The following is a 57,066-nucleotide window of genomic DNA, read 5'->3' on the forward strand; positions in this document are numbered from 1 at the left end:
ATTATTATGGCTACAATAAAGGTAGTTATAAAAATGATGATTTGATGGCTGTTTTAACACACCAAATAAACGATACCTATGTGATCAATCTAAAACCCTATTATTCCAAAGAGGATGCGGAGATTTCTCAAGGGACGACTTCAGGTGGAGGAAAGATTCAAAAACGTATTCGTGATATTGAGCGATATGGTGTTATGGCAGATGTTGAAGCCAATTACGAATGGTTTAAAGCGGTTTTAGGTTACCACTTTGAAGATGCTTTGATGAACATTTCGGCACAAAACTATGCGATTACCCCTTCAGGACTTTCATACCGCGGCCTTGGTATCGTAGGCTCGTCTGGCGATACGTATACCAATACGCCCTACATGACACTCTCAGGAAAAAATGGCGCTTTTCATTGGCAAGGTGGACTGAAATATTTTCAATTTCAAGATGCCGATAGTTTGGGATATACGACCAATACTTCTGCCCCTTATAATTTAATACGAGCGACTGATTTAGATAGAACGGGAAAAAATTATACGAAGGTGTTACCAACTTTAGGCGCTTCGTATGATATGAATACGGATTGGCAAGTGTACGCAAGTTACGGTAAAAACATTATCCGTCCTTACTCGTATATGCCGTTGATGAACTATTATCAAAACAATCGTGCCGCGTTTCAAGCCATCGGTATGAGTGCGCAAGACCTGTTTGATGGCTATACGATGGAAGAGTCCGATGATTTTGATTTGGGTGTTCGATACAAAGGCGAAAGTTTTGAAATCGCACCGACACTCTTTTACGGCAAACATAAGAACCTTTTAACGACGATTATTAATGATCAAAACAGTAGCTTGAGTTACCAACAAAATGTTGGAAAAGCAACCAGTTATGGACTTGAAACCGAAATCAATTTTTTCATCAACGATACCACGACACTGTTTATCAATCCTACGTATACAAACTTTACCTACGATGATGATATTAAAGGAATGGCGACAAAAAATAAATACGTGGTCGATTCACCAAAATGGATGGGCAAAGCAGGTGTCATTTATAAAATAGGTCAGTTTGAAATTGTTCCGATGGTGCGTTATTTAGGAGAGCGTTATGGTAATGCTGTCAATACTGAAAAAGTCGATAGCGCATGGTTAGCTGATTTTAGAGCGACCTATACACAGAAAAATTTTTATGAAAAATCGACACTGAAAGTCGCTTTGGAAGTCGATAATCTTTTTGGAAAAGAGTACATTTCTGTCATTAATGCCAGTGATTATGAAACGGGCACAACAACCTATCAGCAGGGTGCGCCAAGAAGCGTCATGCTTACAGTGGGGGTACATTTCTAATGCAAGAGTTATGGGAAGAATGCGTTGCATTTCATGGGCATGCGTGTCCTGGTTTAGCGATTGGTTTTCGAGCATCTGAGGCTGCTCATGTGTGGTTGGGAATGGTGGGCTTTAGTCAAGATGAAGAGCTCGTTTGTGTCACTGAAAACGATGCGTGCGGTGTGGATGCAATACAGGTGCTTTTGGGGTGCAGTTTTGGCAAAGGCAATCTCATCTATAAAGATACTGGCAAACAAGCCTTTAGTTTCTTTGATCGTAAAAATCATAAAAAGGGACGTATTGTTTTTAAACGTCCTTTTGGTAAAACGATTGATAGGGCGCAGTTGCAAGAGCTGATTTTACATGCGCCTCTTGAGGAACTTTTTGAGCTTAAAGAGCCGATGTTTGAGGTACCAGAGACAGCACGTCTGTTTACATCGGAGGTGTGTGAGCTATGTAAAGAGAGTGCGCCTGAACATAAAATGCGATTACAAGGTGGAAAAAAAGTCTGTTTAGACTGTTTTACGCATTACAGTAGAGGTTTTTAGGCGATGGCTGAACTCAAAGAGATGGTGGACTATGCGATTTTTGGGATATTAGGCTTCATGAGTGTATTATCACTGACCTATGCGTTGGAGCGATGGTTTTTTTACCGCCATGTGGATGTGTTAGCGTATCCTGTGGTGGATATCTTTGAAAACGATTTGACCAAAAACCTCACCGCGCTTTCCATCATCAGCTCAAATGCACCTTATGTTGGATTACTAGGAACCGTGATTGGCATTATGATGACATTTTACGATATGGGACAAGCAGGAAATATCGATTCCAAAGTCATTTTAGTTGGGCTTTCCTTCGCCCTCAAAGCAACTGCTTTCGGGCTTGTGGTAGCCATTCCTTCCCTAGTTATTTATACGGCATGTCTACGAAAATGTGATGTTTTGATGGCACGGTGGAAAGTGGCCCATGCGTCTTAAGCGACCTGAGGGGATGAATATCATCCCTTTTATCGATATTATGCTGGTGTTATTGACCATCGTTTTAACTGTTTCGACGTTTATCGCGCAGCAGGTCATAAAGCTAGAACTCCCAAAGGCAGAACAAAGTTCTTCTTTAACGAATCACGCTTCGCACGAGATTCTGATTTCAGATGAAGGTGCACTCGTATATCAAGAGCAAAGCGTTACATTAGAGGCTTTAAAATCCTCCTTAGAGAGGCTCTCTTTAGAAGATAACATTGTTGTAAAGGCTGATACCAAAAGCCCTTTTGGTGTTTTTATCTCTGTGGTGGATATGCTTAAAATGTTGAAATTTCCGCATGTTGAAATTCTCGTACAAAAAGACTAAGATGCGTTTTTTTCTTTTTTTCACTCTTTCAGCCCTTCTGCATAGTCTTGTTTTTGCCTGCGTTGGAGTGTTTTTTGAAGAACCTCTTTTGAAAACTCACCACCCTGAAGCACCTCTTGCTTTAGATATACGTACCTTTACGATACATGAGTCGTATCCTACTAAAAGCGAAGAAGTGCTTGGCAAAAAAGTCGAACAAACGCCCAAGCCTCTACCAAGACCGAAACCAAAGGCGATACAAAAACAGGTTGTTGCACCTATCAAAGAGTCTGTGAAAAAAACAGAAGTGCTGGTCAAAGATGAAGCAAAAACATTTCAGCCTGATGTGTTTGAACAAATCCCTATAAACGCGGTTGAGCCTTTACATGTAAATCAGCAAGAAGAGATCACCGATGCGATACAGCAGGCTATTTTACGTTATAAACAGTATCCAAAAAGAGCCCAAAGAGACGGAATACAAGGGGATGTTATTGTCCATTTTTCGTGGTCCTCTTTGGGGCTTACCCATCTTAAAATTTTAAAACCCTCTGCGTATGCTTTGCTTAACGAATATTGCCTTGAATTAATAGAACACGCTTCTAAGGATTTTCCAAAAGTAGAGCAGAATGTGGACATCACCATCCCAATAGGATTTAAATTATTATAAACATTCAAAGGAAAAAATAATGACTATATTCCAACACCTTAAAACAAAAGCACTTGAGTACGCTCAAACGCAGCATATGATGCTTGTCGATTTTGGCGTCAGTGCTAGTATGATTTATGCCATAGTGGCAGACAAGGAGAAAAAAGCAATAGGGGTGACGTTAATTCCTCATGGAGAAGGCGAATTGTGCGCACTTCAAGGAACGAGCATTGAAGAAGTTTTTGAACTCTCTTCCGCTTTTAATCCGCTTCAAAGAGCCTTTGCGTTGGCCGTGATCAATGCATTAGGACAACATGCCCTAAGCAATGATGAAAAATGTGATGTTTCAAATAAGGGCGTACAAGCGTTACTAAGTGAAAAAATATTAGACGTTACCCAAGAGGGCGATGAGGTTGTTTTTGTAGGAAATCTTAGGCCTGTTGTGACAAAACTAAAAGATAATGGACGAAAGCCTATCGTCTTTTGCCGACAAAAACAGCATTATGGCGATGGTGTTTACAGCGATATTTTTGAGTATGAAGTAATTCAGTCTGCTCCCATTGCTATTATTACAGGAGCTTCTTTAATTGGCTCGACACTGGACGCTTTAATACATTTAAGCCCCAAAGGCTCTATGCGCATCCTAGCAGGCTTTTCAGCAGGGGCATATCCTCAATGGTTTGAAGGCAGTGGATTAACGCATAATATCTCAATGAAACTGGATATTGCGTTTAAAGAAGCATTAATCAAAAATCGTTGGGAAGAAGTTTTTACATATCCAGGTTATTGGAATCAAATAAAGCATTAGTATCGTTTACGATACTAATGCCGCGTGAATAACGGTTTCATCCTGTTCAAAATGAATCGTACAATTGCTTTTTGTGGCCACTTCTTCAATGCTTTTTTCGTAATTTCTATCTCGGCTATCGCCTTTAATGGAGATTGAAAAAATAGGGTATTTTTTATTGTTGAAGCGAATATATTCACCAGTAATCAACGCTAAGCGTGTGGTAATGGTGGAAGAGAGCAGGTGTGATTGATAGACTTTTGTCAAGAGTTTCATAAAATCTTCAACTTTTAGGCGTACATCGGGAAATGTCGGGTCAAATTCTTTACGAAATTTGATGTTAGAATTGGTGGATGAAGCGCTAATGCACAAATCTAAAAGGGCATAGATATTTACGCTCTCACCATACTCTTCGACATTAGCAAATTTCTTTGTGGCACTTTTGTACAATTTGATACCAATAGACGTTTCATCCGAATATCCAACCGTAATGGCATAAAATTTGTATGAGCCAAAAGCAATATCAACAATCGTTGTTTTAAACCCATAAGTCATACTGGCATAGGTTTGTGCGATGTCAAAAACTTTTTTATGATTCACCTCGCCAAGAAGGTATTGCGCTTCTTGGTTGAGTGATATAATTTTCCCAGTGCTATCAAAAACGATAAAAGGATTGTAGTCATGCTCAATCCACGCTTCAGCAAATGTCATTCTTAGCTCTCGATGTAGTTTTTAAGTTTTCGTCCCACTTTTGGGTGTTTTAGCTTTTTAATCGCAGAGCTTTCGATTTGTCTAACACGCTCACGTGTCACATTAAGCTCTTTGCCTATCTCTTCAAGCGTTCTATCACTCTCATCGTGCATCAAGCCAAAGCGCATGCGAATAACGGCTTTTTCACGATCATTGAGTTGGTCTAACACTTCATCAATTTGATCTTTGAGGTCTGATTTTAAGATATGATCAATCGGCGCAATGGAGTTTTTATCTTCCACAAAGTCACCAAATTTACCGTCATCTTCATTACCGATAGGAGCTTCCAACGAAATAGGCTCTTTAGTGATTTTGATAACATTTTTGACTTTATCCGCACTGAGTCCCACTTCCAAAGCGATGGTGTCAATGTCAGGCTCTTTTCCCTCTTCTTGAAGGTGTTTACGAATGATTTTATTGATACGATTGATGGTTTCAATCATGTGAATTGGAATACGAATGGTACGTGCTTGGTCTGCAATAGCACGAGAAATGGCTTGACGAATCCACCATGTCGCATAGGTTGAAAACTTGTAGCCTTTTTTATACTCAAATTTATCAACCGCTTTCATCAAACCGATGTTTCCTTCTTGAATTAAATCTAAGAATGGCAAACCTCTGTTGGTGTAACGCTTTGCAATAGAGACAACGAGACGAAGGTTACTTTTTGCCATACGCGTTTTAGACTCATCGGCTATTTTTTTACCGCGTTTGATTTGCTCCAAAATTTCTTTGAGATTTTCTGGGTCTAAGTCAAAACCTTGTTTACTTGCTTCTTTGGTTTGAAATAGTTTTTTAATCTCCATGTAGGTTGAAACCATGGTGGCTTCTGGAACCATAACGGTGATGTCTTCTTTGTTCAAATCAATGATACTTTTTAAAATCTTAGCGTGATTATCGCGCAAAGAGTCGTTAAATAATGGCAAACGATACTCAAGGCGTTTGAGTTCTTTATCGAATTCAAAGTCGCTTTTGAGTGCTGTTTCCATTGATTTTACCAGCTCGTTGATAAGCTTACTGGTTGGTCCTAAGTCCATCAATGCTTCTTTGAGCAATTTTTTCTTATATGCTAAAGAGAGGTCATAGTTCATCATCTCTTCAGGATCATTGAGGTCTTCTTCTGGTGGGCGAGAGAAACTTTTGAGCCAATCTTTTTTTGCCTTTTCTAAGGCTTTAAAACTTTCAATAACTTTTTCAGTACGGGTATTGTCTTTTTTAGAGAAGGTCTTTTTCTCTTCTCCATCTTCATCGTACTCTTCGTCGGTATCGTCGTCACTATCGTCGCTGTCATCATCGTCTTCAAAGGTTTTAAACAGCTCTTTTACACGACGTTCACGGTTGATTAGCGCTTCTTTATAATCTAAAATAAAATCGATTAGATACGGGACAGAACAAAACGCATCGATGATAATATCTTCACCGAATTCAATTTTTTTACTAATATCAATTTCTTCATCTTTGGTTAAAAGTGAGATTTGTCCCATTTCCCTTAAGTACATTCTGACAGGACTATCACTTCTAGACCACTCTAAAAGTTCTTTTTCACTGGCAAGATCGAATTCGTCTTCTAATGCTTCGTCTTGCAGTTTTTGGCGTTCTTCTTCTCGCTTCTTTGCCTCTTCTTTATTTCGGAGTTTTGCAATTTCGGCGGAGGAGATAAGGGAAACTTTGTATTTTTCAAGAAGCCCCATCAATTTTTTAACGTTTGCCGGTGTAGGAGGTTTTGTAAAAAGTTCCATCACATTTTCATACGTGACATGTGATTTTTCATTTTCTGCAAAAAGCTCTTCTAATGCTGTGTAGAGTTCTTTTGAAGCCATATTAATAACTCTCCTTGAGTGAGTGTATAGGAGTTTGATTTTCTTCTATAAGTTGTATAAAAAGATGTGGATTATACCGAGTTTTTTTTTAAATGTCGTTAAAAATATAAAATACTCAATGTGGAACAGGAGTTGCTTTAGTGATATAACGAAATTAAAATTGTGGGAAAAAGCATGCAAAATGGCTATTATAGCGTTACTGGAGCGATGGTCACCGAGTTTAATAAACTTGATCTTATTTCCAATAATCTTGCCAATTTAAACACAACTGCTTTTAAAAGAGATAATGTGGTTGTGGGTGATTTTAAGAGAATTTTTCAAGAATATCAAGACGAAATGCCCATTAAAGATAACACGAAAGAGGCAAGTAAATTTATTAATGCTTCCATTGCAAGAGTGCCGCAAATCATTGAACAATATACCAAATTTGAACAAGGCGGCATTAAAAATACAGGCAATCCGTTAGACTTTGCGCTCAAAAGAGAAGACGCCTTTTTTATGGTTGAAACACCCAATGGTATTCGTTTGACGCAAAATGGAGCATTTTCGATGAATGAAAATGGCCTTTTGACCACCAAAGAGGGTTACCCTGTTTTACCATCAACTTATTTTCAAAACAAACAGTATATTGCAATACCTGAAGACGGTGAGTTACGCGTCGATAAAACGGGTGCTGTTTATAATGGAGATGACCAACTCGGTCAATTGATGATTGTTTCGAGTGATGATATTAAATCATTACTCAAAGAAGGTGATAGCCTTTTTAAATTTAAAAGCCCCGATGAACTCACTGAACTTGAAAATGGTGATATCGTCGCACAGGGATTTTTAGAAACGAGCAATATCAATCCTGTTAATGAAATGGTCAATTTGATTGAATCCAACCGATTGGTTGAAATGTATCAAAAAGTCATGAAATCACATATGAATGAATTGAACTCAGATGCTATCTCTAAATTAGCATCCACCAAAGCATAATTTTAAGGAAGAGACATGATCCGATCTTTATACACCGCAGCAACAGGTATGATAGCGCAACAGACGCAAATCGATACCACATCAAATAACATTTCAAACGTTAATACCATTGGTTATAAAAAACAACGTGCTGAGTTTGCGGATTTGATGTATCAAACGATGATGTATGCAGGTACTTCAACCAGTGACACCACACGCTCTCCTACGGGTATGGAAGTTGGTCTTGGTGTGCGCCCAACGGCGATTGCAAAGCAGTTTACACAAGGTAACTTTAAAGAGACAGGTAACTCTTTAGATATGGCAATTACCGGAAATGGTTTTTTCCAAATTCAGCTTCCTGATGGAACAACGGCTTATACAAGAAATGGTTCGTTTAAACTCGATGCGGATGGCAATGTGGTCAATAGCGATGGTTACCAATTGATTCCACAGCTTACTATTCCAGCAGATGCCACAGAGATTTCTATTGGTGTGGATGGTACGGTTTCTGTTTTACAAGCAGGTGCTACGGCAACAACGCAAATCGGACAAATTGAGCTTGCCAACTTTATCAACCCAGCAGGTCTTCACTCCATGGGCGATAACAATTACATCAACACCTCTGCATCAGGCGATCCGATAGTAAGTACACCTGGTCTTAATGGTCTTGGTCAAACCAGACAACAATTTGTCGAGATGAGTAACGTTGAACTGGTAGAAGAGATGACCGATTTGATTACGGGGCAGAGAGCTTATGAAGCCAACTCCAAAGCAATTACAACGAGTGATGAAATGCTCCAAACCGTTAATGGCCTCAAAACGTGATTTGAGGCGTTAATGCTTATCCTTGTTCCCATTTTAATTATCATCGCACTGATTGTTGCGGTTGATCATATCTATTTTAGCAATGTCGTACCCAAAGATGTGCCTCCACAAAAAGAGGTGCATCGTTCATGGAATGATGCCAACGCAACGCAAGAGTATCTCAACCGTTACATCAAAAAATAATTTTACATGTAAAAGAAGAATCATGCAATTTTTAATGATTGTCAAAATGACTATTCCTGTTATGATGGGGTATATTCCTCTTGGAATGGCATTTGGATTATTGCTTTCTAAACTGTTAATTCCTTGGTATTATGCTTTTTTTATGAGCGTTTTTATCTTCGCTGGCTCAGGTCAGTTTTTGGCACTGACACTGTTTGCTTCACAAGCAACCATCCTTGAAATTGGCATTGCGACCTTTTTGCTCAATCTTCGCCATACCTTTTATGGGCTTTCGATGATTTCAGCGTTTAAAGACTTTTCATGGAAAAAACATTACTTGATTTTTGGACTCACCGATGAGACCTTTGCCCTTTTAAAAACCAGTGATGTTCCAGAAGAAAATCGTGAAAAAGTCTATTTGCTGATTACGTTTCTCAATCAATGTTATTGGGTCATTGGTAGTGTCATTGGTGCGCTGCTTGGCAATATTGTGCCGTTTAATTATGAAGGCATAGAGTTCTCTTTAACAGCACTGTTTGTAGTTCTTTCCATTGAGTTGTATAAGAAAAATAGATTGCATAAACCCTTTTTTGTGGCACTCATCATTGGGTTGTTTGGCATGATTTTATTTCCACCGCAAAAAATGCTGATTTTATCGCTTTGTGCCGCAGCGTTTGTGTTGATTGTGTTTAAAAGGAGTATGGAAAATGGAAAGTAGCTACATCATCGGAAGCATCGTTATAGCGACACTTGCGACCTATGCGACCCGAGTCATTCCATTTTTGCTGTTTCGCACCCGTGAGCCTTCGCCTCTGATTAAGTACATTGAGCTCAATATGCCTTTGATGATTATGGTCATTTTGGTGTTTTACGCACTCAAAGATGTGAAGTGGGAGAGTTATCCGTATGGCATGGCAGAGCTGATAGGTGTGGGGGTCGCGATAGCTTTACATGTAAAGTTTAAAAACGCACTTTTGAGTATTTTTATCGCAACACTCACCTATATGATTTTAATTCAGAATGTCTTTTAAACGCAAAATTCGGTAGATAGATTTTAAGCTTTTTTGACGAACTCTGATTTTAGACCCATCGCACCAATACCATCGACTTTACAGTCGAGGTTATGGTCGCTCTCAAAATTAAGACGGATATTTTTTACTTTTGTGCCACCTTTAATCACCGCGGATGAGCCTTTAAGTTTCAAATCTTTAATAACAACAACGGTGTCACCATCGCATAAAACCGTTCCGTGAGCATCTTTAATCACAGCGGTTGATTCTTCATTTGAAGAGGCGTTTTTAGACCATTCGTGTGCGCATTCAGGGCAGATAATCATCTCCCCATCTTCATACGTATATTCACAATGGCATTTGGGGCAAGGAGGAAGTTGGTTCATAATGAGAGTACCTTTTTTAGTTTAAGTATGTCATACCTTCCCCAAAGAAGAGCTAAAACGCTAACGTCTTAGTAAAATGAGAGGGTACATGCGGTCTCTTTCATAACGCTTCATCTTCTCTTCATACGAGTTGATAACATCAATCATGTCGGTAGCAAATTTATTATCAATGATATAGTCTCTTTGATTTACATGCAGAGGAATCATCCCTCTATCCGCCGCTGCGTACATCAGAGCATCTTTAATGGTTTCAGCATGATTGTGGGTGAGTCTTCGTAAATCATGACCTAACCCTGTGACCCACAAATCCATAAATTCAACCCGAAATGGCAACACTTTGCCCCAATCGCTTTCTACCAATCGCGCATCTTTGAGGAAAAATGAGTAGACGATAATCATATCGCGGTCACTATCATAAACGCTAATCGTCTCTTGTTGTAGTACATTTAATACGGGATTAATTGTGGCTAAATTGACCTCTTTGGGAGCACAACCACTGAAAATAAATGTGAGAAGTATCACTATTGTTGTGAAAAAAATACGCATAAAAAAGTCCTTACATGTAAAAACACTCTATGCAATTGTACATCAAAATTGATATGAATAAGAAAAAAAGAAGCCCTTTTTTCAAGAGCTTCTTTGTGGTTAAAGTGCGAAGAGGTCGCTAAATTCGTTGAAATTCATTGCCTCAAGCGTGGCTTGGTCTTCACAAACATGCTCTATGGTCACACACTGTTTGGGGCTGAGTCTGCCTGTTAGGTTGTGTTTGAATTTTGAGATTAAAAGCGGAATGCCCTCGACGCGTCTTCGCTTATGCCCGATGGGGTATTCAACTTCGACTTTTTCACTACAACTACCATCTTTGTAGAAGATTTGTACCGCATTGGCGATAGAGCGTTTATCGGCTTCTAGATACTCTTTGGTGTAGCGTTCATCAACGACGACTTGCATTTTATCTCTTAATGCATCGACACGAGGGTCATTCGCATACGCATCTTCATAATGTTCCGCCACTAAATTGCCATGAATGAGTGGAATCGCGACCATGTATTGAATGCAGTGGTCACGATCCGCCGGGTTGGCAAGCGGTCCTACTTTGTTGATAATACGGTGACCTGATTCTTGGGTGGTGATGATGATTTTTTCAATAGTATCCAGCTTATTTTTGACTTCATCGTGCAGTTTTACCGCACACTCAACGGCTGTTTGTGCATGAAATTCGGCTGGGAAGCTGATTTTAAAGAGTACATGCTCCATGACATAACTACCAAACGGTTGAGGGATGGTGAGTTTTTTGCCTTTCATTTTGACATCTTCATAGCCCCAATATTTGGCACTAAGAGCTGAGGGGTAACCCATTTCCCCTGCAAGTGCTTTGAGTGCTAAATTGACACCACGGCTACTGGCATCACCTGCCGCCCAAGATTTGCGAGAACCCGTGTTAGGTGCATGACGGTAACAACGCAGTGCTCCACCATCAATCCATGCATGTGAAACCGCATTGCGAACCTCTTCAAAACTTCCCCCTAACATTGCCGTAGCAACTGCGGTAGAAGCGACGCGTACTAAAAGGACGTGATCCATGCCTTCTTTATTGAAACAGTTTTCAAGCGCTAAAATACCTTGAATCTCGTGCGCTTTAATCATCGCCGTTAAAATGTCTTTCACTTTAAGGGGCGCTTTACCTTCGCTAATGTTTTTGCGACTAAGATAATCACCCACCGCCCAAATAGCACCTAAGTTATCACTAGGATGTCCCCATTCTGCCGCAAGCCATGTGTCGTTAAAATCAAGCCATCGTACCATCGCACCCACGTTAAAAGCGGCACGCTCTGGGTCAAGTTGGTACGACGTTCCTGGCACTTTGGCTCCTAAATATGGCATAGAAGCGCCTGGAACGACAGGGCCTAAGAGTTTGGTACACTGTGGAAATTTAAGGGCGAGTAGCCCGCAACCAAGGGTGTCCATAAGACAGTAGCGCGCCGTCTCGTAGGCATCTTTACTGGTGATGGCAAAGTCAAAGGCATAGCGTGCAATGTCGGTTAAAAGTGGGTCAAACTCGGGTCGCTTGGTATCTAAAATACCCATATCTGTACTCATAGAATTCCTTTTCTTATCTGTTTTTAATATCAACATAGGCGCGATTCTCCGGTCCTATGTACTCTGAACTTGGGCGGATGAGCTTGTTATCACCTCGTTGTTCCACCACATGTGCCGCCCAGCCCGCTGTGCGACTCATCACAAAAATAGGCGTGAAATACGCTGTAGGGATGCCCATAAAATGGTACGTCGATGCGCTGTAAAAGTCAAGATTGGGGAAGAGTTTTTTCTCATCCCACATCACTTTTTCAATGGCTTCAGAAATTGGAAAAATGGTAGCATTTCCCACATCATCGGCGAGTTTACGTGACCACTCTTTGATAACGATATTGCGTGGGTCATTGCTGACATACACACGATGCCCAAAGCCCATAATTTTAGCTTTACTTGCTAATTTAGCATGAATGCCTTGCGTTGCGTCAGCAGCATTTTTGTACTCAGAAATAAGCTCCATTGCCGCTTCATTCGCTCCACCGTGCAACGGTCCTCGAAGCACACCAATCGCCGCAGTGATCGCAGAGTAGATGTCAGAAAGCGTAGAGGCTCCAATGCGCGCTGTAAATGTGGAAGCATTAAACTCATGCTCTGCGTAAAGAATCAACGAGACATGCATCGCTTTGATCCAAAGTTCGCTGGGTTGTTTGTTGTGCAGTTTTTCTAAGAAATAACCACCAATGGTATCTTGCGCGCTGTTGGTATCGATCTCTTTGCCATTGATGTGGTAGTGATGCCAATAAAGCAAGATGGAAGGAAAAATGCCCATCAAACGGGTAATCTTCGAATCTTGGTCGCTAAAGTCATCGGCTTCTGGCTCCAAACATCCTAATGCCGAACAGCCTGTGCGCATGATGTCCATCGGATGAGCGTTTTTTGGCAAGCTTTTGAGAACGACTTTAAGCGCTTCCGGTAAAGTACGTGCTTTGATTAACTCTTTTTTATAGGCGTCAAGTTCACTTTGTGTGGGTAACACGCCTTTGGTTAAAAGATATGCAACTTCTTCAAACGTTGCATTTTGAGCCAAGTCATAAATGTCATAACCTCTATAATTAAGCCCGTGCCCCGTTCCTACCGTACAAATGGCAGAGCGCCCTGCGACAATGCCTGCGAGTCCGCCCGTTTTTTTGTCTCTTTTTCTTCCATGGTTTGTATCCTTCCTAATTTTACACGAAAAAGAAGCCAAGCTCCTTTTCTTACGTTAGCCGTGAGGGCGCTAAAACGTGCCAAACGTATTGGCAGAGTTACATTTTTATACGGTAAAGAAGCCAAGCTCCTTCACCTACGTTAGTTACTATGACACTAAAGCTTGCCAACGATGTTGGCAGAACTTTTTTACATGTAAAAAGTTACTGTTTGGTTTTACATGTAAAAAGAGCGTCAAGCTTCTCTTCAAAGCTGTGGTAATTGAGCATGTCGTAAAGCTCAGCGCGTGTTTGCATCAATGGGATTGAATTTTTTTGCGTACCGTTTTTCAAAATATCTTTAAAGACGCTCAGTGCGGCTTGATTCATTGCCCGAAATCCAGAAAGAGGGTAGAGCACCATTGAGATTCCAACAGAGTCCAACTCTTTACATGTAAAATAAGGTGTTTGCCCAAATTCAGTAATATTGGCAAGGACTGGTACTTGAATGATTTTTGTAAATTGTTTGTACTCTTCTAAGGTATGAATCGCTTCAGCAAAAATCATATCAGCACCCGCTTCAACGTAGGCTTGGGCTCTCTCAAGCGCGGCTGCTTGTCCTTCCATCGCGTGTGCGTCGGTACGTGCCATCACTACGAACTCATCGTCGATTTTACCATCCATGGCGGCTTTGATGCGGTCACACATCTCTTCTTTGCTGACCAACTCTTTATTAGGACGATGACCGCAACGTTTTTGAGACACTTGATCTTCAATATGACATGCCGCCGCACCTGCACGGGTCAGTTCTTTGATAGTCCGAGCGATGTTAAAAGCGCCTCCCCAACCTGTGTCCGCATCAACCAAAAGAGGAAGCGAACTTGCACTGGTGATGCGCCTGACATCAATGCAGACATCTTCTAAGTTAGTCATACCAAGATCAGGAAGTCCAATGCTCGCATTGGCAACGCCTGCGCCGCTTAAGTAGAGCGCTTTATGCCCGACACGTTCGGCTTGCATGGCGCTGTAAGCGTTGATAACACCCACAATTTGGAGTGGGTGATTTTCTTTGACGGCTTTTCTAAAGAGTGAACCTGCACTGATGATACTCATTTTTTTCCTTTTTTAGGGATAGGGTATCCCAATTTTTCGATAGATTGTTGGATACCTGTTAAGACACTTTCGTCTTCAATGGTGGAAGGCATACTCCACTCTTTACCATCGGCGATGGAGCGCATCGTGGCTCGCAAAATTTTACCGCTACGGGTTTTAGGAAGTTTTTCAATCACCGTTGCAAGCTTGAGTCCTGCCACAGCGCCTATTTCTTCACGCACCAATTGGATAACACCATCGGCGATGGAGCGATGATCGCGTTCGATGCCATCTTTGAGCACCACAAACGCCATCGGCACTTCACCTTTAAGCTCATCATCCACACCGATGACCGCGCATTCGGCAACATCGGGGTGTTTAGAGATGACCTCTTCCATCTCCCCTGTGGAAAGACGATGACCCGCAACGTTGATAACCCCATCCATGCGTCCCATAACCCAGACATAACCGTCTTCATCGATGTAGCCGCTATCACCCGTGAGGTAGTAGCCAGGGTAGAAGTTCAGGTAGGACTTTTTATAGCGTTGATCGTCCGACCAAATGCTCATTAAACACGAAGGCGGAAGTGGGAGTTTTAAGACAAGATTGCCCAGTTGATTGGGTTTGCACTCATTGCCTTGTTCATCCAAGACTTTGAGGTTAAATCCTGGCATCGGTTTGGTGGGTGAGCCTGCTTTGATAGGAAGTGGGTCAAGTCCCATCGGATTGGCGGCGATTGCCCAACCCGTTTCGGTTTGCCACCAGTGGTCAATCGCTGGTTTATTGGTGATTTTAGTAATCCACTCAAGCGTATCGCTATCGCAACGCTCGCCTGCTAGGAAAATGCTTTTAAGGGAACTAAGGTCGTATTTTTTGACCCATTCGCCTTGGCTGTCCTCTTTCTTAATCGCACGAAATGCGGTGGGTGCGGCGAAGAGAATATTGACTTTGTACTCATCGCACACTCTCCAAAATGCACCTGGATTGGGAGTTCGTACGGGTTTGCCCTCATACACCACGGTAGTACAGCCGTTCATCAGTGGTCCATAGACGATGTAAGAGTGTCCTACGACCCAACCGACATCGCTTGCCGCCCAAAAGACATCACCGGGTTTGGCGTTGTAAACATTATCCATCGACCATTTCATAGCAACGGAATGACCGCCGTTAGAACGAATAACTCCTTTGGGTTTGCCTGTGGTTCCTGAGGTATAGAGAATGTACAATGGGTCGGTGGCATCAACAGGCACGCACTCAACTAGACCTGCTTTTGCCTCTTCTTCTTCCCAATCAATATCGCGCCATGGAAGCATATTGGCTCTCTCTTGTGGACGTTGCCAAATAACACAGGTGGTTGGTTTATGAGTCGATTGTTTGATGGCTTCATCCAGAAGGGGTTTGTATTTAATCAGCTTGCTGATTTCAATACCGCATGACGCACTCATAATGACACGGGGCTTTGCATCGTCGATGCGCGTAGCAAGTTCATGTGCGGCAAATCCTCCAAATACCACAGAGTGAATCGCACCTATGCGTGCACACGCTAGCATCGCAATCACCGCCTCGGGAATCATCGGCATATAAATAACGACACGATCACCTTTCACGACACCTTTATTGACTAAAATGGAGGCTGTTTTAGAGACTCTTTGACGTAGTTCTCTGTAGGTATAGGTTCGTTTGGTATCGGTGACGGGTGAATCATAAATCAAGGCAAGTTGGTCACCTCTACCGTTGTCAATATGCAAATCCAGCGCATTGTAACAGCTGTTCATGCACCCACCCACAAACCATCGGTAGTGGTTATCGACTACATCTAAGACTTTGTCCCATTGGTGATACCAATGAACTTTTGTCGCCGCTTGTGCCCAAAATTTTTCTGGGTCTTCAATGGACTCTTTGTAAGTTGATTTATACTTCATTGACACTGGCGTTTCCTATAGTACAAATTTTGAACAATTATATAACTACTTAAGGTTTAATTCAGTGTACTAGTTTTGATTTTTTAATGCAATTTTCAGACATAGATGCTAGACTTGTACAGTTTTCATACAAAATGTATTAAAAAAGCACTAAGGTAGATGTAATGTACGACAATGCCATTGATAAAATAGTTGCTATTTATAACCGCTCTGGTCTTAGTATTTCCAAGTTTGCTGCTATCATCAATAAAGACCGCCGAACGCTCACTGCTTGGATTGATAGACTGGTCACCAAAGAGCCTTCAAACGAAGTCAAAGTCGCAATCTCTAAGTTCTTTCGTTACCCTGCTAGTATTTGGGAAGAGGAGTGCAATGGGGTTGATTTTGAGGATATGCTAGAGCATGTTCCCAAAGAAGAGATACGCATTATCGACCAAGGGTATGAAGGCGGGCTTCGTTACATTTTAGACAAAGAGGCGCAAGACCGTTTTGTGATTCACCCGCAATTTCCAGGACCTGCGTATCGCGATAAGATTGTTCCTACGCCTTATAAAAGAGTTATTTCAGCCGAAGCGGTTGAGCTTAAAAAACTGCGCTATGAGCAGATTTCAAACTATGCCTTTGAATCCACCGAGTGGTACTCCATTGAATCGCTGCTTCGTTTTGCTTTTTCACACATCGGCAATTTTTACACCAAGAGTGAAAAGATACAAATCTTAGAGTTGATGCACGACACCTTTTACGACAACTACAACAAAAGCCTCTATTTTTTTGATTCGCACTCCACGAAAATCTACGGTATGGACACGGCCTACATCTCCATTAACGTAAAAGAGAATTTTATGTTTTTTAAAATGCCTATTGACTCATTGATTGTTGAAATTCGCAATAAAAAGTTGATTTACCGAATGCACCGTTATTTTACTTCTGCTTCTCAAGCGCCACATCATGTCAATCGAGAAGACGCCGCTAAGATTCTTCGTATTATTAAAGGTGCGATTGTCTCCGATAAATCTTTGATTGATTGCTATTATGACATCGAAAAACAGACACCGCACGGAGCTTTGTTTCTCAACAATATTTCTCCCTTTGAGCCACGCAGCGAACATTCGTAAGCTTTTACATGTAAAGAAAGTGTAAAGGAAAAGTCAATCCTTTATTGACACTGTTATCCTAAGATTTCAGTATCAATAAAGGAGAAAACGATGAACAAAATACTCGGATGTGTCTTTGTAACGCTTTCATTGCTAAATGCGCAAGAGTTTAATGCACCGATGAAAGCATATATGAATGAGTTAGGTGCAGAAGCAAAAGCGCAAAATCCAAATTTCAGCGGCTTTGATGCGAAGCGAGGAGAAAATCTTTTTGTTTCAAAGCATACGGGAAAAAAAGGCAGTGAAATAAGCTGTACGACATGCCACACCACCAATCTTAAGCAAAATGGGCAAAATGTCAATACCAATAAAACCATCACGGCACTTGCCCCTTCGGTGAATGCCACACGACTTACAGATGTCAGTGAAGTACAAAAATGGCTGAGACGCAATTTTAATGATGTGTTTGCACGCGAAGGCACTGCGCTTGAAAAAGGCGATGTTTTAACCTATATCATCACACAATAAGGAGAGGGCGATGAAAAAAATTTTATGCATATGGACAATTTTGTTAGGAACTCTTTTTGCGGGAAATGTTGCATCCGCAAACGATGCATTGTATCAAAAAGAGTGTGCCAGTTGTCATTTTGGGTATCAACCCGCACTCCTTTCAAAAACATCATGGCAAAATGTTATGGCGCATTTAAACGACCATTTTGGAACCGATGCCTCGTTAAACCCTAAAGAGCACGATGCTATTTTGGCGTATCTGCTTCAAAATGCAGGTGGAAGCAAACTCGCACGTGACAACACCTCCATGCGGATTACGCAATCCCCTAAGTTTATAAGGGAGCACCGTGAAATACCGACACGGTTGATCACACAAAAAGAGGTGGGTTCACTTTCTAATTGCAGTGCATGCCATACGCTTGCTATAGAAGGCAATTACTCAGAACGAGCGATTAAAATTCCAAATTACGGGAGATGGGAATGAAAAAGATTTTAGTCTGGAGCATCTACACCAGAGTCTTTCATGTACTCGCTATGGTGATGATGTTAGGAGCGTATCTTAGTAGCGGTGAAGATAAATGGCTGAGTGTTCATGCCAGTTTTGGTTATGCCATGGGAGCGCTGTTTTTAGGAAGAGTTTTGTGGGGATTTTTAGATATTCCGTATTCAAAATTTAAAGATTTTAATTTTAGTTTTGTTGAATTAAAAGCGTATGCCCTCAATGTGTTTGGAAGTAAAAAACAGTATCTTGGGCACAATCCTGCTTCAAGTTATGCCATCATCGGCATGATGGTGCTTTTGTTACTGAGTATTATCTCGGGTGCTTTGGCGTATGGGGTTCAAGAAGGCATGGGGATAGCTTCTTTTTTAAACCACACCGTATTTGCAAAAATGAAAATTTTTAAAGAAGTCCATGAGTTTTTTTCCAATGCGTTGGTTTTCCTCATTGCGGCACATATCGCAGGAGCCTTACTTGACCGTTTATTGCACTCAAAACTCATTTTGCGTTCTATGGTTGATGGGTATAAAGAAGGAGAAGGGAAAAGCGTTCAGCTCAGTTTGGTTCAAAAAGCATTTGGCATTGTGTGGTTGGGCTTAGCGATGTTTGCACTTGTCTATCTTTTAGCATCTCCAAAGTCCGTTTTGCTGGCCGATAATAACCCAAGGGTGGACTATGCCACCCTTCATCCCGCTTTTGCAAAAGAGTGCGGCAGTTGTCATATGCTCTATCCTCCGCATCTTTTGCCAAAGGCTTCATGGGATAGCATGATGAGCTCACTTGAAAATCATTTTGGGGACGATGCCTCCTTAGATGCGAAGACTACGCAATCGATTAAAACGTTTTTAGATGAAAATAGTGCGGAACACTCTACCAAGGAAGCGGCTGTTTATATGCTTGCAAGATTGAAAAATGGTACAATGCCCGAAAGCATTACACAAACACAATTTTGGAAAAAAAGACATCAAGGAATTGAAAAAGTGGCGTTAAATGACCCAAAAATCGGCAAAATTTCTAACTGTAAAGCCTGTCATCCTTATATTGAGCAAGGCTCAATTAACGATAGAGATATCAAAGGCTAATGATGAAATGGTTGATGATTCTTTGGTTGCTTTTGGGAGTAGCGTATGCAAGTGAGCACGATAAAAAAGAGCATCATTTAAGTAAAGACCTCTCTTATTTAGAACTGAGTGAAACCCAACAAGAGAGTGCAAAACGTATTATTAAAACATACCGACATGATTTAAAGCAGTATCGTGACTTTAAAGAAACGGTTGAAAAACAAAAAGAACAGCTTTTTAGCGCCAATACTCTGAATGAAGAGGCGCTTTTGGCATTGCAAACATCGATTTATCAAAAAGCCAATGCCGTTGAAAATCGCTTTTTATTACAAATGTACCAGCTCCTTACACCCAAACAGCGTGAGAAATTTGCGCATAATCTTGAAGAGTGGGAAGTCGAATGAGTGACAAAATTTTGCTGATAGAAGATGACTTAGAAATGCAATCTCTTATCAAAGAGTATTTGGGCAATTACGATTTTGACGTGACCTGTTTTGATAAGCCCAAAGAGGCTCTTATCCACCTCAAAGCGCATCCTAGCGAGTACAGCGTGATTGTCCTAGACTTGATGCTTCCTCAAATGGATGGTTTTGATGTGTGTAAAATGATACGTTCCATTAATGAAGAGGTGTATATCATCATCTCTTCTGCCCGCAATGAACTGAGCGATAAAATTTTAGGTTATGGCGTGGGCGCGGATGATTATCTCTCCAAGCCATATGAACCGCGTGAACTTGTCCTCAAAATCAGCTCCATCCTTCGTCGCCATATGCATTCGAAAAAAAAGGTCGGTGATTTTGAAATTGATGAAGAGAAAATGGAGATTTATTTAGAAGGGTATCGGTTAGATTTAACGAAAATCGAGTTTGATATTTTGCTGCTTTTTCTCAATAATGTCGGTAAAGTTTTTTCCCGTGAAGTTTTATTTAATGCTATTAACGGCATCGGCTATAACACGAAAGACCGCACGGTGGATATGCACATCAGTAACCTGCGCGCAAAACTAGGGGACGACTCTAAAACACCAAAATACATCAAATCCGTTTGGGGTATTGGGTATAAGATGGTAGGCTAATATGTCTATTTTTACAAAACTGTTTCTTCTGTTTCTTGCGAGTTTTGCTTTGATGTTTTTTGTAGCCAAAGAGACCAATCAACTTACCCAAGCGAAGATGGAATCGTTACTGAAAGAGAAATACCTTCAAGCCTCTAATGAACTCTTTAAAGACCTCGCAAACAACGATGAGGCAAGCCTTGCTAAAAAAGTACAAGCGCTGGGATTTGAAATGGTCTCTAATGCCAATAACGTTGAAAATGAAATCGTTGTTTATGAGCAAAAGAGCTCTTTTGGCGCAATCAAAATTGTCAAAGACAGTCATGATGAAACGATGCTTATCATGACTTACTTAGATGAAGTCATTCGTGTTAAAGCGAAAGACCAAGCAGAGTATTTAGAAGATCATAACAAAGTAGGGTATCTTATTTATGCGGATATCGCTGTTTTAGTGATGATTTTTTTGATGATCACTAAACTACTGTTTCCTTTGAAAAAAATGACGCACATATTACAACGCTTTGGCGAGGGCGATTTACATGTAAGAATGTCACCCGAAGGCTCCAATGAGCTTGGCAAACTGGTCGATACCTTTAATGCTATGGCTTCCAACATTGAAGCATTGGTGCATTCGCGCCAGCAATTGCTTCGCGATATCGGTCATGAATTGCGAACCCCCCTTGCCAAATCAAAATTGGCTCTGGAAATGATGCCACACAATGCACATCAAAAATTGCTTCAAAAAGCCATTTGCCAAATTGATATGCTGACCAATGAATTGTTGCAGATTGAGCGTATTAATGCCAATATGGAAGAGCTCAATGTGCAGCATTTCAATGTTGAAACACTGATTTCTGAGGCTTTGAGCAAGCTCATGATTGAGGATGAACGTTTAGTAGATATTGCTATCAACGAAAATTTCAGCATAGAGGGCGATTTAAATTATTTGGCGATAGCGCTTAAGAATTTGATTGATAACGCGCTCAAGTACACAACGCGCTCTCCCATTCGAATTGAAGTGTCCAAAAATGTTTTACATGTAAAAAGTTATGGCAAGGCGTTAGAGCACTCTTTAGCGTATTATTGTGAGCCTTTTGCGCAAGGAGATAATACACGCAATACGCAAGGTTTTGGTTTGGGATTAAATATCGTTCAGAAGATTTTAACCAAACAGCAGTTTAAATTAACGCTTAGTTATGATGAGGGTTACAACACGTTTAGCATTTTTTTTAAATGATTTTTACTTCGTTTTTTGTGCTTTTTTTCACTTCATACATCGCTAAATCGGCATCTTTTAGGATGTCGTTGATGGTTTTATTTTCATCGACAAAGAGCGTACCGCCGATGCTTGCTGTGCAGATGTAGTCGTAATCGTTGAGTGCAAAAGGCTCATCAAGAACATTTAAAAGTTTATAGCCAATATGGGTTAATTTTGCGTGTGCCTCTTCTTCATCGTTACCCAATTTGGTGACTAAAACGACAAATTCGTCCCCTCCAAAACGCGAAATCGTATCGCAAAGGCGCAAGGTTTTGTTGAGACGTGACGCAACTTGTTGTAAAAGCAAATCGCCGTATTCATGTCCTTTGGTATCATTGAGCGTTTTAAAATTATCCAAATCAATATACAAAAGACCACAATATTCATGTGTTCTTTTTGTCGCTGCAATGGTGTATGCCAAATGATCAAGCAGCAATTTTCGATTGGGAAGTTCGGTGAGTGAATCGTAATACGCTAAATGTTCAATCATCTCTTTTGTTCTTTTTTCATCGGTGACATCACGAAAAATGAGCACGGAACCAATTGCTTTATTGTCTTGTAAAAAAGGGGTTAGATTGATATGGACAATCACATGTTCGCCGCTTTTCTTGCTAAAAATTTCTTCCCCAATATAGTGTTTTTCAAGTGTCATATTTTTTAAAATGGGACAGACATAAAGAGGGTCTGCTGTGTTGTGAACATGAATAAGTTGATGCGCGTTTTGTCCTATCATCTCTTTTTCATGGTACCCAAGCAAGGACAACCCCGCTTGGTTAATAAATTTAATCGTACCATCGGCATGTAAGAGCATGATACCATTGGCTGAGCTTGTCACAATGGTTTCAAACTGCATTTTTTCAACCCAAAGGCGTTTTCGCTGTACTAAGAGGAGATAAACGCCTATCCATAATAGGCTTATGGCAAAAAAACCTACACAATAGACATAAAAATATTTTGTAGTGATTTCTATCAGTTCTGGTAATTCTCCATACGTCGTAACATAGCCTGCTAAGGTATTGTCAATAGTAAAGATGGGATGAAAATTAACGCAATAGCCTTGAACATCATCAATGACAGGGAGTGAAAAGTTTTGACCACGTGCGAGTAATTCTTCTACATGATAATTCTTTTTAATCAGCGCATCTAAACGAGCAATCAATGAGGACTCAAGTGCTTGGGCACTCAGCATAGATATTTTAGGGTTCTCAATGGTATATAAATCCGACAGCGTTGATGGAACAAAATGTTCTTGGTGTTGTTCAAAGGCTATGTTGGTTGTGACATCTTTTTTGAGCAGTAAAATATAGTATTTGCACGTCAATAATTTTGAAAGTTCCAAAACGATGCGTTCATATGAAAGCGATAATTCGACGGTTCCTAAAAAGAGTTGATTATCCATAATAGGATAGACATAACGAAATCCAGGATATACACGCCCACCTTCAAATCCAGAGACAAATTTATGTTCTGTTGCTGCTTTTTTTATCGTTGGTCGCACATCAAAAAGTGAATCGCCATTTTCCGTAGGTTGATAAAATCGTAAAAAACTTTCACCTTTATCGGTATGAAAATGCAACTGGCGAATGCCATGTTTGAGAAGTTCATGTTGATAAATCGGATACAACAATCGGTACAGTTTGCCTCGTAAAAGCGTTCTTTCTTCTTCATTGGCTTTTGGGGCTTTTTTTAAAATCTCAAGGACGGCAGGTTGCATCATGACATATTTAAAATAATTTTCAATGGAAACTTGATACATCGAGCTGACAGCTTTATACGAAGATTCGAGGCTTTTATTTTTACTGCCTAAGAGTATCTCTATCTCATGTTCTTTTTGGCTAGACGCGTTAGTAAAAAAGATAAAATAGGTGAAACAAACGGCAATAAATGTTATCCAAAAATGCTTCATTAAAAGTTACCTTTTTGAGGAATTTCACTCAACTTTTTAATATCAAGACGCAAGTAATCTTCTTTACGTGCATCACTCATTCCATGTGAAATAGATGTCCCCCACGTGCTATACACAGAAGAAGGGGCAGACAATAATGCTTGTTTGATGGCATTTATTTGTTCAGGCGATACCGTTTGAGTGTTGATAACCAGCGCAAATCCCGGGACAAAATCAGAGTATGCAAAGATGCGTAATCCTAACGAATAATACTCCTGCGCAAGGCTCTCTTTCATACCACCAAGTAAATAATCGCCCCTAATCACAGAAAGGGCTACTTCATCGTGGCTATTGACATAACGGTACTGTACCTTTTTTAAGGGTAAATGCAAAGAAGAGTTGAGCAGTATATCGCTCATAAAGTATCCACAGGTTGAGAGCGGTTGTGTTAAAGAAACCGTAATGGTTTTGGGTTTGCTCGCATCAATGGTATCTTCTGGAAATTTGATTAAAACGCAACGATAATTTGGTTTTCCATTTTTTTCATTAAAAGAGACAAGCGGCAAAGCATCTGGAAATTCTTCCATTAAAATGCGCAAAGGTAAAGGTCCTAAATAGGCAATATCAATCTTGTTTTGTACAAACGCTTCAATGAGATGGTTATATTTTGATTCGTAACGAAACGTAATAGAAGTATGAAGCGTTTGCTCCAAATAACGAAGCATCGGCGAAAAATCTTCAAAAAGGTCTTCTTTATGAGAATAGGGAAGTGGCGCAAAAACCAAAGGTCTTGCTTCAAGAGGTATCAGTAAAAAGTATATCAAAAACAATATATGAGCTAAGCCACGCATAGTGTCTCACTTTTAACTTTTTTCTGTTACTAGATGATACAGTATGATAAATAAATAACAACTTTAAGAACATAGTACACAATTTTACTTAGCTTTGACTCCTAGTTCATTTACCTTGCAGCAATGTTCTTTTCAATAAAACTTAGATACAATAAAAGCTTATTACACAATCAAAAATAGTAAAAAGGAATAGGATGGTATTTGAAAAGCTAGGCTTAATGTCAGTCATTCAAAAAGCGGTTGATGAGCTAGGTTATGTCAAACCAACCCCAGTACAAACAAAAGTAATCCCTGCGGTACTAGAGGGAAAAGATGTGATGGCGACAGCCCAAACGGGTACCGGTAAAACAGCAGCGTACGCACTACCGCTTTTGCATCTCTTGACAAAGCGAACCCAAAAAGCAACACCTTCAAAAGTCGTTCGTTCATTAATTCTTGTACCAACGCGTGAATTAGCGTCTCAAGTATGGCAAAGCATGCAAGCCTATGGAAAATATACCGAACTCAGTAGCGTTGCGATTTATGGTGGTGTGAAGTTTACACCGCAAGTGAAAAAATTAGAAAAAGGCGTGGATATTTTAATTGCAACACCCGGGCGTTTGTTGGAGCATGTGAAGCTCAATAATGTGGACCTTTCGCGTGTTGAAATGTTGATTTTTGATGAGGCGGATCGCATTTTAGATATGGGCTTTTGGGATGAAGTGGAAATGCTGTTATCTTTACTTGGTAAAAAACGTCAAACCCTACTTTTTTCTGTCAGCATGTCAAAACAACTCAAGCGTTTATCTGAGATGAGTTTGAAAAAACCGATTAAAATTGACATCAACAATCAAGGCGATTTTGCTAAAAAAGTAGAACAAAAAATCTATCTTGTCGATGCCGAGCGCAAGTGTGAACTTCTTTCTTTTATGATTGGCTCTCAAAATTGGCATCAAGTGTTAGTCTTTACCAAAACCAAACAAAGTGCGGATGAGGTTGGAAAATACCTCGAAGAGAGCGGTTTAAAAACGCTTGTCTTGCATGGCGATAAAGCCCACTCTAAACGTACACAAGCCATTGTGGCATTTAAAGAGAATAAAATTCGTGTTCTGGTTGCCACAGACATTGCTTCTCGTGGACTTGACATTGAAGATTTGCCGCATGTTATTAACTATGAACTTCCAGGCGATGCAGAAGATTATATGCATCGAGCAGGACGTACAGGGCGTGCAGGCAAAGAAGGTATGGCGATTTCTTTAGTCTCCCAAGACGAAAAACCGAAACTCAAAGAGATTGAAAAGATTTTAAAATACGCTATCAAAGCAGATTTTTATCCGGGGTTTGAAACAAAAGTTTGGTTGGAAAAAGAGTCGAAAAAACATACGATTAAAGCAAAGATTGAGCGTGAAAAAGCCAATAAACGCCCTATAGGACTCAAGAAAAAACGCGAAGAGATTAAAGCGGCAAAAGCCAAAAAAGCGAAACAAGCTCCAAGTTGTGGCATTGGTGCTAAAAACTGTAAAGTCAAGTAAAAAATTTTGATAGATAAAAAAGGTTTGGAAATGATTGAGATGCAAAAATTGCACTATTTTAAAGATTTTATCGAAAAAGAGGAAAGTCCTCTGGGTAAAAATCTTTATATGATGGTCCTTGCCATTGAAGCGTATTATGAGTTTGTCGCAGAAGTTTTGATTCCAAGTTCATCACGCAGTATGACACAGTTTAAATTGCTTGAAGAGCTACGAGCGTTAAAGATTGTCAGTGAGAGCGAATTTGTCATTATGAATGAGACACGAAAGCTTAAAAACGACCTTGCCCATCGTTTGGATTATCAAGTGAATATGACCAATGTTTTTGATTTTTGCAACAACTGTAATGTCAAAGATAAAATCGTGCCTAACGATAAAGACAATCAAGAAGAACTGAACTATGCTCTGCTAGATGGACTACTTAAAAGCTATAAAGTGATTGATTTAAAACTATACTCCAAGGTGCGAAAAGAGCTTGAAAAGGTACATGGAGTAGGGGCGTGAAATTTAAAGTAACGGGAAAACAGCATATTTCTAAAAACTGTTTGGTGTGTGGCGTACAAAATCCTTTTGGATTAAAAACGAAGTTTTATGAACTGGAAAACAAAGAGATTGTGGCATATTTTACGCCGCATACGTATCTGCAAAGTTACCCGGGCATCTTGCATGGCGGTATTTCCGCAACGATTTTGGATGAAACGATTGGCAGGGCGATTATGGCGCATTACGGTCAAGAGAGTTTTGGCGTGACGATAGAACTGAACCTCAAATACAAAAAGCCCGTTCCTTTGGATGTTGAACTCAAGGTTATCGGACGCATTGTGAGCGATAAAGGGCGCATTTTTGAAGGTACGGGTGAGCTCATTTTACCTAATGGTGACGTCGCCGTTACCGCGTCAGGTCGCTATATGAAACGTAATGTAAATCAAATCGTCGAAAACGATTTTATCGCAGATGAGTGGTTTCCTAGTGATGGTATTGATAAAGACGAGATAGACCTTTAAGTGACTGAGCCGTACCGCATTCTTCAAAGTGTCTTTGGACACCACCATTTTAGAGCGTATCAAGAAGAGGCTGTTAATGCTATCTTAGCGCACAAAGATATTATGATGATCTTGCCCACAGGGGCTGGAAAGTCACTTTGCTATCAGCTTCCCTCACTCGTGATGGAAGGACTGAGCGTGGTAATTTCACCGCTTTTAGCCTTGATGCATGACCAAATCACCGCACTTTCTACCTTTGGTATCAAAGCTTCGATGATTTCTTCCATGCAAACTCCCCACGAAATCCAAGAGACGATGCAAGCGTGCCAAAAAGGTGAGATTAAACTGTTATACGTTGCCCCTGAGCGCTTAAAAGGTGAGTCCTTTTTACACTTTTTGCAAACCCTTCCGATTAATTTTTTTGTGATTGATGAAGCACATTGTGTGAGTGAGTGGGGGCATGAGTTTAGGGAAGATTACCGACAACTTTTTCGTCTTAAACTTTACTTTCCTCAAACACCCATTGCCGCGTTTACCGCGACAGCGACGAAGATCGTTGAGCACGATATTTTGCATCAGCTCAGCCTCTCAAATCCTCTCATCATTCGTGCCAAAGTAGAACGTGATAATCTCACTATCAACGCGGATTATCGCAACGCCAACGGGCGCGATCAGCTTCTCTCTTTTTTGAGTGCGTTTGAAAATGAAAGCGGCATCATTTACACCTTAAGTCGCAAAGAGACGGAAAGTTTGGCGCAGTTTTTAAGCACACGCAATATCCTCGCACGTGCGTATCATGCGGGACTTCCGACTGAAGAGAAAAATGAGACGTTTCGCGCTTTTTTAAACGATGAAATTCAGGTCGTTGTGGCAACCATTGCCTTTGGAATGGGCATCGATAAGAGCAATATTCGTTTTGTGGTACATATGTCTCTGCCTAAAACCATCGAGAACTATTACCAAGAGATCGGGCGCGCAGGGCGTGATGGCTTGCCGTCTTCGACCCTGCTACTTTTTTCCAACTCGGACATCGTGGGGCACAAGCGTCGCATCGGCGAACAGCCCGCTTCAAAGTACCAAACAGTTGCGTATGAAAAGCTCGAAGCAATGGCAAAATTTGCCTCATCGCAAGTGTGTAGACATCAACAAATCGCAGCCTATTTTGACGATACGATTCTTATATGTAAAACGCGGTGCGACAACTGCATCGATGGTGAAAAGCAGAGTGTGGACATTTCGCATGAAGCGTTAAAACTTCTCTCAAGCATCTACCGAACGGGGCAGCGTTTTGGACTGCAATATGTGGTTGATGTTTTAATGGGTGCTACTAGTGAAAAGATCGAGCAAAACGGACACCAAAGCCTTTCTGTTTTTGGCATCGGCAACGATAAAACCAAAGCGCAGTGGCTCAGCATCGGCGATCGATTGATGGAGCTAGGTGCGCTCAATGTGGGCGAATACCGCGTAGTGAGTTTGAGTGAATATGGCGCTCAAATCATCAAAGAGCGTTTAAGTGTCAGCATTCATGCAAAACGTTTGGAAGAGCGTCAAAAAGTCAAAAAAGCCAAAAAGGTTGTGTTGGGTACGTTTGAGCTCTCCATTTTTGAGAAGTTACGCGCGTTGCGATCCGAAATTGCGAAAGAAAATAGCATTCCTCCGTATGTCGTCTTTAGCGATAAAACCCTTAAAGAGATGGCAGAAAAATTGCCGCTGGATAAAGAGGCGATGTTAGAGATCAGTGGGATTGGTGAAGTGAAGTTTGAGCGCTATGGCGAAGCGTTTTTAGAGCTGTGTGCAAAGCTTTCGTAAGTTTTACATGTAAAGAAAAAATGTGCAATAGGGTACAATACACTTTTACATGTAAAGGATAAAAATGAGCGCAGGACAGATTCGCAGTAACATCCACAAAGGTGTGAAAGTGCAGATCGTTTTAAAAGAAGACCAACGCAGTGGCAAACTAACAGAAGGTGTCGTGAAAGACATTTTAACCAATTCCGCCAACCATCCTCACGGCATTAAAGTGCGTTTGGAGAGTGGCGAAGTAGGGCGCGTCAAAGAGATTATTCTCTAAAAATTGACATGATGTACCTCTTTCAAAAAATGAAACGCGTATTTCTTGGAATACTTTTTTTTAACACGCTTCTTTTTGCTACGGAATCCTCTGTGTTTCTAACCTCTCAACAGATCTATAATACAATGAAGCGTTCTTCGTACGAACATAAGCGTTTTGTTGATGAAATAAACGGTACTTATAATGTGGATTGCTCCTCTTTTATCGGTTTTGTTATTGAAAAAGTCTCCCCAAAAGCCAATGCAATTTTACCCATCGATGCTCCTCATAAGCGAGCACTTGCTAAAAATTTTTATGAATTTTTACATGCGTTAAGTGCATCGGAAGTCAAAGATGGATGGATGGGCATTGGTCGGATTGTTGATTTGGACAAAGGCGATATTATCGCATGGAAGTATGACCCATCGCTTCATAAAACCGATACCGGGCATGTGGTAATGGTCTATGAAAAACCTATTTTTGAAGCCGATGGACGCTATAAAATTCGTATCATGGATTCGAGTAAAGGAAAACATGCTAATGACAGTCGTGATGAAACACGTACGGGGATTGGCATTGGTACGATGTGGTTTCGTGTGGATGAACACGGTGTTCCTAATGGACTGTATTGGTCTGATAAAAGTAAAAAAATCAGTGAACATGCAATCGCTATGGGGCGTGTGGTTACGCCATAAAATGTTTTACATGTAAATCTTTTAAGATTATTCTAGCATATGGAGTCTATCGTATAAATCCAATGGTTTTTGCGTAAAACCCACAATCGCATCGTTTTTGGTTTGTTGAGAAGAAAAATGCATAAGACTTTGTTGAATCTGCTTTAGTAACGTTGGATTGAGCTTTGAAGAAGCAAGCATGACATCCAGTGGTATCTCTTCGCTGATAGCAATAATACGAATCTTCTTTTGCTCATCTTTGGATAAATTATAATACGCTCCACTTGCCACAGCGCCTGCATCAATCGATTTTTCTAAGAGAGCCTGCAATACTTTTGTATGCTTTTTGAGCATAAACGTTTTGCTAAAATCATGCGAAGAGTCGATACCGCTTTGTTTCAGTAAAAAATGTGGGTACAAATACCCAGAAGTAGATCCAACATCGGTAAAGCCAAACACTTTTCCTTTTAAATCACTGAGCGTGCGAATAGAACTCTCTCGTCGTGCCACAATGAGTCCATGGTAAGAACTCTCTTTTTGAGCGTTTTCGTTGAGCATCTCCAGTGTCGCTAGGTAGTGTACATTGATTTTTTTCTGTCGTAATGAAGCAAAAAGTTTAGGAGAGACAGAGGCAATATCAACGGAACCATTCTCAATCAAATTTGTAAGATGGTCATAATCTTTAGAAATAACAAAGATGATCTCTTTATGCAATGATGTTTCCAAATACGCAATCAATTCACTATAAAGTGCGCGAAGCTCTTCAGGATTTCGATAAGGATTGACACCAAATACCAGTTTATCTTGAGCAAAAAGTGGTGCGGTACATAGCCATATTAAAAGGACTATTATCGTTTTAATCTTCATGAAACACTTTGTTCCTTCCACTGTTTTTTGCTTTGTATAACGCTGTATCTGCTCGATGTAAAAGGGTATTTGACGTATCTTGTGCGCGGTAGGTTGCGACACCAAGGCTAATTGTCACAGCATGTGGATAGGTTTCAAATGTGAGTGTAGCGATTTTTTCACGCAACTCTTCCGCTAGCACGAGAGCACCTTGCAAAGGCGTTTCGGGTAAGATAAGTAAAAACTCTTCTCCACCCCAACGTCCTACAATATCACTGCCTCGCATCGCCTGATGCATGGTCTGCGATAGTTGCACTAAAACACGGTCTCCAATTTCATGCCCATAGGTATCGTTGATGGTTTTAAAACGGTCAATGTCGAGCATGATAATTGAAAATTGAAGCCCTCTGTTGGCCTCTTTGAGTTTATGCTCCAAAGACTCTTCAAGTTTGCGCCTATTGGCAAGAGATGTGAGTTGGTCGGTAGTGCTGAGTTTTTCAAGTGCCTCTTGGGTATCGGCTATTTTTTGACTCATTTTAAACAAGGCTTCCGCAATTTTTTTAACTTCAGGCGCGGTACGGTCATGAATCACTTTTTGCGTTCGTGTGATAACATCTTTGATGGTGATGTGGTTTTCATAAAAATTTATTAGTAATTGGGTTAAGTCTTCATAATCTCTGAGATGTTTGAGTAAGATAAAATGTAAAGCGATGAAGAGCACCACAAACGCTAGAGCGATACCGAGTAAAAAATGGGTGCGGGCTTGTTCTAGGGCACTGAGCTCTTCTTCGGATGTGAGCCCTATACGAAATGTGGCTTCTTGTTCTCCAACGGTTTGAAGACTGACTTGCAAAGAAGAAGCATTAAAGAGTCTTCTGCCGTTGGTGGTTGAAAGGTTTTGATACGCTGAATGATAGGTAATGCTCATATTGGTGCCTATAACCATTTTATCCAAAAGCTGATGGTCAATGGCAATCGCAACGCTAATCACGCCAATGGGCTTTTCGCCGTACTGCTTAATACGTGCGGCATACACCAAACACTCTTGCTTATCAATGGTATCAATCCCTAAAAATGTATCGTTATTGAGTGCTTGTTGAAAATAAAGTGTTTTGGAAACATCATCACCAAAGCGATATTCTGCTTCGCCTCTGCTGATGATAATACCGTTTAAATCCATAAAATGGATTTTATCACTGGCTGAAGTTAAAAAGAGTTTTCCCCAGTTGAACAACAAATCGGTGTCATTACTGATAACGCCCGTTGTTACTTCTTGAGAGTTCATTAAAATATGGGCTGTTTTTTGTAAATTTTGAATCATCTCTTCAAAGCGTGCTTGAACCATCTCTGTTTGAATGAGCGTTTTATGGTCAAATGCTTTGCGCTGAGTGAGGTAAAGGGATTGGATTTGGTAGATGCCAAAAATAAAAATAGCCACAAGTTGAATGATGGTTAGTGTGAGGATTTTATTATACAGTTTCATTGATGATGCGCGTGTAGTATCTGTCTAAAATTTTCATAAAATGCTTCATCTTTTTTTACAAATCCGGCGCTATTCCATCCTAAATGGTCTACTAGAGCTTGATTTGATGGAGACTTTAACGGTATGTCTTCTAGGAGTGAAGTTATTTTTTTGCATTCGCTTTCTGAGATTGTGTCGGTTGCGATGATGACATCGAGGGGAATGGGCTGTGAGGTGGCAACAACATTGAAAATATCACCGTATTTTGCAAGCCCGTTATAATATGTTCCATCGGACATCGCACCTATATCAATGGAGTGATTGATGAGCGCTTCGATGACTTTATCGTGCTTTTTAAGAAAAAAGACTTTTTTGAAAAACGTGTATGGCTCAATATGGTTATCTTCAAAAATCATCATAGGATATGCATACCCAGAGGTCGAGTCTTTATCGGTAAAGGCAAAATTTGTCTCTTTTGCTTCTTGAAGGGACTGAATATGAGATGTTTTTAATGAGACGATAAATGCTTGATAATAAGACGTTATCTTCCCTGATTTTGAAACTTCTTGGTAGGTAACAAGGTAATGAAGGGAAGGGATTTGTTCTTTAATCAGCACGTAATTTTTGGTATTAATCCATGCAAAATCAACACTTTTTTCTTTAATGCGCTGTGTCAGTTCGTCATAGTCTTTAGTGACAATCAGTTTGAAGGTATCGCCACTTTTTTCATGCAAATAATTCATTAAAGGAGTTAAGGCTTGAATGATTTTGGAAGGGTTATTGGATGGATACATCGCAAAAATATACTCATGTGCTCCAAGGCTTGTCCAGATAAAAAAACAAAGAAGACTTAATTTTAGAAGCATCTATTTCTCATTAGTGAATATTATAATGATTGTAACATATTTTGGTTACACCTTTTTTTATAAATGTCTATTTTTTAAGTCTTGCATCAATGGGTTGGTTTAAAGTGGAGGTGTTATAATGAAAAAATATACTTCAATGTGCGAGGTTAAACAATGAATGAAATTATCCATCAAGAGTGGTTTATTATCTATGGTATTCCTCTACTCATTGCGCTTGCAAGGGTGTGCGATGTCAGCATTGGGACATTGCGTATTATTTTTATTGCCAAAGGTTTTAGGCTTTGGGCGCCGATTCTTGGCTTTTTTGAAGTCAGCATTTGGTTGGCGGCAATTACGCAAGTTATGGCAAATCTTACCAATGCAACCAATTTTATCGCATATGCACTCGGGTTTTCTTTGGGGAATTACCTTGGAATGTATATTGAAAACCGTTTGGCGATTGGCATGGTGGTTGTACGTATTATCACGAAGCGTGATTCTCAAGCGTTGGTTTCAGCTCTAAGAACGTTAGGATACAGTGTAACGGTTGCGGATGCAGAAGGCAATACCGGTGCTGTGAATATCGTTTTCACGCTGATTAAACGCTCTAACATTAAAATTATTACACCGATTATTTTACATTACAATCCCCAAGCAGTCTATTCGATTGAGGATGTCAGGCATGTGAGTGACGCAACATTTCCAACAGAAATTTCACGACGTTCACGTTTTAGCCAGTTATTTCGAGGTATGAGAAAATAAGACAGAAACCCTAAAACAGGCAGGTCTTAGGGCTTTTACATGTAAAAGTTTAGCGTACAAAATTGGTCATAATTTTTGCTTCTTTAATCGGTGGAATGATGTTTTGCTCTTTCGCCGATTGCACCATTTTAAGTGTCCACGCCATATTCTTTCCCAACACTCTTGCTATTTGAATACCTTCTAAATCTTCATGCACTTCACCCGGAACTCTTCCGTGCGCAACATTCCAATAGTTTGTGGTCGGCATAATCATCTCAGCATAAGTGAGGTAGTGGTTCATCGCATCAAAGGTACTCACACCGCCTGAGCGTCTAACAGCGACGATACTTGCGCCCACTTTATGACGGAATAGATTGCCATTGGCAGAGGAGACATAAAAAGCTCGGTCTAAGAACGACTTCATTGTTCCTGCAATGCCAGCCCAGTGAACAGGCGTTCCAAGAATGATACCATCGGCTTCTTTCATTTTTTGGATGCATACATTGACGTATTCGTCATCTTTGGCTACACAGCGTTCATCTTGATTTTTTGCACAGCCGCCACAGCCAAAACAGCCGCGAATCGTTTTGTTGCCAACATGCAACACTTCCATTTCAATGCCTTCATGGGCTAATTCTTGCGCAATCGTATCAATTAACTGTGCCGTGTTTCCATTGTTTTTTGGGCTACCATTGATGGCGACAACTTTCATTTTTTATTTCTCCTCTATATTTTGGTACTTAATTGATTGAATTGTAACATGAGTCTCAATAAAACCGATAGATAATTCATAGATATTTATTGCCTAATGCTGTACAATTCTCTTTTACATGTAAAGGATTGTTTATGCATTTTGAGACAGAGCGTACCACATTGATTCAACGATTAGAAGCACTGATGACACACGATGGTGTCACGCAGACAGAGATTCCAGGACTTAGTCTTTCACGCATTTCTCAATCATCTGATTTTACCTGTTCTATTTATGAGCCTTCGGTTTGTTTTATTGCGCGTGGTGCAAAGCAGGTTAATCTTGCCGACCAACTTTACACGTATGATGCAACGTCGTATCTCATTTCATCGGTGCATTTACCTCTCAATGGCAAGATTTTAGATGCCAATGAGACGTCACCGTATTTAGCGGTCAAACTGACATTTAATCTTGATGAAATTATGGAAGCGGTCAGAGATATGAACACTTCTTTCCAACCAACATGCACGACAAAATGTGAGTGTGCATTGGTAATGGGAAGAATGGATGAAGCTTTATTTGATGCCTTGATTCGCTTAATCTCGCTTCTTCACACTCCCAAAATGATTCCCACACTCGCCCCTTTAATTACCAAAGAGATTTTATACCGTCTTTTGGACCATCATCCTCATATGTTTATCAAACAGTTTGCAACGATGGGAAGTTACGCTCATCGTATTATGCAAGCGATTCATCAAATCAACACGCATTTTGAAGAGCCTTTACGTATTTCGCATATGGCACATAGCCTTGGTATGAGTAACTCTTTATTTCACAGACATTTTAAAAAAGTAACAGCCCTTACACCCATACAATACCAAAAAAAAGTGCGCCTTCAAATGGCACGAAGACTCCTTTTAAGCCAACATGTTGATGCGGCAACCGCTTCATTCCAAGTTGGTTACGCTAGCCCTTCACAATTTAGTAGAGAGTACACGCGTATGTTTGGCTTACCTCCTAGAACCGATACTAAACACGCAACAGAGCACATGGAAATTTAAAGAGAAATCTCTTTATAGTGAACGTTTGGATTCGTTTTACATGTAAAGCATACCTGATACTTTACTCTGATTTTCATCGCTTCTTTTGAACACACATTTGATGATATTATTGTGATAATTTAAAATATAACGCGTTTGCAACATTGCACTGTTATGATTTTCTCATGGAAACACACAAAGGAGTTTATCATGAGTATTTCAAAACAGCTTTTAATGATGCTTGCCATCGCAATCCTTGCCACAGGTGTTATCTTTGGTATCAGTTTTCTAAAAATGGACAAAGTCTTTGAAGAGACAAATTACAGCAATGTCAATTCTCTGCCTAGTGTATTAGCGTTGAATGATGCTATGCGCAATGCCTATACATTAAGACTTGATATATGGGAACATATCTCTCAATCTGAAGCAAAAGAGTGGGATAGAGTCGAAAAAAACATTGAAAAAGCCAATATCGCACTCAAAGCAAGTTTAAAACAGTATGAACTGCTCCTTTCTGATGACAAAGACAGAGAACTTTTCAAAAAAGACAACGAAGCACTGGATAAATATTCTGTTCTTTTAAAAAACTTAATCAGTTTGTCACGTGAAAAAAAACAAGCAGAAGTAAATGCCATGGTAAGTGCCAATAAAGAGGTCATTTTAAACTTAACACAGACATTAGCAGAGCATATGCAGTATAACGCAGAGCTTGCGAAAAAAGGGGCAGATAACGCCATCAGCGAAAAAAACAGTGCGACAATCATTATGGTTTTGGTCTCTTTGGCGTCTGTGATGGTACTCCTTGTGATAGGCTTTTCGATTCGACGCAATATCATTCAAGGTGTGCATATTATCCGCGATAGTATGGGCGCATTTGTCCAAAATAAAGCACTTAATTTTAGAATCAATTACGACAAAAAGAATGAGCTAAAAGATATCTCCGATAGTTTTAACGCTTTAGTGACCACGTTGGAGCAGACCATCGTTGATGCCAAAAACTCTTCAAGCGAAAATGCTTCCGTATCGCATGAACTCAGTTCGACCAGTATGCAAATAGGGCGCAACGCAGAAAAAAGTACGTCTATCGTTGAGACGACTATTCAAGAGATTGCCACGATTAAAAGCTTTGTGCAAGAGACAGCAACACTTTCTGAAGAGATGAAGCAAAGCATCACCAATGCAGGTCAAAAACTTGATAATGCGAAAAATGAAGTTATTAGGCTTCGTAATGAAGTAGGCCTTGCCAGTGAAGCAGAAACAGCTTTAGCTTCGAAGTTGGAGCAGATGAGCCATGATGCGGAACAAGTCAAACAGATATTAATCGTTATCTCTGATATCGCCGACCAAACGAATCTTTTAGCACTTAATGCTGCTATCGAAGCGGCTCGTGCAGGCGAACATGGGCGTGGTTTTGCCGTTGTTGCCGATGAAGTACGCAAACTCGCTGAGCGTACACAAACATCACTGACTGAGATTAACGCGACGATTAATATTATCGTGCAATCTATTGTGGACTCTTCCGAGCAAATGGGTAAAAATGCCAAAAATATTCAGCGACTTTCTGATGTTTCAACGGGTGTTGAAGAGACGATACTAGGAACATCAAGTGTGATGCAAGAGAGCGTGACTTCAGTAACCACCAGTGCTGAAAATTCGATTCGCATTGCGAGTGATACCGATAGAATTATCACAATGGTGAATAATATTAACACACTGACCAGTGAAAATGCCAGAAGTGTTGAAGAAATCGCTTCTGCAGCAGACCACCTCTCTAAATTGGCTGAAAACCTTAATAGTAAACTGAACCAGTTTAAATCGTAACTGCGCTAATACTCCTCTAACTCCGCGTTTGCTGAGGAGATAACGTGAAAACGTTCTCTCCTCCTACAATCCAAGTACCGTAAAGGCTAAAGAGAGCATCACAACACCGATAAGCACTTCAAGAATTTTCCATGAAAGGGGCTTTTGGAAAAGAGGCGTTAAAATCCTTGCGCCATAGCCTAGACTAAAGAAAAACGTAAAAGAAGCACTCATCGCGCCGAGTCCAAATAGCGGTGCTAGGTTGCCAAATTTCGTCGAAACAGAACCCAATAAAATGACGGTGTCTAGATAAACATGGGGATTAAGCCATGTAAATGCTAACGTCAGAAGAATGGTTTTTTTCAAAGAAGTGGTAAGTTGCGTTGAAGGGTTTAGCTCATGCGTCATACTCCACGCAGAGTAAAAACTCTTGAGCCCATACACCAATAAAAAGGCAAATCCTCCGTATTTTGCAATGGTTTGCAAAGATGGAAACTGCTCTATTAGATACCCAAAGCCTGAAACCCCTGCAAAAATCAAAACAGCATCGGAAAGGGCACACACTAAGCAGATGATAAAGACATGCTCTTTTTTTATACCTTGTTTTAGTACAAAAGCATTTTGTGCCCCAATGGCTAAAATCAGCGAAAACCCTAAACTAAAACCGGAAATAAAAGCATTCATAAAAGTTCTTTCTACTAAAAATAAGTGGTTATGGTAACACAAAAGAAACCTGAATGCAATTTTTCGGTATTTTTTACATGTAAATCTTTTGATGTCACAGTGATGGTGGCGATTAAATGACAATAATTATAGATGCTTTTAGTTATTTAACAGTAGTTTAACACAGTGCCTTTATACTCTTTCCCTTAAATAAAGGGAGGTTGTATGAATAAGATTGTAGGATTGTCTTTGGTCGTATCGACGTTTTTAATGGCAGAAACGATTGATTTGGGTGCTATTACGGTTGTGGGTGAAACGCTTACAAAAGAGGTGAATGATATTCGTGGTGAAGAGCTAAAATCAGCAGACCTTGCCGATGCACTTTCTCGCAATAGTTCGTCTATCACGATGATTCGAGGCAGTGGTGTTGCAAATGATATTATCTTACGCGGGCAAAAAAGAGATAATATCAATGTCTTGATGGATGAAGCTAAGATTTATGGCGGCTGCCCAAATCGTATGGACCCTGCTATCACGCATATCAACTCTGACAATATCGAAAATGTCAAAATTGTTGAAGGCCCTTACGATGTGGAACATTTTGGAACACTGAGCGGTTTGGTCGTGGCGGAGACAAAAAGCCCAAGTAAAGAACTCAATGCCGATGTAAACCTTGGTATGGGAAGTTACGGCTATAAAAAAGCCAGTGCCAGTGCGGGTGGCGGAAATGAGTATGTGCGTGTTCTCTTTAGCGCTTCAACCGAAGAGAGCGACCAGTACAAAGATGGCAATGGCAATACCCTTGCCGAGCAAGTTTTACTCAATGACCCTACGAAAAGATATATTAATCCAGACTTGAAAGCGTATGAGAAAAAGACATTTATGGGCAAAGTGTTCATTAATCCTGTGGAAAATCAAGAGATTCGTTTAGGTTACACGCTCAACCGAAGTGACAATATTTTGTACCCTTCACGTACGATGGATGCAGATTATGATAACAGTGACATTTATACTTTTGGTTATAGTTTCTATGATTTAGGAACCTTCTCTAAAGAGTTAAGTTTGGAAGCGTATCGTTCTAAAGTTGATCATCCGATGTCCACGAAAGAGCGTGTAACTGGCTCTATGATGTACATGACTGCCAAAATGAATACTGAAATGGAAGGTGCAAAACTTAAAAATATCGTGGATGTAGGCGGCGGCGAACTGACATACGGCATAGATGTGAGCAAGCGAAATTGGGATGGCGAAAGCTATATGACATCGGTCGCGACAGGGGCGATTTCAAGTCAGATGGATTTAAAAACAATTCCTGATGTCGATACAACCAATAGAGCTTTGTTTGCGCAATACACCAAAAACATTGATAAATTTAATGTTCAAGTAGGCGCACGCTACGATGATACCACCATTAAAGCGCATCGTGTCGGACAAGCGATGGTTGAGCGTTATGAAAGCGACTACGATGCACTTTCTGCCAACACACTATTAACCTACAAAGCAAACGACAATGTGGATTATTTTATCGGATTTGGTAAAGCTTCACGTGTTCCTGACGCCAGAGAGTTATACCATCCGGCCAATTCGACAGGCATACTGGACCAAGTAACGAACTATGAGGCCGATGCAGGCTTTAAGACGCATTATGATGGCTTTGGCGTGAAAGGTAAAGTGTTTTACTCTTTGTTGAAAGATTATATCTACTATAACGCCAATGCTCTCAAGTACGTCAATGTCGATGCGGCGATTTATGGAGCGAGTTTAGATGCTTATTATGATATCAGCAGTACATTAACATTTAATTATGGAATGAGTTATCTAAGAGGCACTAAAGACGAACCACTCGCAGGCCAAAGCGATAAAGACTTAGCCGACATCGTGCCACTTCGCGCCGTTACCTCTTTAACGTATCACACCGGTGAGCACGCATTGAAAACAGAGATGGTGGCGGCAAAACGCTGGAGTGCCATCGACAGTGACAATGGTGAACAAGAACTTGCCGGATACGCTGTATTTAACGTCAAGTACAACTACCAAATTACCAAACACTTTGATGTGACCGTTGGTATGGACAATATCTTCGATAAAACCTATGCCGTTTCCAACACGTACAGAGATTTAACGCTGATTACAGGGGTTGATGGCGATTTGATGCTCATCAATGAACCAGGTCGCTACGCGTATATAAATCTACACTATGCGTTTTAATGCTTTTCGTCACTCATCGGTTAAAAGATGAGTGGCGGCTTTTAGTTGTAAAATTTTTACATGTAAAAAATTTAGAGTTTTATGGAAGTTGAAAAAGCATTGGTATGTAATTGAGTGATGTCCTCGTAGCTAATAAATTTGACTCTTTCTTTGATACTTTTTAAAGCGGCATAATTTAGTTTTGTATTAAATTCATTTTTGCGTGCTTCATCAGCAACGATGTACATTTTTACATTGAAGTCTTGTAAATCAGTATATTTAAGTAAGGAATTTTGAATATCCGTTGAGTGTTCTACTTCAAAAAAACTATGAGGCATTTTGCGGTCATTAAACCAGATGCAATCTATCGTTTGCGCACGTTGAACCAAAGAAGGATAACTAAACGAAGGCATCGTTTTAAAGGAACGAAGCTCATCTAGTTTAACACTTTTTTGCGAGCCAAGATATAGTTTATTTTTATCTTGATTTGGGATAAATGTTTCAAAAGATTGCTTATGTCCAAGTTCAGCAATCATCCCTTGGTAAAACGTATGATTTTCTTCTTTGATAGCATTTGAATTTTTATTCTTTTGTGTTTCTGGAGTAAGTCCTAGCTGTGTAAGATAGCTTTTAAGCGCCCATAATCCTGGTCGTATCTTTATAATTTCTGGTCTTTCTTGCACAATACGTCGAATAGAAGCAAAGGGCGTTTTCGTTTTCCATTCACATTCTTTTATTTTTAAAACTTCTTGGTTCAGCAGACCCAATGTAGCTTTCCCACCCAATTTTTCCAATGTTTGAATCACCGCTTCATATTGCTTCATTCTTGACCTTAAAAAATTTTTCAACGATTGATTTATGATAACCAATAGCACGTTGTGTTTTACTTAAGAGTGTGAACTTCTTCTCCACGCCAAAACCCGCTCTCCTAAAAGCACTATACCGATAGCAACGACGCTGTATTCAAAAAGACCAGCGACTTTTTGCGCCCAGAAGCTGTGAAGCAGGGCAAGGGTTAAGGCGAGATAGACTGCTTTATGGTAGTTTAAAAACTTTGCGAAGAGCTTTTTAAACGAGGTGAGTGCCATCAAAAGGAGGATGATAAAAGCAATTGTTCCCACGTAAATAAAGGGTTTTTTGAGGCTTTTTTCAACGATGGTGATGAAGTCAAGTTCGCTGTCTAAAATGACAAAAACACTTACATGTAAAAGTGCGTAAACAAACGCAAGTAAGCCGATGGTTTTGCGGTATTTGATAAAATTGAGGTGACAGATTCGTTTGCATGATGAGGGGAAAAGCGAGAGTAAAAGCAGTGAGATTGCCCCAACGCCCGTGTAATGATAGAGCATTTTGATGGGGTCAATCGCACTTTCTAATTTAAAATACGCAACGCCAAGTGGAAGCAGTGCGATGATAGCCAGTAGCCATTTCAAAAGTTTTTCCTTAAGTCCATCCCCGCATAGAGATGTCCTACTTCTTTTTCATAACCATTAAAAAGAAGGGTGTCTTGCTTGAAAAGTTTGCCTAAGAGGCGCTCTTTAGCCTGCGACCAACGTGGATGATCAACGCTTGGATTGACATTGGCATAAAAGCCGTATTCATCAGGCGCCATCGCTTGCCATGTGTTTAAGGGTTGTTCTTTAACGCACTCGATAAGGTCAAGCGACTTAATGGATTTAAAGCCGTATTTCCACGGAACGACCAAACGAATAGGTGCGCCGTTTTGTTTTGGAAGCGGTTTGCCATACATGCCGACAGCTAAAAACGTGAGCGGATGGCGCGCTTCATCCATACGCAAGCCTTCGACATACGGGTGTTTGATGGAGGCAAAAAGACCACGTGCTTGGTCAGGGAAAATGTCGGGTTCGTGACGTGTGGTAAATTTGACGTATTTTGCATTGCTGTTTGGCTCTAAGTAATCGAGTAGTTTAGACAGCGGAAAGCCAATCCACGGTACGACCATCGACCAACCTTCAACACAACGAAAACGATAAATGCGCTCTTCCAGTCCAAATTTGGCGATGAGGTCATCGACTTCGACCATCTGTTCGGTTTTGATTTCGCCGAAAAATCCTAAGCTCCACGGTTTGAGTTTCATCACTTGCGCCATTTTGACAGGTGCGGTTTTATCGGTAGAGAACTCATAAAAATTGACATAGTTTGAGACTTGCTCAAAGGTGTTTGGCGTAAGTTTTAAAGGATTGGGGTCAGGGGTATAGTTTAAACGTGCTTCTTGGGGTAAATCAGCCAATAAATTGGAAATAACAGTGCTACTCACAAGCGCACCCGCACCCAGTTTTAAAAAGTGACGGCGTGCCTCAAAAAGGGCTTCAGGGGTAATGTAAGGCGTTTTCATAATTCACTCCTTATCAGCATATACCCCATTGTAACATAGAAGTAACAATAAAAGTTAAATGAAAAAAATTACTGTTTATCAAGCCATGCTTGAATCATTTTATACGAAATACTGGTGCTATAAGGCATGATAGGAAGTGTCTCTTTGGTGAACCATTTCGCATCTTCTATCTCTTCTTCTTGAATTTTGATTTCACCGCTTTTGTATTTGGCGAAAAAGCCTATCATAAAAGAGTGTGGAAACGGCCATGACTGCGTGCTAAAGTATTCTAAGTCTTCAATTTCAAGTCCGACTTCCTCTTTTGCTTCACGAATGGCACAGGCTTCTGCACTTTCACCTGCTTCCACAAATCCGGCAATCAGGCTGTAAACGCCTTTGGCAAAATGCGGTGAACGTGCCAACAAAATTTCATCTCCGCGTGTGATAAGGACAATGGAAGCAGGAGAGAGTTTGGGAAACGTCATCAGCCCGCAGTTAGGGCATTTTAGTGAAGACATCACCGCATCATAACGAAGCGGTGTTGCACAGCGTCCGCAAAATTGGTTGTCTTGGAGCCAATGTACCAGTTGTTTGGCACGATTTAAAGGCTCAAAAAGGTGTTCTGGAACAATGTTCAAAATGCTTCTAAGGTTGGTCTTTTGCAATGGCTCTGGAACGAGGACACTCTCTTCCCAAAGATGCAGGCTAAAAGTATATTGTTCACTTTGCGCAATGTCATAGGTGTGTAAAGGCTCACCCAAATGTTTAAGTGCCTCTTTACTTGGAAGGTCTGTGGTCGCTTCAAGTGTGAGGAGCATGTCGCCGACAAAAGCCAAAATGATGTTTTCGTGATGGTGTTTTGTTGGTTTAAAAAAAGGGACGATGGAATGATTCACGATGATTTTCCTTTTACATGTAAAGATGCATGAAACATCTATCCTCTAGGCATTAAGAGGATAAAATGTGATAACAAAAGCAGCAAGTGCCAAGCCTAAACGTACCCAAACAGAGTGTTTGTCATGAACCAGTGCGTATGAAATGAAAAAGAGCCCAAGAGCGATTTTGAAAAAGGCGAGAAGCGCTAAGAAAAAGTGAGTTTGTGGAAAAATCAGCACGGAATTGACAATAAAGGCGGCAGGAATGATGTAAAGCCCGACACCCAGTTTCATGGACTTCCCCGCAACACCAAGCCAAGGGGTTTGCGCCATACCTGCGGCGATGAAAACCGTCCCGCACACGGGTGGTGTAATGGTGGAGAGTAGGGCGAACCAAAAGATAAAAAGATGCGCATGCAATGAAGAGAGTCCATACTCTTCTAAAATAGGTCCTGCAACCGAAACACAGATGATGTACGCCGCGGTTGTAGGGACTTCCATGCCAAGTATCAAACACGCAAGTGCTGTTAAGACCAAGGCAAGCCAAAGTTGTCCGTGCGAAAGGTACAAAATTGCCGAGGTGATTTTAACACCCACACCTGTGATATTTAAAACGCCGATAACAATGCCCGCGCAAATAATCACCGAAGCGATAGAGGCGATTTGCCTTGAAGCGGTAATGCACGCATCAAAAAATTTGGTGATGAAATTTTGCCATGAAAGTTTCCAGTCTCTATCGACCAACAATAATGCGATACTGACAAAAATAGCCAATGCCGCGGAGTACTGAGGCGTTCTATTTTGCGCGACAAGGGTATAAAGGAGCACGCCAAAGGGTAGAAGGAAAAAGGGACTGAGTTTTAAAACCAGACGTAACGGTGGAATCTCTTCTTTGCTCATCGCAACAAGGTTATATTTTCGTGCAAAAACATCCATGCCCACCCATACGGTAAAAAAGAAAAGAATCGCTGGAAAAATAGCCGCCGCCATAATATTCGCATAGCTAATTCCCAAAAGTTCCGCCATGATAAACGCTCCTGCTCCCATGAGAGGTGGCATGATTTGCCCACCGGTGGAAGCAACCGCCTCAACCGCGGCAGCGAGGCTGGCTGGATAACCAAGACGTTTCATCGTAGGAATCGTAAACGCTCCTGTGGAAGCAACATTGGCAGAAGCAGAGCCTGAGATGGAGCCAAAAAAAGCAGAAGCCAAGATGGAAACTTTTGCCGCACCACCTCTTAGGCGACCTGCTAATTTGGTGGACATCGCCATAAAGGCATTGCCGCCTTCACCTATTCCCACAAGAGCGCCTAAGATAACAAATATAGCTACCACATTCACTGAAATACCCGTTAATGAGCCATAGATGCCGCCTTCTGCAATCACTAATGTCCCTAAAAAACTCTCCAAAGGAATCTCTTGGTGTCCAAAATTTCCCGGGATATAGTGTCCAAACATGCCATACAAAAGCGCAATGGTTGCCGTTAAAGGAAGGGCAAGTTTAATGGAGCGACGTGCCATCTCTAAAACGCCAATGAGTAAGGTAAATGCGATGACGTATTGAAGCCAACCTTCTAATGAGCCGTATTGGTCGCTGAGTTCATTTTGAAACGCGATGATGTAAAACGACGCTAAAAGGGCGCACACTAAAATGACATAGCCCATGTAACGGGTAAAGGGTAAAACGTTATCTTTTCCCAGTAAAAATACCCACGGTAAGACAAGTGCAAGGTGCATAGGACGGCTGATAAGATTAGGGATAAGTCCTGTAAAAATCAAATAGACATGAAACGAAACCGTAAACAATGCTAAAAGCGCTACCAGTGTATAGTTTAAAGAGGGTAGCTTCAAAGATGCGTTATTCATCACAGAAGGCTACTTTAACTTCTCAGGAATGTTGGCATGAATTTCATTGTAGTATTTCAGCGCACCCGGATGAAGTTTGGTGTTAAACATACTAAGATTTTCAAGACTAATGGCTTTCCACCAGACATTTTGCTTTTCCAATTTTGCTTTGGATTCCCAAAAGGCTTTGGTGATTTTATAAGCGAGTTCATCACTCATTTTTGTGGTGGTGTAGAGTCCTACTGGCAGTGTCGTGGTTGAAACATCATAATCCACATCGGCATAGGTTCCAGAGGGAATGATGATTTTATCTTGTTTCGTTAGCGCAATTTGCGCATCACTCATGCTCAAAATGCGAATCGGCATAGACGCCGCCGCTTCAATGACATTGGGAGCAGGGAAAGAGCCTGATGTTGCAAAACCGTCAATTTGACCGTTTTTAAGTGCCGTGACTGCACCTGAGAGTTCTGCATCAATGAGTTTTGTCTGACCTTTTAGTCCAAAAAGTTCAATGTACCGTGCCGCTTCTTTCGCGCCAAAACTGCCTTTGCCAATTAAAAGAGACTTCCCTTTTAAATCATCAAAGGTTTTGATGTTGGAGTTGGCATTGACCACGACATGCATTGTTAAGTAAGGAATAGGAAACAAAGCGCGAATCGATTCATAACTTTTTGGGTCATCTTTTTCAAACATGGCTTTGCCACTTTGCGCCAGTGCGATTAAGCCAGGAGGCGTTGTAAAGATGTAATTGCCCGTTCGTTTTGGCGCTTCTTTCACGTTTTGAACAGAACCTTGACTCTCTTCAATCGTTAGCATAACGCTCTTATCGGTTGCTTGAGAGATGTTTTCACCTACTTGAACTGCCATCTGATAATACGATGATGAGGACTTTGCCGCTTTGTAGGTGACACGCTCTTGTGCCGCGGAAACATTCATGGCAAGCGAACACGCAATCAATGCTATAAGACTTTTAGAAATCTTCGTCATACCGACTCCTTGCTTTTATGATGAAACGATTATAGCTAGATAACGCTAAAAATTCTTGAAAGTAACAAGCGATTTATGCCGTTATCTCGGCTTTTCTTCTACTGTTCCAACGCCTTAAGCTTATTATTTTAAGAAATTTTTTTGTAACGCCAATACAACACGTGATGGGTAAAATACGTTTTAAGTAAAGAAATGATGAAGGCTTTCAAATGAAAAAAGAGTACGCAGATATTTTAGAATGTGCAGGACATGGCTTTTGGGAATGGAATCCCACAACCAATTTAGTCTATTTTTCAAAACAATGGGTAGGGATGTTAGGGTATGACTACACACAATTTCCTCAGAGTGTCGATGAGTGGATAGCACGCATTCATCCTGATGACTTAAGCAATTGTCTTAACTCTTTGGCAGCACTTTTAGGAGGAAAGACAACATTTTACAAGCATCAGCATCGTATGTTATGCCTGGATGGGACATATAAATGGATACTGGATCAAGCGAAAATTACTGCATACAATCCGCATGGCTATCCGTGTAAGATTGTCGGAACGCATACCGATATTGATGATTTAAGACAGGCTGTGGAGTTTTATAAAATCAATCATGAAAAGGTATCTTAAACACGAAAAAGTTTTACATGTAAAACCTCTCCCCTGTCCCATAGAAACGATACAGTGCCCAAAGCATTGCTTTGGGCAAAAGGCTTATGCCGTTTTAAACTGAGCGAGTGTTTGGCTAAGGGTATTGGAGAGTTTTGAGAGGTGTTCTGCTGCTGCGGCAATCTCTTCGACACTTCTTGCATTGGAACTTGAAAGCGTATTGATTTCTCCTATTTTTTCGATAACCGCTGTTTTGATGAGCACTACATTGCTATTGGCTTTACTAACCACTTCATCGGTTGCCTCAACACTTTGGTCAAGCATGCTTACGGCGTCATTGGTTTGCGTTGTCACTTGGTCTGAAAAAGCTGAAAGCTCTTGGATGCGTTTGGCATTTTGGTTCATCTCTGTGCTGATGTCGCTGATAGACTGGACGATGACATTGACCGTTGCATTCGTCTCAACAAGGCTTTTTTGAGTACGTTCTGCGAGTTTGCGAACTTCATCGGCTACCACGGCAAATCCACGTCCATGTTCACCAGCGCGTGCCGCTTCAATAGCGGCATTAAGGGCTAAAAGATTGGTCTGGTCGGCAATGTCTCCTATGACATCTAAAACGGATTTAACCTGTTCTGCTTCACCCGAAAGATGGTTAAGACGTTCATTGATAAGCGATTCTACTTGCGCTGTTTGCCCTAATTGTGTGATGGTTTCATTGAGGAGTGCTTGTGCGCTGTCTAGGCTTTTTTGTGCTTGGGTTGTGACCTCTTTGACATGTTTGGTTTGCTCGCTCGTTACGGTTATCTCGTGCGCGACGGTTTTAGCATCGCGTGAAGTTTGAAAAACGACTTTCGACTCTTCTTCGGCGCGTTTGCCAATTTGTAAGCTGGTGCTTGAAAGCTCTTCCGCAACCGAGGCATTCTCTGCGGCATTGTTTTTCGCATCATTGAGCGCTTGTGCAACATCGGCAAGTAATGCATTGAGTGAGTTTGTGATGTCATTAATCTCATCTTTAGAACCTGTGTCGATTTGCATACTCAAATCTTTAGAATTTCGCATCCTCTCACAAGCAATTTTCGCGCGTACTACGGAGTTTCTAATCGAGCGTGTGACGGTAATAAAAATAATAAAGACCATCACTAAAACAATGCCTAATGTAACTTGGGAGCTGAGTTTATTGGTATCAAGTCGGTTAAAGTTGTTGGTTTTAACAGCTTTGGCAAGGTCATCTAATTTTTGAATCACAATGACAAACGTTTGACTGCTTTGTTTATAATACTCATCAAGCTTTTTGGCATCTTCTGGATAATTTTGTGCGAAATTTTCCTCATGAATACGCGCGCCATATTTTTTAAACAGCTGCATACGTGGTGTGTTGATATCGTGCCATTTTGTCAATATCGTTTTAAGATTTTCGATGCGTTCATGGTTCTTTGGACTCATTAATATCGCTTTGAGTGCGTCAAGGTCATGGATGAGCTGTTGATGCACTTGCTCGAAACGCTCTAAATTTTTGGGTTGGAAATAGAGCTGGAAATCACGTTGTTCAATGCGTAATTCCATCGTCAGTTTTTCGATTTCGGCGATGTCCGTCAAGCGAATAGCGGCCAATTTTGCATCACTGCCTTCTTTTAAGATTTCAATTCCAAGCGCACTAAAGCCTAAAAATATGATAATGAGTAAAAACGCGAGCTTATTTTTGATAGAGGAGAGAAACATAGCATACCTTTGAAGTTTTTGGAGCGCACTATAATTAATGTGTGTAAATTATAAGTAAATTTAAAAGAAAAAAAGAGGAAATATGAGGAAAAGAGCTTAGAAGTTAAGCTCTTGCGTGGTTATAAATTGATTTCAATGCCCACAGGGCAGTGGTCTGAACCTTCAATATGATGAAGAATAAAGGCATCCACAAGAGTGTCTTGCAGCTCTTGCGAAATGAAAAAATAGTCAATTCTCCACCCCACATTGCGTTCGCGCGCTCCAAAACGATACGACCACCATGAATACGCATCTTTGACATCGCCGTGAATGTGCCGAAAGGTATCAAGATAGCCTTTGTCTAACAGCAAATCAATCCATGCACGCTCTATCGGTAAAAACCCCGAAGTCTCTTCATTGGCTTTAGGATTTTTCAAATCAATCGCGCGGTGTGCCGTATTGACATCTCCACAGATAATAATGCCTTTGCCCTCCGCTCGTAACGCTTCGGTGTGGGCAAGAAAATCACTGTAAAATTTCATTTTATGCGCCAAGCGCTCTTCACTCTGCTGACCGTTGGGAAAATAGACGTTAAAGAGAACGACATCGCCAAAATGATGCTCCAAAATGCGCCCTTCATGCGTATGGTCGATGGCGTGCGCCGTGTCGGTTTTATCAAAGTGGATGGTCGAAAAACTCATGGTGCCTGAGTAGCCTTTTTTTGAGGCGGAATTGACATATTTACAGCTAAACGTGTGGTTAAAAAGAGGTTCAGGAATTTGCGCTTCTTCAGCTTTAATTTCTTGCAAGCACAAGATGTCCGGTTTGAATTCATCCACCCACGCAAAAGCGTTTTTATTGGCAACGGCGCGAATGCCATTGACATTCCACGATACTAATTTCATTGATGTTCCTTTTACATGTCACTATCTTAACGTTTACATTTTCCTATCGTCCAATTTGTACCACCTTTTTCAGAAGGTGTAAAACAAAACGACGTTTCTAGCGTGTTTTCACACTCTTTGACCGTCCACTTCTCTTCCCACTTTGCATTTTGAGCGGTTTGTGGCATTGTTATTTCGGTATTGAGCACGTGCGCTGTTTTACACGATGTGGTGCTTTGTGCGTTATGCAACGCTAAATTTGCATAAATGCCATTATACGCATCTTTGATTAACAGCGGGTCACAGTTGGTTGTGCCCGGTACGAGCGATACGATTTGAGGATTTTGGTTCTCTCGCGCGATATTAAGAGCGTTATAAATAATGGATTCTCCACAGCGTGTAAATTTATATCGGTATGTCCATGCCCCTTCAATAGGCGTAGCACTGGTTGCAGAGAACTTTAAGGGTTTCAGTATAGAAAAGGAGATGGGATTGATGGTGTATTGACTCGTACAATTTTCTTGGAGGTTTAATACTTTTCTATCCCAATAGACGCCAAGGTTATAAAGTAATTTTTGATACTCCTGCGAACCAAAATATTTTGCTGTTTCGTTTTCAGCATTTAATTTTGTGGTGGAAGAAAAAATCACAAAAGAGGCTAATACAATGGCTTGAATTGCTTTCACGGTTCATTCCTTAGGGTTATTTTTTTTTACATGTAAAAACTAAAGTAGGCTTAAAAGCACGATAAAAAGAATTGGTGGTGTGACGATAAGACCAAATTTTGAATATTCCCAAAAGCTTATTTTGACTCCTTTTTTTGCCATAACATGTAACCACAAAAGGGTGGCAAGCGAGCCAAAAGGCGTCATTTTAGGTCCCAAATTACAGCCGATGATATTGGCATACGCCAAAGCGGAGTTAGGAATGTCGTGAAGGGCGATGTCCATTATCATTACACTGGGAAGATTGTTCATGAGTGCGCTTAAAATAGCGGCGATAAAGCCTGTTCCCACAACGGCAATACTATTGCCTTGTGCGTTTAAGATGTTTAAAATGTGCGTTAAGTACGTGGTGAGCCCTGCGTTTTTCAGTCCGTACACGACGATGTAAAGCCCGATGCTAAACCAGACCACTTGCCATGGAGCCGTTTTGATGGTCATCCACGGTTTTGCTGCTTTAAAATAGGTTGCGATGGCAAGAAAAAGAAGCGCACCTCCTAGAGCGATAAAGCTAATGGGGATGTGGTAGTGTTCACCCACAAAGTAGCTTCCCATAAGAGCGGCGATAAAAATCCATGCGAGGTAGAAAAGCGGTTTTGACTTTAACACATCATCTGGATTGTGGAGCAATGCTATGTTTACATGTAAAGGAATTTCTTTGCGTAAAAAAAGCCATAAAATAACGACAGATACGAAAGTACTGACCACATAAGGCGTAAACATCGTACTGAGGTATTGCGCAAAGCCAATGTGAAAGTAGTTTGCCGTGACAATATTGGTTAAGTTTGAAAAGATAAACGGCAGTGACGCTGAGTCGGAGATAAATCCGCCTGCGAGCAAAAATGCCACAATCGTTTTAGGCTCAAGCTTTAAAACGCGCATTTTAGCGAGTAAAATAGGCGTGAGAATGAGCACCGCGCCATCATTGGCAAAGAAAGCTGAGATGATGGAGCCTAAAAGGAGTGAATAGACAAACATTAAATGCCCATTGCCTCGTGAAAATTTTGCCATCCAAATCGCACACCATTCAAAAAAGCCTATTTCATCAAGCACTAACGAGAGGATGATAATGCCAATAAATGCGAGGGTTGCATCCCAAACGATGCTCGTAACCACTAAAACGTCGGCAAAACTGACGACACCAAAGAGGAGGGCAAAGCCTGCTCCGATGATAGCAGAAGTACCGATTTTGAGTCCACGTGGTTGAATAATGACTAAAAGAAGGGTCATCAGAAACAGTGAAAAGGCAAGAATCACTCCGCATCCTTACACGCACATGTCGGTGTTACCATGGGCATTTCTAAGTAGCTAATTTCTTCTAAGCATTCCAGTCTAAAACGATCTAACGGTGCGCGAACTTTATAATATGCCCATTTTCCACGACGATCTACCCGTAAAAAACCAGCATCTTTGAGGATTTTGAGATGGCGTGAAATGCGAGATTGAATCATTGAAAATGCTTCTTCGATTTCACAGACACATACTTCACCGTTTTGGTGAATAAAACGAAGGATTTGAAGACGCGTCTCGTCGTTAAGCGCTCCAACTGTTTTTAAAAAGTTTTCCATAGGTGCCTCTCAATTTTTTTTTGATAGTATATCACAAGAACATTTTATATCAAGATATATTGATGTATAAAAAACTCTATTATCAAAAAAAAGGATGCATTTATGGAACTTCACACCTGGTTTTTATACGTTACCGTTGCGCTCGTTGCTATTATAAGCCCTGGTCCTGCGGTACTTTTAGCGATTAATAATTCAATTATACATGATATAAAAGCCACCGTTTTTTCATCGCTTGGCAATGCCTTAGGTCTTTTTGTACTCTCCAGTGCAGCGATGTTAGGGCTGGGTGTGGTTTTAAAAACATCCATAATACTCTTTACCGTTTTTAAGATTGTAGGTGCTTTGTATCTTATTTACATTGGCGTAAAACAGTTTCGCAATCTTAACAATATTTTTGAACAGGTTCATTTAGCGCATACAAAAAGCGTGGCACACTATTTTGCTATTTTTCGCAAAGGGTTTTTAATTTGTGTGACCAATCCAAAGCCGATTATTTTCTTTACAGCGCTCTTTCCTCTTTTTTTAGAACCGGCAATGCCGATTGTACCGCAGTTTTTCATCTTAACTTTGACGTTTATGGTACTTTCATTTATGACATTAATGAGCTATGCTTTTTTTGCGCGCAGTCTTAAACAGTGGTTTTGCACTCAAAAACGCGCCACAGGTTTTAACCGAGTGAGCGGCGCGATTTTTATTGTCTTAGGTTTTGGGCTTTTGGGGTTGAAACGCACGTAAAAATTTCTCTTTGCCTTTCATAATCAAATAGAAAAAGAGCGGTACGAAAATGACACCAATGAGTGTCAGACTTATCATGCCGCCGACAACGGTAGTTCCAATGATATGACGGCTATTAGCACCTGCACCGTTACTGAGTGCCAGTGGCAATGTTCCCGCGATAAAGGCAAACGAGGTCATGATAATGGGGCGGAAGCGAATCTTCGCCCCTTCGATGGTGGCATCCAGTAAGCTAAATCCTTCTTCCATCTTTTGCAGAGCAAATTCCACCATCAAAATGGCATTTTTAGCCGATAATCCCACGAGTGTGATCAGTCCTATTTGAAAATAAATGTCGTTTTGAAGTCCCCTGAGCCATACACCGCTGTATGCACCTATGAGCGCAAAAGGAACCGCCAAAACAATCGCCCAAGGAATGAGCCAACTTTCATACAGTGCCACTAAGATTAGAAAGATAAATACCACCGCGAAGATAAAGGAGAGATTGCCTTTTTCTAAGAGTCTTTTTTCTTGCAACGATGCGCCACCCCAAGCAATCGAATAGCCCTCAGGCAAGACTTCATTAGCAATTTGCTCCATGATTTTAATTCCTTCACCCGAAGAGTAGCCCATGTTGGTTTCCCCTAAAATTTGAGCGGAAGGGAACATGTTGAAACGTTTTGTGATATTAGGGTTGATAATGCGTTTGAATGTGATTAAATCACTTAAAGGAATAAAACCGCCATTGCTTGATTTGACATACACGTCGCTGTAATTTTTAATGTTTTCACGAAAGTCTCCCCGTGCTTGCACATTGACACGGTAATTACGTCCAAAGAGATTGACGTCATTGACATAAACGCTGCCAAAGGTCGCTTGAAGCGTGGTATAAATATCGGCAATATCTACACCATACGATTTAGCTTTAGCATTATTCACTTCAATGCGGTATTGTGGTGTTCCCGCACTCAATGTTGAGCGCACGGCTTTGAGCTCTTCTCTGCTTGATGCGCGCTGTACAATCTCTTTGGCGTAGGTTTCTAACGCGGCATAATTACCATCATTTTTATCTTGAATGTACATTTCAAAACCACCCGATACACCTAGTCCACTAATGGCTGAAGGCGTGACTGCGACAATGCGAGCTTCTTTATTTTTAGAAAAATCTTTCATCATCTCTTTGGCTAAGGCATCGACACTTTGATTGGCATTGGGGCGCATATCCCATGGATTGAGTCGAATGTAGCTGTATGCGGCATCTGTGGTGTAGGCTTTTGAGCTAAAATCGCTGCCTGAAAAACCGCCTACTTTTTGCACGTCAGGGTACGTGAGTGCTTTTTCACCCACTTCTTGATTGACCTCATGCGTGCGACTCAGTGTTGAGCCAGCTGGCATCGTTGTAACGGCAAAAAAGACCCCTTTATCTTCTTTGGGAATCAATCCTGTGGGGATGATATGCATCAAACGCGAAATCGCAAAAAGGATGATGGCAAAGAGCAACAAATTAAAAAGACTAAAACGAATCGCATTTTTGACTATCTGTCCAAAATGGTGAGTGATGTAATCAAAAAGCGCATTAAACTGCCTGATAATCCAAAGGGGAGGGTGTTCCTCCTTTTTAAGCAATAACGCACACAATGCAGGCGTAAGCGTTAAGGCAACAAACCCTGAAATACTCACCGAAATAACAATCGTCATTGCAAATTGACGTGACATCGTGCCACTGAGTCCGCCCATAAATGCCGCGGGAATAAATACGGCACTGAGCACCAAAACGATGGCAATAACGGGCGCGGTGATTTCTCCCATCGCCTTAATGGTCGCCTCTTTAACGCTAAGATTTTCTTTGCGCAAAATCCGTTCAATATTTTCAATCACGATAATAGCATCATCCACCACCAGACCGATGGCAAGGGTGAGCCCAAAAAGAGTCAGGAGATTGATTGAAAAGCCTGTGAGGTAAAAGCCTGCAAACGTTCCGATAATTGAAACGGGAATTGCCAGCAGTGGAATAAACGTCGCACGAAGGTTACCTAAGAAAAGATAGACCACAAAAATTACTAAAGCGATGGCTTCTAAAAGCGTTTGGATGACTTCATGGATGGAAGCGCGAACAAACATGGTAGGGTCATACGTCGCATCAATGCGTAATCCTTCTGGAAAATGTTTGGAAAGCTCTTCTATTTTTTTATCGAGTAGGTCAGAGACATCTAAGGCATTGGCTTTTGAGGTGAGATACACACGAATCATCGCCGTAGGCTGTTTATTGAAAAGTCCCTTGAAAAAATAGCGCTCAGACCCCAGCTCAATCGTCGCGACATCTTTGAGATTTAAAGAGGAGCCATCGCTGTTGGTCTTAATTAAAATTTCACCAAATTCTTCTGGGGTTTTGAGTCTTCCTTTTGAAGTTACCGTGTAGGTAAACGCGACATTTTGGTCGATAGGTTCTTGCCCCAATTGCCCTACGGGATATTGTTCGTTTTGTGCTTTAATCGCGTTAATCACTTCCGCGGTAGTGAGTTCGTAAAATGCTAGTTTTTGCGGGTCAAGCCACACGCGAATGGCATACTCTTGGTTACCCGCCACAGTGGCTTCTGCAACACCTGGAATCCGTTTAAACTCTTCTAAGATGTTGTTGATAGCGTAATTTGCCATAAATGCGGTGTCATAGCGATTGTCTTTGGAGGTGAGTGCTAAGATACGAAGTACATCGCTTGATTTTTCAGTGACATCAACCCCTTGTTTTTTCACTGCATCCGGTAGTTTATTCTCTGCAATACGAATGCGGTTATTGACATCGAGTTTTGCTTGAGAAATGTCTGTATCGACTTCAAAGTACAGGTTCATGGTGAGTGCGCCACTGGGTGAAGTCGTTGAAATCATATAGAGCATGTTCTCAACACCGTTGAGTTGTTGCTCTAAGACTGAAGCTACCGTGTCTTCCAAGGTTTGTGCATCAGCACCTGAATAAGTGGTTGAAACAACAATTTGTGGCGGCACAACATCGGGATACTCTTGGACAGGTAAGGAACGAATGGCTAAAATACCTGCAATAATAATAATGAGCGATACAACGGATGCAAAGTTGGGACGATTGATAAAAAATTTGGAAAACATTCAAGCCACCTAAGGCATAAAATTTTGGTATGAAATCTGTGATGAAATATTAGTATAACTCGGTATAAAAACTCTTTAGAAACTTTATATTTCATGCTACAATAAAAAAGTATCTAAAAAGTAGTTCACGAGGAGTGAAAAGTGGAAATTATTAATTTTGAACATATTAACGTTGCTTATGAAGATGAAAACGTTTTGCACGACATTAATTTATGCATTAAAGAGGGAGAACATACCGTTATTTTAGGGGCAAACGGTTCTGGAAAATCAACGCTTTTGAAGCTTTTTTCAAACGACCTATATCCTCGTTTTAGTGAGACGATGAAAAAAGAGGTGTTTGGCAAGTCTGTTTGGGATATTTGGGAGCTTAAAAAGCATTTGGGTATCATCACCAATGATTTACACTATCAATTTAGTGAACGAGCGCCCAATTTGAATGCGTTTGAAGTGATACTTTCAGGCTTTTACAGTAGCTTTCATATTTATGAACATCAAGAATTTTCACCTTTACATGTAAAAAAAGTAGAAGAAGTTTTAGACTTTTTAGAGATACGCCATTTACGGCATAAACGCATCTCAGAGATGTCCACGGGAGAGCTTAGAAAATGTATTATCGGTAGGGCATTGGTTCATGAACCCAAAGCGATGATTTTGGATGAACCAACGGTTGGGTTGGACATTAAAGCACAGTTAAATTTTATAGAAACCATACGCAAAATTGCTCAAAAGAGAACGATTATTTTAGTAACGCATCATCTTGAAGAGATTTTTGAAGAGATTAGCCATGTTGTTTTGATTAAAGAGGGAAGAATTTTTGCGCAAGGTGACAAAAAAACACTTTTAAATGATAAAAACTTGAGCCGTGTTTTTGATTTACCTTTACATGTAAAATGCGAAAAAGAGCGCTATTTTGTACAGAGTGTTGGGTGATTGTGTCAAATTAAACTTTTTCACAACCCTGTTTCGGTAAAATTTTAAGCAAATCAAGAGACCACTAAGGATAATCAATGAGTACTATCAGCGGAAAAGTATGGTGCTTTGGCGATAATATCGACACCGATCTTATCATCGCGGCACGTTATCTTAATACCTCCGATCCTAAAGAGTTAGCCAAACATGTGATGGAAGATGCAGACCCAGAGTTTGTTAAAAAAGTAAAAGCGGGTGATATCATCGTTGCGGGTGAAAACTTTGGGTGTGGCAGTAGCCGTGAGCACGCTCCTATAGCACTTAAAGCTGCGGGTGTTAGTGCCGTTGTTGCTAAAAGTTTTGCACGCATTTTTTACCGTAATGCGTTTAATACAGGACTTCCTATTTTTGAACTTTTGGAAACAGGCGAAATCAAAGAAGGCGATAGTATTGCTATTTCTATGGAAAGCGGTGAAATCAAGAACGGCGCAAAAACCTATAAATTTACACCAATTCCTCCGTTTATGCAAGAGTTGCTCGATGCTGGCGGGCTCATGAATTATGCGAAAAAAGAGATAAAATAATGAAGAAAACCTATACGATAGCCGTGATTAAAGGCGATGGCATTGGTCCAGAAATTGTGGATGAAGCTATTAAAGTATTGAACCGTGCGTGTGAAAATGAAAATTTTGAATTACGTTATGAAGAGTATTTGATGGGTGGTGTGGCGTACGATGCCAAAGGTACACCGCTTCCTGATGAGACCATTGAGGGATGTTTAAAAAGTGACGCTGTTTTATTTGGTGCCATTGGTGGAGCTAAATGGGATACATTACCGCGTGAATTTCGCCCTGAAACAGGACTGTTGAAACTTCGTAAATCATTAGGGCTTTTCGC

General features: G+C 40.7%; 60 protein-coding genes (2 of these 60 running past the window's edge). 33 read left to right on the forward strand and 27 right to left on the reverse strand.

The window, feature by feature from the left end:
- The 6 genes in view from AC5SLP_RS06105 to AC5SLP_RS06130 are tightly spaced (at most 19 nt apart) and all read left to right on the forward strand, a layout consistent with a single transcriptional unit that may run on beyond the window.
- Window positions 1–1,334, forward strand: partial view of a TonB-dependent receptor gene (locus AC5SLP_RS06105; protein WP_495254266.1) — the 3' portion only. The gene continues 826 nt to the left of window position 1, outside the view; 1,334 of the gene's 2,160 nt are visible here — the last part of the coding sequence; the start codon falls outside the window, past its left edge; the stop codon is at window positions 1,332–1,334.
- Window positions 1,334–1,861 carry an FmdE family protein gene (locus tag AC5SLP_RS06110; protein ID WP_495254267.1) on the forward strand — a complete coding sequence of 176 codons (528 nt, stop codon included), beginning with the start codon at window positions 1,334–1,336 and terminating at the stop codon, window positions 1,859–1,861. Before AC5SLP_RS06105 ends, AC5SLP_RS06110 begins: the two co-directional genes overlap by 1 nt.
- Before the next feature lie 3 nt (window positions 1,862–1,864).
- Entirely contained in the window at window positions 1,865–2,290 is a 426-nt protein-coding gene (gene exbB, locus AC5SLP_RS06115) for a TonB-system energizer ExbB (RefSeq protein WP_495254268.1), read from the forward strand.
- The gene (locus AC5SLP_RS06120; protein WP_495254269.1) at window positions 2,280–2,660 is read left to right on the forward strand and encodes a biopolymer transporter ExbD; all 381 of its coding nucleotides are present in this window, start codon (window positions 2,280–2,282) and stop codon (window positions 2,658–2,660) included. The genes exbB and AC5SLP_RS06120 overlap by 11 nt, the downstream gene beginning before the upstream one ends.
- A 1-nt stretch (window position 2,661) precedes the next feature.
- Window positions 2,662–3,306 carry an energy transducer TonB gene (locus AC5SLP_RS06125; RefSeq protein WP_495254270.1) on the forward strand — a complete coding sequence of 215 codons (645 nt, stop codon included), beginning with the start codon at window positions 2,662–2,664 and terminating at the stop codon, window positions 3,304–3,306.
- 19 nt (window positions 3,307–3,325) lie between these two features.
- Window positions 3,326–4,093 (forward strand): Rossmann-like domain-containing protein, encoded by a 768-nt coding sequence (locus AC5SLP_RS06130; protein ID WP_495254271.1) that lies wholly within the window; start codon window positions 3,326–3,328, stop codon window positions 4,091–4,093.
- Window positions 4,094–4,099: 6 nt separating this feature from the next.
- Here the strand turns inward: AC5SLP_RS06130 and AC5SLP_RS06135 are convergent, their stop codons facing one another.
- Window positions 4,100–4,783 (reverse strand): hypothetical protein, encoded by a 684-nt coding sequence (locus AC5SLP_RS06135; RefSeq protein WP_495254272.1) that lies wholly within the window; start codon window positions 4,781–4,783, stop codon window positions 4,100–4,102.
- A 2-nt stretch (window positions 4,784–4,785) separates the two neighbouring features.
- Window positions 4,786–6,642 (reverse strand): RNA polymerase sigma factor RpoD, encoded by a 1,857-nt coding sequence (gene rpoD, locus AC5SLP_RS06140; RefSeq protein ID WP_495254273.1) that lies wholly within the window; start codon window positions 6,640–6,642, stop codon window positions 4,786–4,788.
- 174 nt (window positions 6,643–6,816) lie between these two features.
- Here rpoD and AC5SLP_RS06145 point away from each other — a divergent pair, with 174 nt between their 5' ends.
- The 5 genes from AC5SLP_RS06145 to AC5SLP_RS06165 are packed head-to-tail and all read left to right on the forward strand — an operon-like array spanning window position 6,817 to window position 9,617.
- Window positions 6,817–7,620, forward strand: a complete 804-nt coding sequence (locus AC5SLP_RS06145; protein ID WP_495254274.1) for a flagellar hook-basal body protein — start codon at window positions 6,817–6,819, stop codon at window positions 7,618–7,620.
- A gap of 15 nt (window positions 7,621–7,635) precedes the next feature.
- Complete coding sequence (gene flgG / locus AC5SLP_RS06150; RefSeq protein ID WP_495254275.1) at window positions 7,636–8,424, forward strand: flagellar basal-body rod protein FlgG; 789 nt, start codon at window positions 7,636–7,638, stop codon at window positions 8,422–8,424.
- A gap of 12 nt (window positions 8,425–8,436) precedes the next feature.
- On the forward strand, window positions 8,437–8,607 hold the full coding sequence (locus AC5SLP_RS06155; RefSeq protein ID WP_495254276.1) for a hypothetical protein: 171 nt from the start codon (window positions 8,437–8,439) through the stop codon (window positions 8,605–8,607).
- Window positions 8,608–8,629: 22 nt separating this feature from the next.
- Window positions 8,630–9,304: an AzlC family ABC transporter permease gene (locus AC5SLP_RS06160; protein WP_495254277.1), complete on the forward strand. Its 675-nt coding sequence runs from the start codon at window positions 8,630–8,632 to the stop codon at window positions 9,302–9,304.
- Complete coding sequence (locus AC5SLP_RS06165) at window positions 9,294–9,617, forward strand: branched-chain amino acid transporter permease (RefSeq protein ID WP_495254278.1); 324 nt, start codon at window positions 9,294–9,296, stop codon at window positions 9,615–9,617. Before AC5SLP_RS06160 ends, AC5SLP_RS06165 begins: the two co-directional genes overlap by 11 nt.
- A 23-nt stretch (window positions 9,618–9,640) precedes the next feature.
- On the opposite strand, the gene AC5SLP_RS06170 is transcribed toward AC5SLP_RS06165, so the two are convergent.
- From AC5SLP_RS06170 to AC5SLP_RS06195, 6 genes are all read right to left on the reverse strand, one after another.
- Window positions 9,641–9,982 (reverse strand): zinc ribbon domain-containing protein YjdM, encoded by a 342-nt coding sequence (locus AC5SLP_RS06170; RefSeq protein WP_495254279.1) that lies wholly within the window; start codon window positions 9,980–9,982, stop codon window positions 9,641–9,643.
- A 60-nt stretch (window positions 9,983–10,042) separates the two neighbouring features.
- The gene (locus AC5SLP_RS06175; RefSeq protein WP_495254280.1) at window positions 10,043–10,528 is read right to left on the reverse strand and encodes a hypothetical protein; all 486 of its coding nucleotides are present in this window, start codon (window positions 10,526–10,528) and stop codon (window positions 10,043–10,045) included.
- A gap of 99 nt (window positions 10,529–10,627) precedes the next feature.
- A complete protein-coding gene (gene prpD, locus AC5SLP_RS06180; protein WP_495254281.1) occupies window positions 10,628–12,082 on the reverse strand; it encodes a 2-methylcitrate dehydratase in 1,455 nt (484 codons plus the stop codon).
- Between the two features lie 13 nt (window positions 12,083–12,095).
- Window positions 12,096–13,262: a bifunctional 2-methylcitrate synthase/citrate synthase gene (gene prpC, locus AC5SLP_RS06185; RefSeq protein WP_495254282.1), complete on the reverse strand. Its 1,167-nt coding sequence runs from the start codon at window positions 13,260–13,262 to the stop codon at window positions 12,096–12,098.
- A 163-nt stretch (window positions 13,263–13,425) separates the two neighbouring features.
- Window positions 13,426–14,304 (reverse strand): methylisocitrate lyase, encoded by an 879-nt coding sequence (gene prpB / locus AC5SLP_RS06190; protein WP_495254407.1) that lies wholly within the window; start codon window positions 14,302–14,304, stop codon window positions 13,426–13,428.
- A gap of 5 nt (window positions 14,305–14,309) precedes the next feature.
- Window positions 14,310–16,214 (reverse strand): propionyl-CoA synthetase, encoded by a 1,905-nt coding sequence (locus AC5SLP_RS06195; RefSeq protein ID WP_495254283.1) that lies wholly within the window; start codon window positions 16,212–16,214, stop codon window positions 14,310–14,312.
- 164 nt (window positions 16,215–16,378) lie between these two features.
- Between AC5SLP_RS06195 and AC5SLP_RS06200 the strand changes: the two genes are divergently transcribed.
- The 7 genes from AC5SLP_RS06200 (at window position 16,379) to AC5SLP_RS06230 (ending at window position 21,669) form a co-directional block, all read left to right on the forward strand.
- Window positions 16,379–17,329, forward strand: a complete 951-nt coding sequence (locus tag AC5SLP_RS06200; protein WP_495254284.1) for a hypothetical protein — start codon at window positions 16,379–16,381, stop codon at window positions 17,327–17,329.
- A 90-nt stretch (window positions 17,330–17,419) separates the two neighbouring features.
- Window positions 17,420–17,836, forward strand: a complete 417-nt coding sequence (locus AC5SLP_RS06205; RefSeq protein WP_495254285.1) for a DUF1924 domain-containing protein — start codon at window positions 17,420–17,422, stop codon at window positions 17,834–17,836.
- 10 nt (window positions 17,837–17,846) lie between these two features.
- Complete coding sequence (locus AC5SLP_RS06210) at window positions 17,847–18,302, forward strand: diheme cytochrome c (protein WP_495254286.1); 456 nt, start codon at window positions 17,847–17,849, stop codon at window positions 18,300–18,302.
- The gene (locus tag AC5SLP_RS06215; protein ID WP_495254287.1) at window positions 18,299–19,399 is read left to right on the forward strand and encodes a cytochrome b/b6 domain-containing protein; all 1,101 of its coding nucleotides are present in this window, start codon (window positions 18,299–18,301) and stop codon (window positions 19,397–19,399) included. Before AC5SLP_RS06210 ends, AC5SLP_RS06215 begins: the two co-directional genes overlap by 4 nt.
- A gap of 2 nt (window positions 19,400–19,401) precedes the next feature.
- Window positions 19,402–19,782, forward strand: a complete 381-nt coding sequence (locus AC5SLP_RS06220) for a Spy/CpxP family protein refolding chaperone (RefSeq protein ID WP_495254288.1) — start codon at window positions 19,402–19,404, stop codon at window positions 19,780–19,782.
- Window positions 19,779–20,453 (forward strand): response regulator transcription factor, encoded by a 675-nt coding sequence (locus AC5SLP_RS06225; RefSeq protein WP_495254289.1) that lies wholly within the window; start codon window positions 19,779–19,781, stop codon window positions 20,451–20,453. Before AC5SLP_RS06220 ends, AC5SLP_RS06225 begins: the two co-directional genes overlap by 4 nt.
- Window position 20,454: 1 nt before the next feature.
- On the forward strand, window positions 20,455–21,669 hold the full coding sequence (locus tag AC5SLP_RS06230) for an ArsS family sensor histidine kinase (RefSeq protein ID WP_495254290.1): 1,215 nt from the start codon (window positions 20,455–20,457) through the stop codon (window positions 21,667–21,669).
- Here AC5SLP_RS06230 and AC5SLP_RS06235 read toward each other — a convergent pair.
- Together AC5SLP_RS06235 and AC5SLP_RS06240 are read right to left on the reverse strand one after the other, a co-directional pair.
- A complete protein-coding gene (locus AC5SLP_RS06235) occupies window positions 21,662–23,596 on the reverse strand; it encodes a diguanylate cyclase domain-containing protein (RefSeq protein ID WP_495254291.1) in 1,935 nt (644 codons plus the stop codon). The two genes, AC5SLP_RS06230 and AC5SLP_RS06235, sit on opposite strands and share 8 nt — an antisense overlap.
- A complete protein-coding gene (locus AC5SLP_RS06240; RefSeq protein WP_495254292.1) occupies window positions 23,596–24,426 on the reverse strand; it encodes a PhnD/SsuA/transferrin family substrate-binding protein in 831 nt (276 codons plus the stop codon). Before AC5SLP_RS06240 ends, AC5SLP_RS06235 begins: the two co-directional genes overlap by 1 nt.
- A 194-nt stretch (window positions 24,427–24,620) precedes the next feature.
- Here AC5SLP_RS06240 and AC5SLP_RS06245 point away from each other — a divergent pair, with 194 nt between their 5' ends.
- The 6 genes from AC5SLP_RS06245 (at window position 24,621) to AC5SLP_RS06270 (ending at window position 29,662) form a co-directional block, all read left to right on the forward strand.
- Entirely contained in the window at window positions 24,621–25,937 is a 1,317-nt protein-coding gene (locus tag AC5SLP_RS06245; protein WP_495254293.1) for a DEAD/DEAH box helicase, read from the forward strand.
- Window positions 25,938–25,967: 30 nt separating this feature from the next.
- The gene (locus AC5SLP_RS06250) at window positions 25,968–26,438 is read left to right on the forward strand and encodes a hypothetical protein (protein WP_495254294.1); all 471 of its coding nucleotides are present in this window, start codon (window positions 25,968–25,970) and stop codon (window positions 26,436–26,438) included.
- Window positions 26,435–26,938 carry a PaaI family thioesterase gene (locus AC5SLP_RS06255; RefSeq protein WP_495254295.1) on the forward strand — a complete coding sequence of 168 codons (504 nt, stop codon included), beginning with the start codon at window positions 26,435–26,437 and terminating at the stop codon, window positions 26,936–26,938. Before AC5SLP_RS06250 ends, AC5SLP_RS06255 begins: the two co-directional genes overlap by 4 nt.
- Complete coding sequence (gene recQ / locus AC5SLP_RS06260; RefSeq protein ID WP_495254296.1) at window positions 26,939–28,726, forward strand: DNA helicase RecQ; 1,788 nt, start codon at window positions 26,939–26,941, stop codon at window positions 28,724–28,726.
- Window positions 28,727–28,790: 64 nt separating this feature from the next.
- On the forward strand, window positions 28,791–28,988 hold the full coding sequence (locus tag AC5SLP_RS06265) for a YwbE family protein (RefSeq protein WP_495254297.1): 198 nt from the start codon (window positions 28,791–28,793) through the stop codon (window positions 28,986–28,988).
- A gap of 125 nt (window positions 28,989–29,113) precedes the next feature.
- A complete protein-coding gene (locus AC5SLP_RS06270) occupies window positions 29,114–29,662 on the forward strand; it encodes a hypothetical protein (protein ID WP_495254298.1) in 549 nt (182 codons plus the stop codon).
- A gap of 27 nt (window positions 29,663–29,689) precedes the next feature.
- On the opposite strand, the gene AC5SLP_RS06275 is transcribed toward AC5SLP_RS06270, so the two are convergent.
- The 3 genes from AC5SLP_RS06275 to AC5SLP_RS06285 are packed head-to-tail and all read right to left on the reverse strand — an operon-like array spanning window position 29,690 to window position 32,815.
- A complete protein-coding gene (locus tag AC5SLP_RS06275; protein ID WP_495254299.1) occupies window positions 29,690–30,508 on the reverse strand; it encodes a phosphate/phosphite/phosphonate ABC transporter substrate-binding protein in 819 nt (272 codons plus the stop codon).
- On the reverse strand, window positions 30,498–31,970 hold the full coding sequence (locus AC5SLP_RS06280; protein WP_495254300.1) for a sensor domain-containing diguanylate cyclase: 1,473 nt from the start codon (window positions 31,968–31,970) through the stop codon (window positions 30,498–30,500). The genes AC5SLP_RS06275 and AC5SLP_RS06280 overlap by 11 nt, the downstream gene beginning before the upstream one ends.
- Window positions 31,967–32,815: a phosphate/phosphite/phosphonate ABC transporter substrate-binding protein gene (locus AC5SLP_RS06285; protein ID WP_495254301.1), complete on the reverse strand. Its 849-nt coding sequence runs from the start codon at window positions 32,813–32,815 to the stop codon at window positions 31,967–31,969. The genes AC5SLP_RS06280 and AC5SLP_RS06285 overlap by 4 nt, the downstream gene beginning before the upstream one ends.
- Window positions 32,816–32,968: 153 nt before the next feature.
- Between AC5SLP_RS06285 and AC5SLP_RS06290 the strand changes: the two genes are divergently transcribed.
- Complete coding sequence (locus tag AC5SLP_RS06290) at window positions 32,969–33,556, forward strand: DUF2179 domain-containing protein (RefSeq protein ID WP_495254302.1); 588 nt, start codon at window positions 32,969–32,971, stop codon at window positions 33,554–33,556.
- Window positions 33,557–33,605: 49 nt separating this feature from the next.
- Here AC5SLP_RS06290 and AC5SLP_RS06295 read toward each other — a convergent pair whose 3' ends face one another.
- Window positions 33,606–34,247, reverse strand: coding sequence for a flavodoxin family protein (locus AC5SLP_RS06295; protein ID WP_495254303.1), 642 nt, complete (start codon window positions 34,245–34,247; stop codon window positions 33,606–33,608).
- 134 nt (window positions 34,248–34,381) lie between these two features.
- Between AC5SLP_RS06295 and AC5SLP_RS06300 the strand changes: the two genes are divergently transcribed.
- Window positions 34,382–35,287 (forward strand): AraC family transcriptional regulator, encoded by a 906-nt coding sequence (locus tag AC5SLP_RS06300; protein WP_495254304.1) that lies wholly within the window; start codon window positions 34,382–34,384, stop codon window positions 35,285–35,287.
- Between the two features lie 189 nt (window positions 35,288–35,476).
- Entirely contained in the window at window positions 35,477–37,087 is a 1,611-nt protein-coding gene (locus tag AC5SLP_RS06305; protein WP_495254305.1) for a methyl-accepting chemotaxis protein, read from the forward strand.
- A 63-nt stretch (window positions 37,088–37,150) separates the two neighbouring features.
- Here the strand turns inward: AC5SLP_RS06305 and AC5SLP_RS06310 are convergent, their stop codons facing one another.
- Complete coding sequence (locus AC5SLP_RS06310) at window positions 37,151–37,750, reverse strand: LysE/ArgO family amino acid transporter (RefSeq protein WP_495254306.1); 600 nt, start codon at window positions 37,748–37,750, stop codon at window positions 37,151–37,153.
- Window positions 37,751–37,954: 204 nt separating this feature from the next.
- On the opposite strand from AC5SLP_RS06310, the gene AC5SLP_RS06315 reads away from it, so the two are divergent.
- A complete protein-coding gene (locus AC5SLP_RS06315) occupies window positions 37,955–39,937 on the forward strand; it encodes a TonB-dependent receptor (protein ID WP_495254307.1) in 1,983 nt (660 codons plus the stop codon).
- 71 nt (window positions 39,938–40,008) lie between these two features.
- Here AC5SLP_RS06315 and AC5SLP_RS06320 read toward each other — a convergent pair whose 3' ends face one another.
- The 6 genes from AC5SLP_RS06320 to AC5SLP_RS06345 all read right to left on the reverse strand — a co-directional run bounded on the left by AC5SLP_RS06320 (window position 40,009) and on the right by AC5SLP_RS06345 (window position 45,958).
- Window positions 40,009–40,740 carry a type II restriction enzyme NmeDI-related protein gene (locus AC5SLP_RS06320; protein WP_495254308.1) on the reverse strand — a complete coding sequence of 244 codons (732 nt, stop codon included), beginning with the start codon at window positions 40,738–40,740 and terminating at the stop codon, window positions 40,009–40,011.
- A gap of 63 nt (window positions 40,741–40,803) precedes the next feature.
- On the reverse strand, window positions 40,804–41,349 hold the full coding sequence (locus AC5SLP_RS06325; protein WP_495254309.1) for a ferric reductase-like transmembrane domain-containing protein: 546 nt from the start codon (window positions 41,347–41,349) through the stop codon (window positions 40,804–40,806).
- Complete coding sequence (gene msrP / locus AC5SLP_RS06330) at window positions 41,346–42,272, reverse strand: protein-methionine-sulfoxide reductase catalytic subunit MsrP (protein WP_495254310.1); 927 nt, start codon at window positions 42,270–42,272, stop codon at window positions 41,346–41,348. Before msrP ends, AC5SLP_RS06325 begins: the two co-directional genes overlap by 4 nt.
- A gap of 68 nt (window positions 42,273–42,340) precedes the next feature.
- Window positions 42,341–43,147, reverse strand: a complete 807-nt coding sequence (gene nudC, locus AC5SLP_RS06335; protein WP_495254311.1) for an NAD(+) diphosphatase — start codon at window positions 43,145–43,147, stop codon at window positions 42,341–42,343.
- A gap of 45 nt (window positions 43,148–43,192) precedes the next feature.
- Complete coding sequence (locus AC5SLP_RS06340; protein WP_495254408.1) at window positions 43,193–44,992, reverse strand: TRAP transporter permease; 1,800 nt, start codon at window positions 44,990–44,992, stop codon at window positions 43,193–43,195.
- A 9-nt stretch (window positions 44,993–45,001) separates the two neighbouring features.
- Window positions 45,002–45,958 (reverse strand): TAXI family TRAP transporter solute-binding subunit, encoded by a 957-nt coding sequence (locus AC5SLP_RS06345; RefSeq protein ID WP_495254312.1) that lies wholly within the window; start codon window positions 45,956–45,958, stop codon window positions 45,002–45,004.
- A gap of 209 nt (window positions 45,959–46,167) precedes the next feature.
- On the opposite strand from AC5SLP_RS06345, the gene AC5SLP_RS06350 reads away from it, so the two are divergent.
- Window positions 46,168–46,578 carry a PAS domain-containing protein gene (locus AC5SLP_RS06350; RefSeq protein WP_495254313.1) on the forward strand — a complete coding sequence of 137 codons (411 nt, stop codon included), beginning with the start codon at window positions 46,168–46,170 and terminating at the stop codon, window positions 46,576–46,578.
- 84 nt (window positions 46,579–46,662) lie between these two features.
- Here the strand turns inward: AC5SLP_RS06350 and AC5SLP_RS06355 are convergent, their stop codons facing one another.
- From AC5SLP_RS06355 to AC5SLP_RS06375, 5 genes are all read right to left on the reverse strand, one after another.
- Window positions 46,663–48,276, reverse strand: a complete 1,614-nt coding sequence (locus AC5SLP_RS06355) for a methyl-accepting chemotaxis protein (RefSeq protein ID WP_495254314.1) — start codon at window positions 48,274–48,276, stop codon at window positions 46,663–46,665.
- Between the two features lie 119 nt (window positions 48,277–48,395).
- Window positions 48,396–49,160 (reverse strand): exodeoxyribonuclease III, encoded by a 765-nt coding sequence (locus tag AC5SLP_RS06360; RefSeq protein ID WP_495254315.1) that lies wholly within the window; start codon window positions 49,158–49,160, stop codon window positions 48,396–48,398.
- A 26-nt stretch (window positions 49,161–49,186) separates the two neighbouring features.
- Window positions 49,187–49,825: a hypothetical protein gene (locus tag AC5SLP_RS06365; RefSeq protein WP_495254316.1), complete on the reverse strand. Its 639-nt coding sequence runs from the start codon at window positions 49,823–49,825 to the stop codon at window positions 49,187–49,189.
- Between the two features lie 39 nt (window positions 49,826–49,864).
- The gene (locus tag AC5SLP_RS06370) at window positions 49,865–51,118 is read right to left on the reverse strand and encodes an arsenic transporter (RefSeq protein ID WP_495254317.1); all 1,254 of its coding nucleotides are present in this window, start codon (window positions 51,116–51,118) and stop codon (window positions 49,865–49,867) included.
- Entirely contained in the window at window positions 51,115–51,429 is a 315-nt protein-coding gene (locus AC5SLP_RS06375) for an ArsR/SmtB family transcription factor (RefSeq protein WP_495254318.1), read from the reverse strand. The genes AC5SLP_RS06370 and AC5SLP_RS06375 overlap by 4 nt, the downstream gene beginning before the upstream one ends.
- A 102-nt stretch (window positions 51,430–51,531) precedes the next feature.
- On the opposite strand from AC5SLP_RS06375, the gene AC5SLP_RS06380 reads away from it, so the two are divergent.
- Window positions 51,532–52,164 carry a LysE family translocator gene (locus tag AC5SLP_RS06380; RefSeq protein WP_495254319.1) on the forward strand — a complete coding sequence of 211 codons (633 nt, stop codon included), beginning with the start codon at window positions 51,532–51,534 and terminating at the stop codon, window positions 52,162–52,164.
- Here the strand turns inward: AC5SLP_RS06380 and AC5SLP_RS06385 are convergent.
- Window positions 52,129–55,260: an efflux RND transporter permease subunit gene (locus AC5SLP_RS06385; RefSeq protein WP_495254320.1), complete on the reverse strand. Its 3,132-nt coding sequence runs from the start codon at window positions 55,258–55,260 to the stop codon at window positions 52,129–52,131. The two genes, AC5SLP_RS06380 and AC5SLP_RS06385, sit on opposite strands and share 36 nt — an antisense overlap.
- Window positions 55,261–55,401: 141 nt before the next feature.
- Between AC5SLP_RS06385 and AC5SLP_RS06390 the strand changes: the two genes are divergently transcribed.
- The 3 genes from AC5SLP_RS06390 to leuB all read left to right on the forward strand — a co-directional run.
- On the forward strand, window positions 55,402–56,190 hold the full coding sequence (locus AC5SLP_RS06390) for an ABC transporter ATP-binding protein (RefSeq protein WP_495254321.1): 789 nt from the start codon (window positions 55,402–55,404) through the stop codon (window positions 56,188–56,190).
- A gap of 77 nt (window positions 56,191–56,267) precedes the next feature.
- Entirely contained in the window at window positions 56,268–56,753 is a 486-nt protein-coding gene (locus AC5SLP_RS06395) for a 3-isopropylmalate dehydratase small subunit (protein WP_495254322.1), read from the forward strand.
- Window positions 56,753–57,066, forward strand: partial view of a 3-isopropylmalate dehydrogenase gene (leuB, locus tag AC5SLP_RS06400; RefSeq protein ID WP_495254323.1) — the beginning only. The gene runs 760 nt beyond the window's last position; only the first 314 of its 1,074 coding nucleotides appear in the window; the start codon lies at window positions 56,753–56,755; the stop codon falls past the right edge of the window. The genes AC5SLP_RS06395 and leuB overlap by 1 nt, the downstream gene beginning before the upstream one ends.

This window comes from Sulfurospirillum sp. E15m (assembly GCF_059415145.1).

Excerpts from the sequence above, each read along its gene's own strand:
- AC5SLP_RS06110 (WP_495254267.1), top strand. The coding sequence starts at position 1,334 with ATGCAAGAGTTATGGGAAGAATGCGTTGCATTTCATGGGCATGCGTGT.
- exbB (WP_495254268.1), top strand. The coding sequence starts at position 1,865 with ATGGCTGAACTCAAAGAGATGGTGGACTATGCGATTTTTGGGATATTA.
- AC5SLP_RS06120 (WP_495254269.1), top strand. The coding sequence starts at position 2,280 with ATGCGTCTTAAGCGACCTGAGGGGATGAATATCATCCCTTTTATCGAT.
- AC5SLP_RS06125 (WP_495254270.1), top strand. The coding sequence starts at position 2,662 with ATGCGTTTTTTTCTTTTTTTCACTCTTTCAGCCCTTCTGCATAGTCTT.
- AC5SLP_RS06130 (WP_495254271.1), top strand. The coding sequence starts at position 3,326 with ATGACTATATTCCAACACCTTAAAACAAAAGCACTTGAGTACGCTCAA.
- AC5SLP_RS06135 (WP_495254272.1), bottom strand. The coding sequence starts at position 4,783 with ATGACATTTGCTGAAGCGTGGATTGAGCATGACTACAATCCTTTTATC.
- rpoD (WP_495254273.1), bottom strand. The coding sequence starts at position 6,642 with ATGGCTTCAAAAGAACTCTACACAGCATTAGAAGAGCTTTTTGCAGAA.
- AC5SLP_RS06145 (WP_495254274.1), top strand. The coding sequence starts at position 6,817 with ATGCAAAATGGCTATTATAGCGTTACTGGAGCGATGGTCACCGAGTTT.
- flgG (WP_495254275.1), top strand. The coding sequence starts at position 7,636 with ATGATCCGATCTTTATACACCGCAGCAACAGGTATGATAGCGCAACAG.
- AC5SLP_RS06155 (WP_495254276.1), top strand. The coding sequence starts at position 8,437 with ATGCTTATCCTTGTTCCCATTTTAATTATCATCGCACTGATTGTTGCG.
- AC5SLP_RS06160 (WP_495254277.1), top strand. The coding sequence starts at position 8,630 with ATGCAATTTTTAATGATTGTCAAAATGACTATTCCTGTTATGATGGGG.
- AC5SLP_RS06165 (WP_495254278.1), top strand. The coding sequence starts at position 9,294 with ATGGAAAGTAGCTACATCATCGGAAGCATCGTTATAGCGACACTTGCG.
- AC5SLP_RS06170 (WP_495254279.1), bottom strand. The coding sequence starts at position 9,982 with ATGAACCAACTTCCTCCTTGCCCCAAATGCCATTGTGAATATACGTAT.
- AC5SLP_RS06175 (WP_495254280.1), bottom strand. The coding sequence starts at position 10,528 with ATGCGTATTTTTTTCACAACAATAGTGATACTTCTCACATTTATTTTC.
- prpD (WP_495254281.1), bottom strand. The coding sequence starts at position 12,082 with ATGAGTACAGATATGGGTATTTTAGATACCAAGCGACCCGAGTTTGAC.
- AC5SLP_RS06195 (WP_495254283.1), bottom strand. The coding sequence starts at position 16,214 with ATGAAGTATAAATCAACTTACAAAGAGTCCATTGAAGACCCAGAAAAA.
- AC5SLP_RS06200 (WP_495254284.1), top strand. The coding sequence starts at position 16,379 with ATGTACGACAATGCCATTGATAAAATAGTTGCTATTTATAACCGCTCT.
- AC5SLP_RS06205 (WP_495254285.1), top strand. The coding sequence starts at position 17,420 with ATGAACAAAATACTCGGATGTGTCTTTGTAACGCTTTCATTGCTAAAT.
- AC5SLP_RS06210 (WP_495254286.1), top strand. The coding sequence starts at position 17,847 with ATGAAAAAAATTTTATGCATATGGACAATTTTGTTAGGAACTCTTTTT.
- AC5SLP_RS06215 (WP_495254287.1), top strand. The coding sequence starts at position 18,299 with ATGAAAAAGATTTTAGTCTGGAGCATCTACACCAGAGTCTTTCATGTA.
- AC5SLP_RS06220 (WP_495254288.1), top strand. The coding sequence starts at position 19,402 with ATGAAATGGTTGATGATTCTTTGGTTGCTTTTGGGAGTAGCGTATGCA.
- AC5SLP_RS06225 (WP_495254289.1), top strand. The coding sequence starts at position 19,779 with ATGAGTGACAAAATTTTGCTGATAGAAGATGACTTAGAAATGCAATCT.
- AC5SLP_RS06230 (WP_495254290.1), top strand. The coding sequence starts at position 20,455 with ATGTCTATTTTTACAAAACTGTTTCTTCTGTTTCTTGCGAGTTTTGCT.
- AC5SLP_RS06235 (WP_495254291.1), bottom strand. The coding sequence starts at position 23,596 with ATGAAGCATTTTTGGATAACATTTATTGCCGTTTGTTTCACCTATTTT.
- AC5SLP_RS06240 (WP_495254292.1), bottom strand. The coding sequence starts at position 24,426 with ATGCGTGGCTTAGCTCATATATTGTTTTTGATATACTTTTTACTGATA.
- AC5SLP_RS06245 (WP_495254293.1), top strand. The coding sequence starts at position 24,621 with ATGGTATTTGAAAAGCTAGGCTTAATGTCAGTCATTCAAAAAGCGGTT.
- AC5SLP_RS06250 (WP_495254294.1), top strand. The coding sequence starts at position 25,968 with ATGATTGAGATGCAAAAATTGCACTATTTTAAAGATTTTATCGAAAAA.
- AC5SLP_RS06265 (WP_495254297.1), top strand. The coding sequence starts at position 28,791 with ATGAGCGCAGGACAGATTCGCAGTAACATCCACAAAGGTGTGAAAGTG.
- AC5SLP_RS06270 (WP_495254298.1), top strand. The coding sequence starts at position 29,114 with ATGAAGCGTTCTTCGTACGAACATAAGCGTTTTGTTGATGAAATAAAC.
- AC5SLP_RS06275 (WP_495254299.1), bottom strand. The coding sequence starts at position 30,508 with ATGAAGATTAAAACGATAATAGTCCTTTTAATATGGCTATGTACCGCA.
- AC5SLP_RS06280 (WP_495254300.1), bottom strand. The coding sequence starts at position 31,970 with ATGAAACTGTATAATAAAATCCTCACACTAACCATCATTCAACTTGTG.
- AC5SLP_RS06285 (WP_495254301.1), bottom strand. The coding sequence starts at position 32,815 with ATGCTTCTAAAATTAAGTCTTCTTTGTTTTTTTATCTGGACAAGCCTT.
- AC5SLP_RS06290 (WP_495254302.1), top strand. The coding sequence starts at position 32,969 with ATGAATGAAATTATCCATCAAGAGTGGTTTATTATCTATGGTATTCCT.
- AC5SLP_RS06295 (WP_495254303.1), bottom strand. The coding sequence starts at position 34,247 with ATGAAAGTTGTCGCCATCAATGGTAGCCCAAAAAACAATGGAAACACG.
- AC5SLP_RS06300 (WP_495254304.1), top strand. The coding sequence starts at position 34,382 with ATGCATTTTGAGACAGAGCGTACCACATTGATTCAACGATTAGAAGCA.
- AC5SLP_RS06305 (WP_495254305.1), top strand. The coding sequence starts at position 35,477 with ATGAGTATTTCAAAACAGCTTTTAATGATGCTTGCCATCGCAATCCTT.
- AC5SLP_RS06310 (WP_495254306.1), bottom strand. The coding sequence starts at position 37,750 with ATGAATGCTTTTATTTCCGGTTTTAGTTTAGGGTTTTCGCTGATTTTA.
- AC5SLP_RS06315 (WP_495254307.1), top strand. The coding sequence starts at position 37,955 with ATGAATAAGATTGTAGGATTGTCTTTGGTCGTATCGACGTTTTTAATG.
- AC5SLP_RS06320 (WP_495254308.1), bottom strand. The coding sequence starts at position 40,740 with ATGAAGCAATATGAAGCGGTGATTCAAACATTGGAAAAATTGGGTGGG.
- msrP (WP_495254310.1), bottom strand. The coding sequence starts at position 42,272 with ATGAAAACGCCTTACATTACCCCTGAAGCCCTTTTTGAGGCACGCCGT.
- AC5SLP_RS06340 (WP_495254408.1), bottom strand. The coding sequence starts at position 44,992 with ATGAATAACGCATCTTTGAAGCTACCCTCTTTAAACTATACACTGGTA.
- AC5SLP_RS06345 (WP_495254312.1), bottom strand. The coding sequence starts at position 45,958 with ATGACGAAGATTTCTAAAAGTCTTATAGCATTGATTGCGTGTTCGCTT.
- AC5SLP_RS06350 (WP_495254313.1), top strand. The coding sequence starts at position 46,168 with ATGAAAAAAGAGTACGCAGATATTTTAGAATGTGCAGGACATGGCTTT.
- AC5SLP_RS06355 (WP_495254314.1), bottom strand. The coding sequence starts at position 48,276 with ATGTTTCTCTCCTCTATCAAAAATAAGCTCGCGTTTTTACTCATTATC.
- AC5SLP_RS06360 (WP_495254315.1), bottom strand. The coding sequence starts at position 49,160 with ATGAAATTAGTATCGTGGAATGTCAATGGCATTCGCGCCGTTGCCAAT.
- AC5SLP_RS06375 (WP_495254318.1), bottom strand. The coding sequence starts at position 51,429 with ATGGAAAACTTTTTAAAAACAGTTGGAGCGCTTAACGACGAGACGCGT.
- AC5SLP_RS06380 (WP_495254319.1), top strand. The coding sequence starts at position 51,532 with ATGGAACTTCACACCTGGTTTTTATACGTTACCGTTGCGCTCGTTGCT.
- AC5SLP_RS06385 (WP_495254320.1), bottom strand. The coding sequence starts at position 55,260 with ATGTTTTCCAAATTTTTTATCAATCGTCCCAACTTTGCATCCGTTGTA.
- AC5SLP_RS06395 (WP_495254322.1), top strand. The coding sequence starts at position 56,268 with ATGAGTACTATCAGCGGAAAAGTATGGTGCTTTGGCGATAATATCGAC.